General features: G+C 63.0%; 60 protein-coding genes and 3 pseudogenes (1 of these 63 running past the window's edge). 25 read left to right on the top strand and 38 right to left on the bottom strand.

Features of this window, described 5'->3' with window-relative positions:
- The 5 genes from petA to V6M52_RS08100 all read left to right on the top strand — a co-directional run.
- A protein-coding gene (gene petA / locus V6M52_RS08120) for a ubiquinol-cytochrome c reductase iron-sulfur subunit (protein ID WP_332693841.1) crosses the window boundary here: on the top strand, positions 1 to 219 show its final stretch. 306 nt of this gene lie to the left of the window's left edge; the window shows 219 of its 525 coding nt (coding positions 307–525); its start codon lies beyond the left edge, outside the window; the stop codon is at positions 217 to 219.
- Positions 220 to 233: 14 nt separating this feature from the next.
- Entirely contained in the window at positions 234 to 1,484 is a 1,251-nt protein-coding gene (locus V6M52_RS08115; protein ID WP_332700652.1) for a cytochrome b, read from the top strand.
- 17 nt (positions 1,485 to 1,501) lie between these two features.
- Positions 1,502 to 2,344 carry a cytochrome c1 gene (locus tag V6M52_RS08110; RefSeq protein ID WP_332700651.1) on the top strand — a complete coding sequence of 281 codons (843 nt, stop codon included), beginning with the start codon at positions 1,502 to 1,504 and terminating at the stop codon, positions 2,342 to 2,344.
- 221 nt (positions 2,345 to 2,565) lie between these two features.
- Positions 2,566 to 2,760, top strand: a complete 195-nt coding sequence (locus V6M52_RS08105; protein ID WP_332691497.1) for a hypothetical protein — start codon at positions 2,566 to 2,568, stop codon at positions 2,758 to 2,760.
- Between the two features lie 29 nt (positions 2,761 to 2,789).
- A complete protein-coding gene (locus V6M52_RS08100) occupies positions 2,790 to 3,323 on the top strand; it encodes an adenine phosphoribosyltransferase (protein ID WP_332691500.1) in 534 nt (177 codons plus the stop codon).
- Between the two features lie 12 nt (positions 3,324 to 3,335).
- Here V6M52_RS08100 and V6M52_RS08095 read toward each other — a convergent pair whose 3' ends face one another.
- The 6 genes from V6M52_RS08095 to V6M52_RS08070 all read right to left on the bottom strand — a co-directional run bounded on the left by V6M52_RS08095 (position 3,336) and on the right by V6M52_RS08070 (position 6,648).
- On the bottom strand, positions 3,336 to 3,737 hold the full coding sequence (locus V6M52_RS08095) for a GFA family protein (RefSeq protein WP_332691503.1): 402 nt from the start codon (positions 3,735 to 3,737) through the stop codon (positions 3,336 to 3,338).
- Between the two features lie 85 nt (positions 3,738 to 3,822).
- The gene (locus tag V6M52_RS08090) at positions 3,823 to 4,215 is read right to left on the bottom strand and encodes a VOC family protein (protein WP_332700650.1); all 393 of its coding nucleotides are present in this window, start codon (positions 4,213 to 4,215) and stop codon (positions 3,823 to 3,825) included.
- 83 nt (positions 4,216 to 4,298) lie between these two features.
- A complete protein-coding gene (locus V6M52_RS08085) occupies positions 4,299 to 4,643 on the bottom strand; it encodes a hypothetical protein (RefSeq protein ID WP_332700649.1) in 345 nt (114 codons plus the stop codon).
- 32 nt (positions 4,644 to 4,675) lie between these two features.
- Positions 4,676 to 5,233 (bottom strand): MaoC/PaaZ C-terminal domain-containing protein, encoded by a 558-nt coding sequence (locus V6M52_RS08080; RefSeq protein WP_332691513.1) that lies wholly within the window; start codon positions 5,231 to 5,233, stop codon positions 4,676 to 4,678.
- Positions 5,230 to 5,709: a MaoC family dehydratase gene (locus tag V6M52_RS08075; RefSeq protein ID WP_332691516.1), complete on the bottom strand. Its 480-nt coding sequence runs from the start codon at positions 5,707 to 5,709 to the stop codon at positions 5,230 to 5,232. The genes V6M52_RS08080 and V6M52_RS08075 overlap by 4 nt, the downstream gene beginning before the upstream one ends.
- Before the next feature lie 66 nt (positions 5,710 to 5,775).
- Positions 5,776 to 6,648, bottom strand: coding sequence for an AraC family transcriptional regulator (locus V6M52_RS08070; RefSeq protein WP_332691519.1), 873 nt, complete (start codon positions 6,646 to 6,648; stop codon positions 5,776 to 5,778).
- Positions 6,649 to 6,750: 102 nt separating this feature from the next.
- Here V6M52_RS08070 and V6M52_RS08065 point away from each other — a divergent pair, with 102 nt between their 5' ends.
- Positions 6,751 to 8,205, top strand: coding sequence for an alpha-glucosidase/alpha-galactosidase (locus tag V6M52_RS08065; protein WP_332691522.1), 1,455 nt, complete (start codon positions 6,751 to 6,753; stop codon positions 8,203 to 8,205).
- A gap of 71 nt (positions 8,206 to 8,276) precedes the next feature.
- Positions 8,277 to 8,864, top strand: coding sequence for a LysE family translocator (locus V6M52_RS08060; RefSeq protein ID WP_332700648.1), 588 nt, complete (start codon positions 8,277 to 8,279; stop codon positions 8,862 to 8,864).
- Positions 8,865 to 8,897: 33 nt separating this feature from the next.
- On the opposite strand, the pseudogene V6M52_RS08055 reads toward V6M52_RS08060, so the two are convergent.
- The 6 genes and pseudogenes from V6M52_RS08055 to V6M52_RS08030 form a co-directional block, all read right to left on the bottom strand.
- Positions 8,898 to 9,095 (bottom strand): annotated as a pseudogene (locus V6M52_RS08055) (helix-turn-helix domain-containing protein); the annotation flags it as partial.
- A gap of 194 nt (positions 9,096 to 9,289) precedes the next feature.
- On the bottom strand, positions 9,290 to 10,657 hold the full coding sequence (locus V6M52_RS08050; protein WP_332700647.1) for an alpha-glucosidase/alpha-galactosidase: 1,368 nt from the start codon (positions 10,655 to 10,657) through the stop codon (positions 9,290 to 9,292).
- A gap of 15 nt (positions 10,658 to 10,672) precedes the next feature.
- On the bottom strand, positions 10,673 to 12,343 hold the full coding sequence (locus V6M52_RS08045; protein WP_332700646.1) for an ABC transporter ATP-binding protein: 1,671 nt from the start codon (positions 12,341 to 12,343) through the stop codon (positions 10,673 to 10,675).
- 10 nt (positions 12,344 to 12,353) lie between these two features.
- Positions 12,354 to 13,487, bottom strand: a complete 1,134-nt coding sequence (locus V6M52_RS08040; protein WP_332700694.1) for an ABC transporter permease — start codon at positions 13,485 to 13,487, stop codon at positions 12,354 to 12,356.
- A 56-nt stretch (positions 13,488 to 13,543) separates the two neighbouring features.
- Positions 13,544 to 14,554, bottom strand: coding sequence for an ABC transporter permease (locus V6M52_RS08035; RefSeq protein WP_332691534.1), 1,011 nt, complete (start codon positions 14,552 to 14,554; stop codon positions 13,544 to 13,546).
- 70 nt (positions 14,555 to 14,624) lie between these two features.
- Complete coding sequence (locus V6M52_RS08030; protein WP_332691537.1) at positions 14,625 to 16,712, bottom strand: ABC transporter substrate-binding protein; 2,088 nt, start codon at positions 16,710 to 16,712, stop codon at positions 14,625 to 14,627.
- A gap of 162 nt (positions 16,713 to 16,874) precedes the next feature.
- Here V6M52_RS08030 and V6M52_RS08025 point away from each other — a divergent pair, with 162 nt between their 5' ends.
- Both V6M52_RS08025 and V6M52_RS08020 read left to right on the top strand, forming a co-directional pair.
- A complete protein-coding gene (locus V6M52_RS08025) occupies positions 16,875 to 17,795 on the top strand; it encodes a helix-turn-helix domain-containing protein (protein ID WP_332691540.1) in 921 nt (306 codons plus the stop codon).
- 4 nt (positions 17,796 to 17,799) lie between these two features.
- Positions 17,800 to 18,528 (top strand): annotated as a pseudogene (locus tag V6M52_RS08020) (phosphotransferase enzyme family protein); the annotation flags it as partial.
- A gap of 287 nt (positions 18,529 to 18,815) precedes the next feature.
- Here the strand turns inward: V6M52_RS08020 and ychF are convergent.
- The 12 genes from ychF to lgt all read right to left on the bottom strand — a co-directional run bounded on the left by ychF (position 18,816) and on the right by lgt (position 28,355).
- On the bottom strand, positions 18,816 to 19,913 hold the full coding sequence (gene ychF, locus V6M52_RS08015) for a redox-regulated ATPase YchF (RefSeq protein ID WP_332691543.1): 1,098 nt from the start codon (positions 19,911 to 19,913) through the stop codon (positions 18,816 to 18,818).
- A gap of 72 nt (positions 19,914 to 19,985) precedes the next feature.
- Positions 19,986 to 20,690, bottom strand: coding sequence for an aminoacyl-tRNA hydrolase (gene pth / locus V6M52_RS08010; protein WP_332700645.1), 705 nt, complete (start codon positions 20,688 to 20,690; stop codon positions 19,986 to 19,988).
- Between the two features lie 74 nt (positions 20,691 to 20,764).
- The gene (locus V6M52_RS08005; RefSeq protein ID WP_332691549.1) at positions 20,765 to 21,400 is read right to left on the bottom strand and encodes a 50S ribosomal protein L25/general stress protein Ctc; all 636 of its coding nucleotides are present in this window, start codon (positions 21,398 to 21,400) and stop codon (positions 20,765 to 20,767) included.
- A gap of 126 nt (positions 21,401 to 21,526) precedes the next feature.
- Positions 21,527 to 22,765 (bottom strand): RNA polymerase sigma factor, encoded by a 1,239-nt coding sequence (locus V6M52_RS08000; protein ID WP_332700644.1) that lies wholly within the window; start codon positions 22,763 to 22,765, stop codon positions 21,527 to 21,529.
- The gene (locus V6M52_RS07995) at positions 22,766 to 23,107 is read right to left on the bottom strand and encodes a YciI family protein (protein WP_332691555.1); all 342 of its coding nucleotides are present in this window, start codon (positions 23,105 to 23,107) and stop codon (positions 22,766 to 22,768) included.
- 11 nt (positions 23,108 to 23,118) lie between these two features.
- Positions 23,119 to 23,466, bottom strand: a complete 348-nt coding sequence (locus V6M52_RS07990) for a YciI family protein (protein WP_332691558.1) — start codon at positions 23,464 to 23,466, stop codon at positions 23,119 to 23,121.
- A 98-nt stretch (positions 23,467 to 23,564) separates the two neighbouring features.
- Positions 23,565 to 23,933 carry a hypothetical protein gene (locus V6M52_RS07985; protein ID WP_332700643.1) on the bottom strand — a complete coding sequence of 123 codons (369 nt, stop codon included), beginning with the start codon at positions 23,931 to 23,933 and terminating at the stop codon, positions 23,565 to 23,567.
- A 9-nt stretch (positions 23,934 to 23,942) separates the two neighbouring features.
- The gene (locus V6M52_RS07980; RefSeq protein ID WP_332691564.1) at positions 23,943 to 24,284 is read right to left on the bottom strand and encodes a YciI family protein; all 342 of its coding nucleotides are present in this window, start codon (positions 24,282 to 24,284) and stop codon (positions 23,943 to 23,945) included.
- Positions 24,285 to 24,626: 342 nt separating this feature from the next.
- Positions 24,627 to 25,559, bottom strand: a complete 933-nt coding sequence (locus V6M52_RS07975; RefSeq protein ID WP_332691567.1) for a ribose-phosphate pyrophosphokinase — start codon at positions 25,557 to 25,559, stop codon at positions 24,627 to 24,629.
- A gap of 113 nt (positions 25,560 to 25,672) precedes the next feature.
- Positions 25,673 to 26,443, bottom strand: a complete 771-nt coding sequence (gene pgeF, locus V6M52_RS07970; RefSeq protein WP_332700642.1) for a peptidoglycan editing factor PgeF — start codon at positions 26,441 to 26,443, stop codon at positions 25,673 to 25,675.
- Positions 26,440 to 27,519 (bottom strand): class I SAM-dependent methyltransferase, encoded by a 1,080-nt coding sequence (locus V6M52_RS07965; RefSeq protein ID WP_332700641.1) that lies wholly within the window; start codon positions 27,517 to 27,519, stop codon positions 26,440 to 26,442. The genes pgeF and V6M52_RS07965 overlap by 4 nt, the downstream gene beginning before the upstream one ends.
- Positions 27,516 to 28,355 carry a prolipoprotein diacylglyceryl transferase gene (lgt, locus tag V6M52_RS07960; RefSeq protein WP_332700640.1) on the bottom strand — a complete coding sequence of 280 codons (840 nt, stop codon included), beginning with the start codon at positions 28,353 to 28,355 and terminating at the stop codon, positions 27,516 to 27,518. The genes V6M52_RS07965 and lgt overlap by 4 nt, the downstream gene beginning before the upstream one ends.
- A 149-nt stretch (positions 28,356 to 28,504) precedes the next feature.
- Here lgt and V6M52_RS07955 point away from each other — a divergent pair, with 149 nt between their 5' ends.
- The 5 genes from V6M52_RS07955 (at position 28,505) to proC (ending at position 31,866) form a co-directional block, all read left to right on the top strand.
- Positions 28,505 to 29,164, top strand: a complete 660-nt coding sequence (locus tag V6M52_RS07955; RefSeq protein WP_332700639.1) for a hypothetical protein — start codon at positions 28,505 to 28,507, stop codon at positions 29,162 to 29,164.
- A 131-nt stretch (positions 29,165 to 29,295) separates the two neighbouring features.
- On the top strand, positions 29,296 to 29,550 hold the full coding sequence (locus tag V6M52_RS07950) for an accessory factor UbiK family protein (protein WP_332691579.1): 255 nt from the start codon (positions 29,296 to 29,298) through the stop codon (positions 29,548 to 29,550).
- Positions 29,551 to 30,273 (top strand): metallophosphoesterase family protein, encoded by a 723-nt coding sequence (locus V6M52_RS07945; protein WP_332691581.1) that lies wholly within the window; start codon positions 29,551 to 29,553, stop codon positions 30,271 to 30,273. It begins immediately after the preceding gene.
- Between the two features lie 271 nt (positions 30,274 to 30,544).
- Entirely contained in the window at positions 30,545 to 31,045 is a 501-nt protein-coding gene (locus V6M52_RS07940; RefSeq protein ID WP_056254475.1) for a YbjN domain-containing protein, read from the top strand.
- Complete coding sequence (gene proC, locus V6M52_RS07935; protein WP_332691590.1) at positions 31,042 to 31,866, top strand: pyrroline-5-carboxylate reductase; 825 nt, start codon at positions 31,042 to 31,044, stop codon at positions 31,864 to 31,866. Before V6M52_RS07940 ends, proC begins: the two co-directional genes overlap by 4 nt.
- 4 nt (positions 31,867 to 31,870) lie before the next feature.
- Here proC and V6M52_RS07930 read toward each other — a convergent pair whose 3' ends face one another.
- Together V6M52_RS07930 and V6M52_RS07925 are read right to left on the bottom strand one after the other, a co-directional pair.
- Entirely contained in the window at positions 31,871 to 32,383 is a 513-nt protein-coding gene (locus V6M52_RS07930; protein ID WP_332691593.1) for a hypothetical protein, read from the bottom strand.
- Positions 32,384 to 32,560: 177 nt separating this feature from the next.
- A complete protein-coding gene (locus V6M52_RS07925) occupies positions 32,561 to 32,770 on the bottom strand; it encodes a cold-shock protein (protein WP_332691596.1) in 210 nt (69 codons plus the stop codon).
- Between the two features lie 505 nt (positions 32,771 to 33,275).
- Here V6M52_RS07925 and V6M52_RS07920 point away from each other — a divergent pair.
- Positions 33,276 to 34,280, top strand: coding sequence for a methyltransferase (locus tag V6M52_RS07920; protein WP_332700638.1), 1,005 nt, complete (start codon positions 33,276 to 33,278; stop codon positions 34,278 to 34,280).
- A 60-nt stretch (positions 34,281 to 34,340) separates the two neighbouring features.
- Complete coding sequence (gene ltaE, locus V6M52_RS07915; RefSeq protein ID WP_332700637.1) at positions 34,341 to 35,372, top strand: low-specificity L-threonine aldolase; 1,032 nt, start codon at positions 34,341 to 34,343, stop codon at positions 35,370 to 35,372.
- Positions 35,373 to 35,397: 25 nt separating this feature from the next.
- On the opposite strand, the gene V6M52_RS07910 is transcribed toward ltaE, so the two are convergent.
- The 4 genes and pseudogenes from V6M52_RS07910 to V6M52_RS07895 form a co-directional block, all read right to left on the bottom strand.
- The gene (locus V6M52_RS07910) at positions 35,398 to 36,192 is read right to left on the bottom strand and encodes a phytanoyl-CoA dioxygenase family protein (RefSeq protein WP_332700636.1); all 795 of its coding nucleotides are present in this window, start codon (positions 36,190 to 36,192) and stop codon (positions 35,398 to 35,400) included.
- Positions 36,193 to 36,573: 381 nt separating this feature from the next.
- The gene (gene carB, locus V6M52_RS07905) at positions 36,574 to 39,888 is read right to left on the bottom strand and encodes a carbamoyl-phosphate synthase large subunit (protein WP_332700635.1); all 3,315 of its coding nucleotides are present in this window, start codon (positions 39,886 to 39,888) and stop codon (positions 36,574 to 36,576) included.
- 270 nt (positions 39,889 to 40,158) lie between these two features.
- A complete protein-coding gene (locus tag V6M52_RS07900; RefSeq protein WP_332700634.1) occupies positions 40,159 to 41,166 on the bottom strand; it encodes a S1 family peptidase in 1,008 nt (335 codons plus the stop codon).
- An 83-nt stretch (positions 41,167 to 41,249) separates the two neighbouring features.
- Positions 41,250 to 41,647 (bottom strand): annotated as a pseudogene (locus V6M52_RS07895) (hypothetical protein).
- Between the two features lie 178 nt (positions 41,648 to 41,825).
- Here V6M52_RS07895 and V6M52_RS07890 point away from each other — a divergent pair.
- Positions 41,826 to 42,683: a DMT family transporter gene (locus V6M52_RS07890; RefSeq protein WP_332700693.1), complete on the top strand. Its 858-nt coding sequence runs from the start codon at positions 41,826 to 41,828 to the stop codon at positions 42,681 to 42,683.
- A 13-nt stretch (positions 42,684 to 42,696) separates the two neighbouring features.
- On the opposite strand, the gene V6M52_RS07885 is transcribed toward V6M52_RS07890, so the two are convergent.
- Positions 42,697 to 43,692, bottom strand: coding sequence for an AraC family transcriptional regulator (locus V6M52_RS07885; protein ID WP_332688319.1), 996 nt, complete (start codon positions 43,690 to 43,692; stop codon positions 42,697 to 42,699).
- A 206-nt stretch (positions 43,693 to 43,898) separates the two neighbouring features.
- On the opposite strand from V6M52_RS07885, the gene V6M52_RS07880 reads away from it, so the two are divergent.
- Both V6M52_RS07880 and V6M52_RS07875 read left to right on the top strand, forming a co-directional pair.
- Positions 43,899 to 45,275, top strand: coding sequence for an FAD-binding oxidoreductase (locus V6M52_RS07880; RefSeq protein ID WP_332700632.1), 1,377 nt, complete (start codon positions 43,899 to 43,901; stop codon positions 45,273 to 45,275).
- A 162-nt stretch (positions 45,276 to 45,437) separates the two neighbouring features.
- Positions 45,438 to 45,764, top strand: coding sequence for a GYD domain-containing protein (locus tag V6M52_RS07875; RefSeq protein ID WP_332688315.1), 327 nt, complete (start codon positions 45,438 to 45,440; stop codon positions 45,762 to 45,764).
- Between the two features lie 12 nt (positions 45,765 to 45,776).
- Here the strand turns inward: V6M52_RS07875 and V6M52_RS07870 are convergent, their stop codons facing one another.
- Both V6M52_RS07870 and V6M52_RS07865 read right to left on the bottom strand, forming a co-directional pair.
- Positions 45,777 to 46,508: a hypothetical protein gene (locus tag V6M52_RS07870; protein WP_332700631.1), complete on the bottom strand. Its 732-nt coding sequence runs from the start codon at positions 46,506 to 46,508 to the stop codon at positions 45,777 to 45,779.
- Positions 46,505 to 47,434 carry an aminotransferase class IV gene (locus V6M52_RS07865; RefSeq protein ID WP_332700630.1) on the bottom strand — a complete coding sequence of 310 codons (930 nt, stop codon included), beginning with the start codon at positions 47,432 to 47,434 and terminating at the stop codon, positions 46,505 to 46,507. The genes V6M52_RS07870 and V6M52_RS07865 overlap by 4 nt, the downstream gene beginning before the upstream one ends.
- Before the next feature lie 158 nt (positions 47,435 to 47,592).
- On the opposite strand from V6M52_RS07865, the gene V6M52_RS07860 reads away from it, so the two are divergent.
- The 3 genes from V6M52_RS07860 (at position 47,593) to V6M52_RS07850 (ending at position 48,932) form a co-directional block, all read left to right on the top strand.
- The gene (locus V6M52_RS07860) at positions 47,593 to 47,991 is read left to right on the top strand and encodes a YciI family protein (protein ID WP_332700629.1); all 399 of its coding nucleotides are present in this window, start codon (positions 47,593 to 47,595) and stop codon (positions 47,989 to 47,991) included.
- Positions 47,988 to 48,599, top strand: a complete 612-nt coding sequence (locus V6M52_RS07855) for a glutathione S-transferase family protein (protein WP_332688308.1) — start codon at positions 47,988 to 47,990, stop codon at positions 48,597 to 48,599. Before V6M52_RS07860 ends, V6M52_RS07855 begins: the two co-directional genes overlap by 4 nt.
- A gap of 63 nt (positions 48,600 to 48,662) precedes the next feature.
- On the top strand, positions 48,663 to 48,932 hold the full coding sequence (locus V6M52_RS07850; protein WP_332700628.1) for a DUF2277 domain-containing protein: 270 nt from the start codon (positions 48,663 to 48,665) through the stop codon (positions 48,930 to 48,932).
- A 1-nt stretch (position 48,933) separates the two neighbouring features.
- Here V6M52_RS07850 and clpS read toward each other — a convergent pair whose 3' ends face one another.
- Positions 48,934 to 49,239, bottom strand: coding sequence for an ATP-dependent Clp protease adapter ClpS (gene clpS / locus V6M52_RS07845; protein WP_332688304.1), 306 nt, complete (start codon positions 49,237 to 49,239; stop codon positions 48,934 to 48,936).
- Positions 49,240 to 49,332: 93 nt separating this feature from the next.
- On the opposite strand from clpS, the gene V6M52_RS07840 reads away from it, so the two are divergent.
- Both V6M52_RS07840 and V6M52_RS07835 read left to right on the top strand, forming a co-directional pair.
- Entirely contained in the window at positions 49,333 to 49,506 is a 174-nt protein-coding gene (locus V6M52_RS07840) for a DUF1328 family protein (RefSeq protein WP_332688302.1), read from the top strand.
- A gap of 34 nt (positions 49,507 to 49,540) precedes the next feature.
- A complete protein-coding gene (locus tag V6M52_RS07835; protein ID WP_332700627.1) occupies positions 49,541 to 50,377 on the top strand; it encodes an aldo/keto reductase in 837 nt (278 codons plus the stop codon).
- On the opposite strand, the gene V6M52_RS07830 is transcribed toward V6M52_RS07835, so the two are convergent.
- From V6M52_RS07830 to V6M52_RS07815, 4 genes are all read right to left on the bottom strand, one after another.
- On the bottom strand, positions 50,378 to 50,845 hold the full coding sequence (locus V6M52_RS07830) for a GNAT family N-acetyltransferase (protein ID WP_332700626.1): 468 nt from the start codon (positions 50,843 to 50,845) through the stop codon (positions 50,378 to 50,380).
- 56 nt (positions 50,846 to 50,901) lie between these two features.
- Positions 50,902 to 52,431 (bottom strand): permease, encoded by a 1,530-nt coding sequence (locus V6M52_RS07825; RefSeq protein WP_332700625.1) that lies wholly within the window; start codon positions 52,429 to 52,431, stop codon positions 50,902 to 50,904.
- Positions 52,428 to 53,162, bottom strand: coding sequence for an ABC transporter ATP-binding protein (locus tag V6M52_RS07820; RefSeq protein ID WP_332700624.1), 735 nt, complete (start codon positions 53,160 to 53,162; stop codon positions 52,428 to 52,430). The genes V6M52_RS07825 and V6M52_RS07820 overlap by 4 nt, the downstream gene beginning before the upstream one ends.
- Before the next feature lie 123 nt (positions 53,163 to 53,285).
- Positions 53,286 to 53,717: an organic hydroperoxide resistance protein gene (locus V6M52_RS07815; RefSeq protein ID WP_332688293.1), complete on the bottom strand. Its 432-nt coding sequence runs from the start codon at positions 53,715 to 53,717 to the stop codon at positions 53,286 to 53,288.
- Between the two features lie 105 nt (positions 53,718 to 53,822).
- On the opposite strand from V6M52_RS07815, the gene V6M52_RS07810 reads away from it, so the two are divergent.
- On the top strand, positions 53,823 to 54,119 hold a 297-nt coding region (locus V6M52_RS07810; protein ID WP_332700623.1), incomplete at its 3' end, for a MarR family winged helix-turn-helix transcriptional regulator.

Below are 54,119 nucleotides of genomic sequence, written 5' to 3'. Positions count from 1 at the left end.
ACCAAGGAAGGCCACGAACAGTGGCTGATCATGATCGCCAACTGCACTCACCTCGGCTGCGTGCCGGTGGGCGAATCGGGCGACTTCGATGGCTGGTTCTGCCCATGCCATGGCTCGCACTACGATACCGCCGGCCGTATCCGCAAAGGCCCCGCACCCAGCAATCTGGTGCTGCCGCCTTATGAATTCCTCAGCGATACGCTGGTCCAGATCGGTTAGTGGGGGCTTTCCCGATGTCAGAACATTCAACTTACACACCCGGCAACGGCGTCGAGAAATGGCTCGATGACCGCCTGCCGATCATCCGGTTCTCCAAAGAGCACCTGATGGATTTCCCCACGCCGAAGAACCTCAACTACTGGTGGACCTTCGGCGCGATCCTGGTGATGTGCCTGGGTATCCAGATCGTCACCGGCGTGATCCTGGCGATGCACTATACGCCTCACGTTTCGATGGCCTTTGACTCGGTCGAGCACATTCGCCGCGACGTCAATGGCGGCCGCATGATCCAGTCGTTCCACGCCGTGGGCGCCTCGATGTTCTTCGCCGCCGTCTATATCCACATCTTCCGCGGCATGTATTTCGGCTCCTACAAGGCGCCCCGCGAGATCCTGTGGATCCTGGGCGTGCTGATCTTCGTGCTGATGATGGCGACCGCCTTCATGGGCTATGTGCTGCCCTGGGGCCAGATGTCGGGCTGGGCTGCCACTGTTATCACCAATATCTTCGCGGCCATCCCAGTCATCGGCACGCCGCTGCTCGAATTGCTGCGAGGCGGCTTCTCGGTGGGCAATCCCACGCTGAACCGCTTCTTCTCGCTGCACTATCTGCTGCCTTTCGTCATCGCCGCCGTGGTGGTGCTGCATATCTGGGCGCTGCATGTGCCGGGCAACAACAACCCGGCCGGCGTCGACGTCAAGGACAGCCGCGATACCTTGCCCTTCCATCCGTACTACACGATGAAGGACGCGTTCGGCATGGTGCTGTTCCTGATCCCCTTCGTCTGGTTCGCGTTCTTCGCGCCGGATATCCTGGGGCATCCGGACAATTACATCCAGTTCAGCAGCACTGTGACCCCGGCCCATATCGTGCCTGAATGGTACTTCCTGCCATTCTACGCGATCCTGCGCGCCATCGACTTCAACATCATGTTCATCGACTCCAAACTCGGTGGCGTGATCTTCTTCGGCGGCTCGATCGTCATCCTGTTCTTCCTGCCCTGGCTGGATACGTCCAAGGTTCGTTCGGGCAATTTCCGCCCGATGTTCAAGTGGTTCTACTGGCTGTTCGTGGTCAACTTCGTGGCGCTGACCTATCTGGGTGCCGCACCGGCCGAAGGCATCTACGTGGTTCTCGCCAAGATCTGCACCGCCTACTACTTCATCCACTTCCTCGTCGTTCTGCCGCTCCTCAGCCGCATCGAGACGCCCCGGCCGTTGCCGACCAGCATCTCGGAAAGCGTGCTGAGCAAGTCGCACGCGTAAGGGAAGGGGAAGGAACCATGATGAACATCAAGACCATCCTCGCCGCACTGGCGCTGCTTGCCGGTATCGCTGCTCCTGCCCTCGCGCAGGATCATTCGACGCCGCATATCGAAAAGCAGGGCTGGAGCTTTGCCGGCATTTTCGGCACCTATGACCAGAACCAGCTGCAGCGCGGCTTTCAGGTCTATCGCGAAGTTTGCTCGAGCTGCCACGGCGCCCGGCTGATCGCCTTCCGCAACCTGGCGGAAGCAGGCGGTCCGGGTTTCTCCGAGGAGCAGGTCAAGGCGCTTGCGACCGAGTATGAGGTTGCCGACGCGGCGGCAGAAGGTGGTGTCCGTACGGCCGTTCCGGCCGACCGCTGGCCGTCGCCCTTTGCCACCGAGCGGGATGCCCGTGACGCCAATGGCGGCGCGCTGCCCCCCGATTTCTCGGTGCTGGCCAAGGCCCGCGGCGTTACCGACGCCTTCCCGTTCTGGGTCTTCAACTACTTCACCGGCTATTCGGAAGGCGGCCCGGACTATATCCACGCGCTGCTCAACGGCTATCACGATGAAGCCCCGGAAGAGTTCGAACTCGCCGAGGGCAAGTATTACAACGACTTCTTCCCGGGTCATGCCATCGGCATGGCGCCTCCGCTGCAGGATGGGCTGATCACCTATGCGGTCGCCGAGGGCGAAACCGAGGTGCCGCTGACGGTCGAGCAATATGCCACGGACGTTGCTGCCTTCATGATGTGGATGGCCGAGCCTCACCTGGCCGGACGCAAGCAGACCGGTTTCGTCGTGCTGCTGTTCCTCGTGGTGTTTGCTGGCCTGATGTATGCCACCAAGCGCAAGATCTGGGCTGGCATCGAGCACTGATCGCTGACCGCCTGCGGCGGTGAAAACGCGCCAGTGGCGCGTTTTCAAGCGATCAGGCCCGAAGAGCTATGCTCCCAGGGCCCGGCGGTTCCAGATACTCAATCCGAAAGGGCCCTTTGCGGGCTCTTTCTCTTTTGCATCACGTGCGCTTCAGGCCCTTGCCATTCGATCCGCACACCGCAATATTCGACGGACGCAAATCAGCTGCCGAGGGAGCCGACATGTCCGCCATCCGCATTGCAGTGACTGTTGTCGGCGCCGCCATCACCATGAGCCGGCATCCCGCGGTTCGTGCCGGCATCAATGCCGTAGCTTCCAATCCCAAAGCGCGTGAGACGGCGATCGCCGTCACCCGGTCGGCGGCCTACAATGCTGGCGTGATTGCCCGGCATCTCGTCGGCCGCGGGACGCGCTGAACCCTCTCTTCCCCTCACACAGGTTTGCCATGCCGCTCGACCTCAAGGCCCTCGTGCGCACGATTCCGGACTATCCCAAGAAGGGTATCCTGTTTCGTGACATCACTACGCTGATCGAGCACCCCGAGGGGTTCAAGCAGAGCATTGAGCGGATCGCCCAGGATTTCCGCGGGCAGGGCATTACCCATGTCGCCGGCATCGAGGCGCGCGGCTTCATCTTCGGGGCCGGTGTCGCCATCGCGCTGGGCGTCGGCTTCCTGCCGATCCGCAAGAAGGGCAAGCTGCCGGGGGAAACCATTGGGCAGAATTACGCACTAGAATATGGCGTCGACACCATCGAGATTCATGCCGATGTGCTCGACGCCCGCCATACAGTGCTGCTGATCGACGATCTCATCGCCACGGGCGGCACCGCCATCGCGGCGGTTGGTCTGCTGCGCCGCACCGGCGCTACCATCACCAAGGCAGCCTTCGTCATCGACCTGCCGGACCTGGGCGGCGCTGCCAAGCTCAAGGCCGAAGGCGTCGACGTCATGTCGCTGATCTCGTTCGAGGGACACTGAGGGCGGCCGGACCTACCAGCTATTCCGCCCATCCACCTTTTCCACCGCCACCTTTGACCAGTCCAGATCGTCGATCAGCCGCAGATTGACCGCGTAGATGCGGCTGGTGGGCATGGCGTTGGGATCGCCGTTCTTGGGGGTGCCGTCATTGTTGTACATCGAGGCCCAGTCCGGCGAGTCGCCCCAGGTCTGCATGCCGCAATTGCCGCAGAAATGGTGCAGGTTGATGCCGTCGCTGGCCGAGTAAGTCTTCTCCCCGGCATTGGACAAAAGCTCGATCTCATCGACGTTGTAATAGCCCCAGACCGCGCCGGTGCGGGCGCAATAGCTGCAATTGCACTCCTTGGCGTGTGTCGGCAGGTGCGGCAGCTCGATCCGGGTGGCGCCGCAATGGCAAGAGGCGGTGAGGGACATGGTGGAACTCCGTTCTGGTGTTTCAACCATGGCGGACCGTGCTGACAGAGCCTGTCAGCAAGCTTGAACAGGCCTGCACGGAGTTTCAGGCCGCCATCGCCTCACGGGCATCGACCAGGCAGAACTGGTTGCCTTCGGGGTCGCGCATCACCGTATAGGTGGGCAGGACGCGCACGGTCTCGGCGCCAGCCTGCTTGAGCCGCTCGACGGCGCTGCTGCGGTCGCTGACCTCGACGTCGAAATGGACGCGATTGTTGTCGTAGCGGCGGCCGTCGACATTCTGGAAGCATATGGAAGGCCCGGGGCCATCGACCATGACCGTCGGGTCGGTGTCCGGCGTCAGGCCCAGCGCCGCGAGCCGGGCGATCTCGGCCTCGTCATAGTCGCGCACCGCGTAGCCATCGAGCAGGCCGGCCCAGAACTGGGCCAGTCTGGCCGGCTTGTCACAGTCGAATACGATCTCGTTGATCTTGCCCATAGTGGTCTCCTTCTTCTGAAGTCCTGACCGGATAGCTCGCAAATGCGGCAAGACTGGGCACTGCCTGTTGAGGGGGCAATTTGCTAGCGCGGCGTGCAGAGCATGACGATGGCTTCGGCCGTCTCCAACTGAATGGCGGTGCCATAGGTGGGATCAGGAATGACGCGGCCGGACCTCATACTGTGCGCCGTCTTGAGCCCGCCATCGTTGAAACCGACGCCGTCCTCATAGACGGTTATGGTGCCGGTGCCCGAGCTGGCATCGCCCACGACGGTCGAGGCAAAGCCATAGACCTCGCCATAGATGGTCAGGATGCCCGCCTTGGCGGTGGTGGCGTCGCGACAGGCCCAGTTGCCCACGAAATTCTGGGCCATGGCCGGGGTAGCGGACAAGACGGTGAGGGCGGCTGTGAGGGCGATTCGGCGCATGGGGCAGAGAGTGCCGGTGCGCGGAAATGCTTTCAAGAGGCGCGCTTGAGCAAGGGGCCGATCAGCGGCACTCTGGTGAGTGCGAGCAACAGTCTGAGCTTGAGCGGCATGGTGTAGTCGCGGAGCTTCGAGAACCCGACCAGCTCGGCGCGATAGACCAGCTCGCCGTGCTGGTTGGTGGCAGTCAGCCGGTTGAACAGCAGGCCCCAGCCAGGAATGGAGTTGGATGCGCGCTTGTCGGTCACTACCAATTCATAGTTCACCGTGTCGCCGGGGCGGACAGGCGCCTTGAACACCATGGAATTGACGCCGGGGGAGGGGCCGGAAACGCCCGGCTCCTTGCCCAGGCCCAGCAGGCGCTCTTCCTCGGCAAACAGGGCGTCCACCATCTTGCGGTGACCGACGCAGACCGTATGCCAGCCACTGGCGACCACCCCGCCAAACTGGCTGTGCTGGGCGGCCGCGGCGTCGACGTGAAAATATTGCGGGTCATAGAGCGCGGCGAAGCGGACGATCTCGTCGGCCGAAAAGGTATGGCTGCCGAGCGGGAACACCTCGTCGATAACGATATCTTCGAACCAGCGGGTCATGTGGGCGCTCCCGGCTCGCGCGTATCGATCAGGTTGGCCAGCCGCATGCTGAGGACGGGTGCGTTCTTCTGGTTCCGCACGTCGAAGTCGAGGGTCATGATGCCCCATTGCGGATGGCTGCCGGAGCGGCGCAGTTCGGCAATGGTCACCGTGCCGCCGATGGTGTCGCCCACCATGACCGGGTTCTTCCACTTGAGATCGGAAAAGCCGAGCCCGCCGGCCGAGGCGAGCTTGCCGAGGAAGCTGTCGACCAGCATGCGCAGGCTCAGCGCCCCGGTCTGCCAGCCGCTCGAGGCCAGCCCGCCCAGCAGGCTCGCCTTGGCCGCCGCTTCGTCGAGATGGAATGGAAAGGGGTCGAATTCGCGCGCGAAGGTGATGATCATCTCCTTGCTCACGGTGATGTGGCCCAGATCGGTGACTTCGCCGACCGCAAGGTCCTCGAAATGGCGGCGATCTTTGGTGACAGGATTGGTCATGGCGTTGCCCTATACGTCAACCGTCGTTTTGCCCCTTTTGGTCGAAGATGGCAACCCGGTTTTGCCTCACGTCCCCGCCGCCAGGCGCGCGCTTGCGCGAAATTCCAACGGCGCCACGCCCCGCTTGCGCCGGAACGCCTTGGCCAGGTAGTTGGCGTCGGCAAAGCCGGTGGCTCGGGCGATGGCGACGACGCTCATGTCGGTGGCCAGCAGCAAGCGCTCGATGCGCTCAATGCGTCGTTCCAGCACGAAATCGGAGGGAGGCGTGCCAACCGCGGCGCTGAACTGGCGTACGAAGTGACCCCGGCTCATCTCGGCAAGGCGGGCCAGCCGTTCCACCTGCAGGGGCTGGCCCAGATTGGTCTCGACATGGGTCATGACGCGGGCAATGGCGGCCGGCAGGCGCTGTTCGGGCGCGGCGCTGGTGCCGAACACGCCATCATGCAAAGCCGCCATGGCGGCATAGGCCGCGGTCGAGACTTCCCCTGGAGTGATGTCGGCCTGCTCGATCAGCGTCAGGCAGGCATTGGCGATGCGGTCGAGCACGTCCGCAGGCAAGCGCATCACCGGCCCCGTAGCATCGATGAGTTCCCGCGCCAGTCGGAGCGCCTCTCGGCCGTTCAGCACCATCCAGAAATATTCCCAGTGTCCGCCGCGCTCCAGCCAGTAGCGATGGGCATGGGGCATGGAGAGCACCATGGTCTGGCCCGGTACCAGCCGATGCTGCACCCCGGCAAAGTCGAGCCGACCCTCGCCGACAATGGTGTGCTGGATGACCAGAAAGGGCGCCGTGCCGCGTTGCAGTCCATCCCACGAATAGACTTCGTTCATCCGCTGTTCATATCCGGCACTGATCGCCATGCAATGGAGCGGCGTCGCGCTCTTGGGTAGCGTCAGAACGCGAACGTCGTGGCCGTGGTTGAGCAGGTCGGAGAGCACAAGATTACCCTGATTGGCACAACCTTTCTCTAGCACTTTGTGGCAGCAAAAGGCTAGCAAAGTGCAAGCATGCTGGCAGAAGGTGCTGGTTGGAGGATCGATATGTCATTCAAAGTCACAGTCATCGGCGCTGGTTCGATCGGCTTCACCAAGACGCTGATTTCGGACCTGCTCAAGGTTCCGGAATTCGTCGGTTGCGAGTTCGCGCTCACCGACATCAACCCGCATAACCTGGACATGGTGAAGCAGGTCATCGAGACCATCGTCTCGGTCAACAAGCTGCCCGCCAGGGTCACCGCCACTACCGACCGCCGCGCCGCCATCACCGGCGCGCGCTACATCATGAGCTGCGTTCGCGTCGGGGGCCTCGAGGCCTTTTCGACCGATATCTCGATCCCGCTGCGCTATGGCGTTGACCAGTGCGTGGGCGACACCATCTGCGCCGGCGGCATTCTTTATGGTCAGCGCAACATCCCGGTCATCCTCGATTTCTGCAAGGATATCAGGGAAGTAGCCGAGCCCGGCGCGCTGTTCCTCAACTATGCCAACCCCATGGCGATGAACACCTGGGCTGCCGAAATGTATGGCGGCGTCAATGTCGTCGGCCTCTGTCATGGCGTGCAGCACGGCGCGCACCAGATCGCCAATGTGCTGGGCGTGACCGATGACGAACTCGACTATGTCTGCGCCGGGATCAACCACCAGACCTGGTATATCGACATCCGCGCCAAGGGCCGGAAGATCGAAGCCGACGAACTGATCGCGGGCTTCGAGGCGCATCCGACCTATTCCAAGCAGGAGAAGGTGCGCATCGACGTGTTGAAGCGCTTCGGGGTCTATTCCACCGAGTCCAACGGCCACCTTTCGGAATACCTGCCCTGGTATCGCAAGCGCCCCGAAGAGATCGGCCGCTGGATCGACATGAGCGACTGGATTCACGGCGAAACCGGCGGCTATCTGCGGTACTCGACCGAGCGCCGCAACTGGTTCGAGACCGATTTTCCGATGTTCAAGGAGCAGGCCAACAAGCCGCTCAGCGAACACAAGCGGACCAGCGAGCACGCCAGCCACATCATCGAGGCGATGGAAACCGGCCGGGTCTATCGGGGCCATTTCAACCGCCGCAACAATGGCATCATCACCAATTTGCCCGATGATGCGATCATTGAGAGCCCCGGCTATGTCGACCGCTTCGGCATCAACATGATCGAGGGCATCACCCTGCCGACCGCCTGCGCGGCCACCTGTTCGGTGTCGGTCTCGGTGCAACGCCTGTCGGTAGAGGCCGCGATGACGGGCAATATCGACACCCTCAAACTTGCCGTGCTGCACGATCCGTTGGTCGGCGCCATCTGCACCCCCGACGAAGTCTGGGCCATGGTGGACGAGATGGTGGTGGCGCAGGCCCAATGGCTGCCACAATATGCCGACGCCGTGCCGGCAGCGCGGGAACGCGTCGCCAAATCGACGGTCAAGACCAGCGATTGGGATGGCGCGGCGCGCAAGAAGGTTCGTTCGGTGGAAGAGCTGCGCGAAGTGGTTGGCGGCCACCACTAAGTCTCCGCAGCTACGACATGATTTCGGGCGGGCAGTAGTATGCCTGCCCATTTTCTTGCTAGTACGACCCCATGAGTGAGCTGCTGCCCTTCGTCCTCGCCGTGCTGGCTTTGCTGGCCACGCCGGGCCCCACCAATACGCTGATGGCAGCCTCGGGCGCGCAGCGTGGCGTCATTCGCTCGTTGTCGCTCCTTGCGGGGGAACTGGGCGGCTATTTCATCGCCATAACGGTCTGGACCGAGTTGGTGGGCGCCGCGCCGGCCGGACAGCCCCTGGTGCCGGCAATTGCCAAGCTGGTGGCGGCAGCCTTTCTGCTTTGGTCGGCGTGGAAGCTCTGGGCCAATGCCGGCCATGCCGACTTGGTGCGGCGGGGGATTACGCTGGGCCGGGTCTTTACGACGACGCTGGTCAATCCCAAGGCGCTGGTCTTCGCCTTCGCCATCTTTCCCCACCTGGGCTTTCTGGCGCGATTGCCCTATCTGGGCCTGTTCGCTCTGCTGGCAATTGGCACTGCCGTCGGCTGGATGGCGTTGGGCACGGCCGCGGCGCGGTCGTCCGGGGGGCTACTGACATCGTCGCGGGTGGAGCGGATTACTGCCATTGCGCTGGCGGTCTTTGCCACATTGCTGGTGGTGCAGACTGCGCAGAGCTGGAGCTAAGGCGGAGGGGTAGGCCCGCCATGATGGCAGGCCTCAAGCCACGTCGTGTGGCAAGTTGGCGGGTATCGCCACGCCATTCTCGGCATATTCCCGCAGCTTGTTGCGCATGGTCCTGATCGAAATGCCCAGGATATTGGCCGCATGGGTGCGGTTTCCTTCGGTATGCCGCAGGGTTGCCAGGATCAGATCACGCTCAACCTCTGCCACTGGCAATCCGACGAGTGCTTCGGTCGCGTGCGGGTCGGGCTCAAAAAAATATTGGTCAAGATCATACATTATGGTCGCTTTCTGAGCCCCCAAAGGCTTCTTTCAGCGCCAGGTCAGCGTGGCCTCGTATGGTTAACGCATGGTTAAACTCCGGGCGGGCAGCCAATCACATTTGCAAGGGCTGGCCCGCCCGGAGGCAGGGAGAACTGTGCGCGGAACTATGCCACGCGCTGCTTCCGGGAGCCGCGGGCCCATTCAGGCAGCATGCTGCCATGGGCCTCGGTCAGATCGTCGACGAGGTTCCATATCTGCTCCAGATCCAGCTCCGCGGCGGTGTGGGGGTCCAGCATCGCGGCGTGGTAGATGTGCTCGCGGTTTTCTTCCACCAGCGCGCGCACGGTCAGTTCTTGCACGTTGATATTGGTGCGGATCAGCGCGGTGAGCTGAACTGGTAGTTCGCCGATAAAGGTCGGCTGCAACCCGTTATCGTCGACCAGACATGGCACTTCGACCGCCGCGTTGTAGGGCAGGCTGGTGATGACGCCATTGTTGCGCAGATTGCCGTAGATCACCGAAGGCTCGCCGGTCCAGACCGAGTTGACGATGGAGCTGGCATATTCCTTGGATTGCTTGACCTCGATGCGATCGGCCTTGCGGTAATCCTCGGAAGTCTTCTTCCAGTTGGCGATCTGCTCGACGCAGCGCTTGGGATATTCATCGAGCGGAATACCGAACTTCTCGATGATGTCCTCGCGGCCTTCCTTGATGAAGTAGGGCGTGTATTCGGCGAAGTGTTCCGAGCTCTCGGTGACGAAATAGCCGAGCCGCGTCAGCATCTCGTAACGCACCTTGTTGGGGCAGCGCGGGTTCCAGGTCGGCTTGGGCGCACGGCCTTCGAGATAGGCGCGGACGAGGTCCGGATAGAGATCCTTGTAACTGCCGTCGGGCTGGCGATGCTCGAACTTGAGGTAGAAGGCCATGTGGTTGATGCCGGCCGAGCGGTAGCGGATTTCCTCGTAGGGAATGTCGAGGTCATGGGCCAGTTCCATGGCCGTGCCCTGCACCGAATGGCAGAGGCCGACCTGCTTGATGGTCGGGTATTTTTCGGAGATGGCCCAGGTGTTGATGGCCATTGGATTGACGTATTGCAGCATGATCGCGTCGGGCGCGACCTGCAGCATGTCTTCGCAGATGCTCCACAGATGCGGCACCGTACGGAGGCCGCGCATGATGCCGCCAACGCCCAGCGTGTCGGCAATGGTCTGGCGCAGATTGTACTTCTTGGGCACGTCGAAATCGATGACCGTCGAGGGCTCGAAGCCGCCGATCTGGAAGCAGACGACGACGAAATTGGTGCCGTCTAGCGCCTGGCGCTGGTTGGAAAAGGTCTCAACCGTGGCCGGAGCGCCGAGCGTGGCGATCAGCTTTTTGGCGATGATTTCGCTCTCTTCCAGCCGTGTGGGGTTGATGTCCATCAGGCGGATGGTGGCGCCGGCCAGTGCGGGGCGCTGCAGAATGTCGCCGACGATGTTCTTCATGAACACCGCCGAGCCGGCGCCGATAAAGGTGATTTTGGGATTTGCCATAAATGAATGCTCCAGCTAGGCGGCTATTTCGAATGCGGCGCGGACGAGCCGGGCCGTATATTCGGTTTGAGGATTGGTGAGGACTTCGGCCACGGGCCCCTGTTCGACGATCTTGCCATACTGCATCACCATGACGCGATGGCAGAGGGCGCGAACGACTTTGAGGTCGTGGCTGATGAAGAGGTAGGAGAGGCCCTTCTCGTCCTGCAGCTTGCGCAGCAGGTCAATGATCTGGGCCTGCACCGACAGGTCGAGAGCCGAGGTCGGCTCGTCGAGCAGGATGAATTCGGGCTCCAGCGCAATGGCGCGGGCAATGGCGATGCGCTGGCGCTGGCCGCCCGAGAATTCATGCGGGAAGCGGTTGAGGATGGTGTCGGGCATGCCGGCGTCGCGCAGCGCCTGGCGTACGCGGTCGCCGCGCTCGGTTCGGTTGGCGCCGATCTGGTTGACGATCAGCCCTTCCTCGATGATCTGGCGGATCGACATGCGTGGATTGAGGCTGGCAAACGGGTCCTGGAACACGATCTGCATGCGGCTGCGGAGCGGGCGCATGGCGGCGCGGTCCTTGTCGTGGATCGGCTCGCCATCGAAGAAGATCTGCCCGCCCTGATTGCCGATCAGGCGGATCAGCGCCTGACCGAACGTGGTCTTGCCCGAGCCCGATTCCCCCACGATGCCGAGGGTTTCGTGCCGCATCAGCTTGATGTCGAGATTGTCGACCGCCTTGAGCTCGAAGAAGTCCGGCTTGAAGAAGCCGCCCCGCTTGAGGGTGAAGCTGACCTTGACCTCCTTGCCCTCGAGCACCGTCTCATGCGCGCCCTCGGTCAGCGGCAGCGCTGTGCCCTTGGGTTCGGAGGCAAGCAGGTGCTTGGTATAGGCATGCTGCGGATTGGCAAACAGGGCCTCGGTGGCGTTGTGCTCCTGCACCCGCCCATTCTGCATCACATAGACATATTCGCTGAACTGGCGGACCACGGTCAGGTCATGGGTGATCAGGATCACCGCCATGCCGTACTTGTCCTTGAGATCCTTGATCAGGTTGAGGATCTGCGCCTGCACCGTTACGTCGAGGGCAGTGGTCGGCTCGTCGGCGATCAGCACGTCGGGCCGGTTGGCGAGCGCCATGGCGATCATCACGCGCTGGCGCTGCCCGCCCGATAGCTGATGCGGATAGTTGTTCAGTCGCGCCCGGGGTTCGGGAATCTGCACTTCTTCGAGCAGCGCCTCGGCCTTGGTCATGGCCTCCTTGCGGCTCATGCGGTTGTGCAGATGCAGCACCTCGCAGATCTGCTGGCCGATCGTATAGACCGGGTTCAGCGAGCTCATCGGCTCCTGGAAGATCATGGCGATGTCGTTGCCGCGGAGCTTGCGCATATCGCGGTCGCCCATGGTCACGATGTTCTGGCCCGAAAGCGTGATCTGCGTCTCCGGCAGAATAGTAGCCCGCTTGGTCAGCAGCTTCATCAACGTCCGGGCAGTCACGGATTTACCCGATCCGCTTTCTCCGACCAGCGCAATGGTCTCGCCCCTGTGCAACTGGAAGGAGACGTCGCGCACGGCATTGACCGTGCCGCCCTCGACCTTGAAGTCGACGCCGATATTGCGGGCATCAAGGATCAGTTCGCGGCCGTGGCTGCCAAGGTCGTGACGTATATCGGAAACAGGCGTGTAGCTGGGTTCGGTCATGGCCTGTTCCTCAATAGGGGTCGATGGCGTCGCGCAGACCGTCGCCCAGCGCGTTGAAGGCGAAGACGGTGATCAGCACGAAGATGACTGGGCTGAGAATCCAGGGATAGGAGCCGATCACCGAGAAGGTGCCGGTATCCTGCAGCATCAGGCCCCAGGAGATCAGCGGTGGTTTCACGGCAAAGCCGAGGAAGCCGAGAAAGCTCTCAAGCAGCACCACGCTGGGAATAGCCAGGGTGATCGCCACGATAATGTGGCTGAGCACATTGGGCAGGATGTGCCGGGTGATGATGCGGCTGTCGGTTGCCCCGACCGCGATGGCGGCGCGCACATATTCGATGCGGGCCAGTGACAGGGTCTTGGAGCGCACTTCACGGCTCAGCTGCGCCCAGCCCAGCACCGCCATGACGACGATGACGAAGGTGAGGAAGACGTTGGAGGGCGCGGTGACCGGGATTAGCGAGGTGAGGGCCAGATAGAGCGGCAATTGCGGGAAGGCGAGGACGAAGTCGACGAAACGCTGCACCCAACTATCCAGCCGCCCGCCGATATAGCCGGAGGTGATGCCCACCAGCGTGCCGACGATGGTGGTTATGGTGACGACTGCCAGCGCAATCATCAGGGAGATGCGCGAACCGATGATACCGCGCGAGAGGATGTCGCGTCCGAACTTGTCGGTGCCCAGCAACTGGATCGGGCGGCCATCGGTCGAGCCGAAGAAGTGGATATTGGTCGGGATGAACCAGAGCAGCTGATAGGAATGGCCGGTGACGAAGAAGCCGGTCGGGGTGGGGTTGTCCTTGATCAGCCCGGTCAGCGGCTGGAAGGTGACGAGATCGAACTCACCCGTATCGCCGACGGGATAGACATAGGGGATGAGGCTGAAATTGCCGTCCGGGTCCTCGAAGGCGATGACGTCGGGTGGCGCGAAGGGCAGGTTGGCCTGCTTGGGGTCCATCGGCGCAAAGAAATCGGCGAAGACGGAAATCACCAGCATCATCGCGACCAGGATGAGGCCGATCATGCCCATGGGGGAGCGCTTGAAGCGGCGCCAGACCAGGGTGGCATAGCCCTCGTTGCCGCTGCCGAAGCGGGTCAGCACAGGCGACGGCGCAACATCGGCCTCTTGGGCCGGTGTCGGCATTGGGCCGCCGCTGACGTCGGTGGGCAGGGGGATGGAGGCGTGGGTATCGATCTTGCTCATTCGTTGCCTCCCCCGAGCCGCACGCGGGGATCAAGTGCCACCAGCAGCATGTCGGAAATGATGTTGCCGATGATCAGCGTGGCGGCCAGCACCAGCATGAAGGTGGCGGTGACATAGACGTCGCCAACGCCCATCGAGCCAACGATGGCCGGGCCAACCGTGGCCAGGCCGAAGACGATGGCCACTTCGATTTCGCCCGTCAGCATGTAGGGCAGCACGACGCCCTGATAGGCGACCAGGGGATGCAGCGCATTGGGCACCGCATGTTTCATGATCACGGCGCTTTCGGGCAGGCCCTTGGCCCGCGCGGTCTCGACATATTGACTGTTGAGCACGTCGAGCAGGTTCGCTCGCATCACGCGCATGTTGTAGGCGAGGCCGCCGAAGGTGGCGATGAAGATGACCGGCCAGATGTGGGTCATCAGGTTGACGAACTTGTCCCAGCTCCAGGGCGCGCCGCCATAACGGGCGGAGAAGAACATGCCCACCTCGCTGACATTCATGCGGAAGACGAGCACGTAGAGGATGATGATCGCGAGCAGGAACCGCGGGATGGTCATGCCGAGGAAAGAGATGATGCCAAGGCCGGTATCGACCCAGGAATACTGCCGCGTCGCTGCGATGATGCCTAAGCCGATGCCGAGCAGAGATGCAAGGATGTGGCACACCAGCGCCAAGGCGATGGTGGCGGGGAGGCGCTCGGCGACGACCTGGCCGACTTCCTTGTTGTAATAAAACGAGTGACCGAAGTCGAACCGGGTGACGATACCGGTGAGCCAGCGGAAATATTGCACGATCATCGGATCGTTCAGCCCGTGAGCCTCACGGTAGAGGTTGGCCTGGATGTCGGCTTGCTCGAAGGTCGCGCCGCCCTGATTGACCGCCATCGCCCGGATGTAGTCGCCGTAGTCTCCTGGCGGGGCCTGGATGATGGCGAAGGTCACGATGCTGAGCAGGATCAGCAGGGGGATCGCGCCAAGGACGCGCATGGTCAAAAATCGGAGCATGGCCGCAAGCCTTTCAGTTGAGGGCAGGGGGACGGATCCCCCTGCCGGAGTTCGTTACGCTAGATTGCGATCACACCGGGCCGGCCGAGCCGGGTGCGCCCGGCAGGGTCTCGGGATGCAGTTCGTAATCGCCCTGAGCATCGGCAGGCACGAAGACACGCTCGCGGATGATGTTGTCTTCTGCCCAGTTGAACATGAAGATCGGGGCGCCGGCCGGGATATTGGCAAAGCGCTTGTTGATGATCAGCGCGCCGGGATACTGGGTCAAGCCGACCGAATACACGTTCTCGGTGAAGATGCGCTGATACTGCTTCATCAGTTCAGTACGTTCCGCATTGTCGCTGGTAGCGATGAATGCGTTGACGGTGTCGACGAGTTCCTGTTCGAAGGGCAGCAAATCGACTGTGCCATCTGTTCCCGCCTTATGGAAAGGATGAGTCCGCGGACCGGTGGGAGCCAGTGCGGTCGTGCCCTGGACCACGGAGACCATTTCGGCGCCCTGGCGCTCCACATGCCAGTCGAACTGGCCGGACTGGGCCATGTCGTCGCGGGCCGTACCCGTCTGGAAGTTGGCGATCACGCGGATGCCAAGCGGCTCCATCTGGGCAATGACACCTTCGGCAAGGTTGGTATCGGTGCCGTAGTCGGTATTGGCCAAGAGGGTTATTTCGACGTCCGCGCCACCGGCCTGGTCGGCCGGGAAGTTGCGGATGCCGTTGCCATCGGTATCGGTCAGGCCGAGACCATCGAGCAGGGCATTGGCGGCTTCGATATTGTACGGATAGTACACCGTCGAAGCCTTGTCGTAATACGTCGTGCCGGCATAGAGGCCGCCCGGGTAGATGGCAGTAAACGGACCGCGGACCAGTGATTCACCCAGGCGCTGCCGATCGGTGGCGATCGAGATTGCCTTGCGGAAATCGAGATCACGGTTGAGTTCGCGCACAGCCTGGGCGCGTTCATCGGGTTCACCCCAGCCATTGGCCGAAAGGTTCATGCGCAGGGCATAGCCGATGGTACGGGCACCGAACTGCAGACGGGCGGGTGCGCTTTCGTCGGCCGAGCGACGCAGTGCCTCGACATAGCTTTCGGCCTGTTCGAGGTTGGAGAAGTCGCCCGAGCCGGCTACGGCCTGAACGTCACGATCGGCCCAGGTGCTGAGGCGATAGTGCAGTTCATTGAGGTAGGGAAGCTGGTTGCCGTTCTCGTCGACCTTCCAGTAATAGGCGTTGCGGCGCATGACGATAATATCGTCGGCACGGTATTCGACCGGCACCCAGGCACCCATCACCGGGATGTTCATGTATTCCGGCGGGAAGGCGTTCTTGTATTCTTCGTAGGAATTGTCGGCGTTGTATTTGGGGTGCTCCGGCTTAAGGATATGGCTCGGGCCGGGGCAGAAAGAATCGTATGCCATCGCATAGAGGTACTGGGTCGGGCGGACTTCCTCGAAGGTCCACTTGATGGTGTAGGGATCAAGCGCTTCGAGCGTGGTGCCGACACCAAACCGTTCCGGCGTACCAGTGCCCGATGGGACCGCGCTGACATTGGAATCCTGGACGTTGTCTTCCCAATAGAACATGACGTCTTCGGCGTCGAAGGGGTCGCCGTCAGACCACTTGGCGCCTTCGATCAGGTGCATGGTTAGCTCGTGACCGTCTTCCGACCATTCCCAGCTTTTGGCCAGGTTGGGGAGTGGTTCGAGTTCGTCGGCCTTGACCTGAAACAGCGGGCCAGTGCGCGTCAGGCACTCGGAAAGGCCGATATCGATGCCGCCCCAGCCCTGGGACTGGCCGCCGATATAGTTCCAGCCTTCCGGACGTCCGCCAATCACATGACGCAGGGTGTCGCCGTAGACGCCGATTCCGTCGGGCATGTCCCCGCTCTTGTAGACCATGGGCTCCGCGGGGAGACGCTCGGCGACGGGCGGCAGGGTGCCGGCCTCGACATATTTGGAGGTGACCCAATCGGGTTCGTGGTATTCCGGCAGCGCCTTGAATTCGAGGATGTCGGTAACGCTGACGAAATTGGGTTCGCTCTGGGCGGCGAATTCCGGCGGATCCGGAAGCTCGCCCGTCAGTTCCTGGGCCTGCACCGCAAGCAGCGACACACCCAGCATCAGTCCTGCCCCGCCAAGGGCAATCGCTTGTCTTCTCATAAAACCTCCCATAGCAACGGAACGGCATTGCTTGCCGCCGACCGGACACTCCCTTCCGGTTTCATTCCGTGCTCAGGCCAAAATCCTACGCCTTGCCATTGTTGAAACAATCCGGGATGATAGAGACTTATTCCGGTTTTCTAAGAAATCGGCGGGATAGGTATGATTGTTGATAGCGCAGTCCAACCGCGCCGCGCGCGCGACAAGGCTCCCCGGCCGACACCCCGGCCGGATCGGAGCTTTTATTCCTCGGGCAAGGCCTTTGGTCGGTTCGGCATCCGCTCCTTCGCGCCCCAGATCATGCCGCAGCCACATGTTCACGGCCATATCGAGTTCAACTGGCTGACGCGCGGCAGCATGGACTATGTCTTCGACGGCGGGCCGGTGCTGGTGGGGTCAGACCGGCTGGTGGCCTTCTGGGCCGGCATACCGCACCAGACGGTCGGCCTCAGCGAGATCGGGGATGGGCGCCAGCTCAACATCTACCTGCCGATGGACGCCTTCCTTGAGATGCCGCAACTCGGCCGCCTCACCGAGACATTGATGGGCGGTGGCGTCATCCAGCTCAATCCCGACTGCATCGGGCTCGAGACGCTGGACCGCTGGCACCAGGACTATCGCAGCGGCAATGCCCTGCGCACCGATATCGTGCGCTCGGAGATCGGCACCATGTTCCGCCGCGCCGCCATCACCGGCTGGGACACGCTGCTGCCGGCCTGGGTGGAAACGACAGGCACGCGCACCCGCACCGGCTCGCCGGTGCGCTACGTGGTGCGCATGGTGCGCCATATCGTGGAGAACATCACCGATCCGCTCAGCGCCGAGGACATTGCCAAAGTGGTGGGCCTGCACCCCAATTATGCCACCAACCTTTTCACCAAGGTGATGCATATCTCGGTGCAGAAATTCGTCACGCGCATGCGCCTGATCCGCGCTCGCTCGCTGCTGTTCGACGGCAGCCTGTCGGTCGCCAATGTGGCGTTCCAGGCGGGGTTCGTCAGCCAGACCCAGTTCTACGAGCACTTTCGCAAGGCATACGGTATGACGCCGAGCCAGATGCGGAAGGATACGATCGAGGGGTAGGGTGATGGGCTGGGAGGCATTGCGGCAGTGGGGCGAGGACGCGGTGCGGCTGGAAAAGCTAACCGGCGGCGTGGCCAACGATGTGTGGAGCGTGTGGGTCAACGGCGAGATCGCCGTCGGGCGGCTGGGGACGCGGAGCGATGCGGACCTCGCATGGGAAGCAGAACTGCTGCAGCATCTCGACCGGCATGGCCTCTATGTGCCGGTGCCGATCCCGACCACGGATGGCCGGCTGTTCGTTGATGGTCTGGTGGTGATGAAATTCTTACCGGGCGGCCCGCCCGAAACCGCAGCCGACTGGGTGCTCGTGGCCGAGACGCTGCGCGAGGTGCACCGATTGACGGCGGATTGGCCGCAAAGGCCCGGCTGGCGCTGTTCCATCGATCTGCTCGAAGCCGATGCCGGGACGCGGGTCAACCTCCTGGCCATGCCGCAAGACGGCGTGGCGCGCTGCCGGGCGGCCTGGGCGCGGCTCGCCGGACGGCCAATGGCCGTGATCCATGGCGATGCCAATCCGCGCAATATTCGGATGACCGCCGATCGCGTGGCCCTGATCGACTGGGACGAAGCACATGTCGATGTGGCTGATCTCGATCTCGACCTGCCACACAACGCCGCCGGGCTGGAGGGCGAGGCGCTGGACATCGCCGCGCAGGCGTCGGCGGCTTGGGAGGCCGCGGTGTGCTGGGACGATGATTATTCGAAGCGGCGGTTGGCCGAGGTCCGGGCGGTGGAAGGGCTGGACGAGGTACTGGCGGGTATTGCCGCTTCAGAGCGGGGCGTTTTTGCCAGCGAGGAAGAGATTGGAGAGGTACTGAACAGGTACCGCCCGGACTAATCTCTGTTGGTCATGCCCAACTCGATGTCATCCCGGCCTTGAGCCGGATCCATCCTGAGGTCGTGGACCGTGGCGCAGAAATCGCGTGCGTTAAACCGCCGGGCCATTCGACCATAGGTCTCATGGCCTTAGCGTCTAAAAACGCTCCACTGGAGCGTTTTTCCGGCCGAAGGCCGGCGACGCTAGGTATTGAATTTAAACAGCATCACGTCGCCGTCCTTGACGACATATTCCTTGCCTTCGTCGCGCGCCTTGCCGGCTTCCTTGGCAGCCACTTCGCCGCCGAGTGTCACGAAGTCCTCGAAGCCGATGGTCTGGGCGCGGATGAAGCCGCGCTCGAAGTCGGAGTGGATGACGCCGGCAGCCGCGGGGGCCTTGTCGCCCTTGTGGATGGTCCAGGCGCGGGTTTCCTTGGGGCCGACCGTGAAATAGGTCTGCAGGCCAAGCAGTCCGTAGGCCTCGCGGATCAGCCGGTTGAGGCCGGCTTCGTGCAGGCCCAAGCTCTCGAGGTATTCGGCCTGTTCGGCATCGGGGAGCTGGGCCAGCTGGCTTTCGATCTCGGCTGAGATGATGACCACACCAGCGCCATTGGCGTGGGCATAGGCCTCCACGGCCTTGCTCATGGCATTGCCGTGCTCGGCCGAACCCTCGTCCACATTGCAGACATAGAGCACCGGCTTACTGGTCAGCAACTGCAGTTCCTGGAAGGCCTTCTCCTCTTCGGCGGAGCGCTCGACGAAGCGGGCCGACTTGCCCTCACGCAGCAGCACCAGCGAGCGGTCGATCAGGTCGAGGGTGACCTTGGCGTCCTTGTCGTTGCCCTTGGCTTTCTTCTCGACGCCGGTGCGGCGCTTTTCGAGGCTTTCGAGGTCCGCCAGCATCAGCTCGGTCTCGACCACCTCGGCATCGGCGAGCGGATCGACCTTGTTGGCGACATGGATGATGTTGCCGTCCTCAAAGCAGCGCAGCACATAGGCGATGGCGTCGCATTCGCGGATGTTGGCGAGGAACTGGTTGCCCAGGCCTTCGCCTTTGGAGGCGCCCTTCACCAGGCCCGCAATGTCCACAAAGCTCATGCGCGCCGGCAGCACGTTGATCGACTTGCCGATCGTGGCGAGCTTTTGCAGGCGCGCATCGGGCACCGGCACGTCGCCCACATTGGGCTCGATGGTGCAAAAAGGAAAATTCGCCGCGGCGGCGGCCGCGGTGCGTGTCAGCGCATTGAAAAGGGTCGACTTGCCGACATTCGGCAGGCCGACAATGCCCATCTTGAAACCCATGGGGAAGCTCCGGAAACTGTTGGCCTCCACTTGGTTCGGATCGCGCCAGATGTCAATGCGCGTGCAGGCGGGCTAATGGTCGCTTCCGAACAGCTTCTTGAGCATGTTGGCCATCGGACCGGCCTCGGGCAGCTTGACCTGGGGCTTGGCAGGACGGGCCTGCCTGATGTGGCTCTGTGCCTTGGGGGCCGATTTTTCGGCAGGCTCGTCAGTGGCCCTGGTCGTCAGCGCCAGCTTGTTCATAAAGCCGCTATCGTCGCCCTTGATCAGCATGTCGGCATGTTTGCCGATACTGTCGAGCAGCGGCGCCAGCCAGTCCTGGTCGGCCTTGGCGAAGTCGCCTAGCACATGATGGGTGACATATTCCTTGCCGGGGTGGCCGATGCCGAGGCGGACGCGCTTGTAGTCGAGCCCGATCTGCGGATCGATGGAGCGCAGGCCATTATGGCCGCCATTGCCGCCGCCGATTTTCACCCGCACCTTGCCCGGCGCCAGATCGAGTTCGTCATAGAAGACGATGATGTCGGCCGGTTCGATCTTGTAGAATTTGGCGACCTGCTGGACGCTGTCGCCCGAGCGGTTCATGAAGGTCTGCGGCTTGAGCAGGATCACCTTCTCGCCAGCGATGGTCCCCTCGGCAAGACTTCCGGCATGCTTGGAGCGGAACTGGGTAATGTTATGCGCGCGCGCAATGGCGTCGAGCGCCATGAAGCCGATATTGTGGCGGTTGCCTTCATATTGGTTGCCGGGATTGCCCAGGCCGACAAGCAGCTTCATCTCGTACTCCAGAAACGAAAGAGGCGACCCGAAGGCCGCCTCGAACTCTTAGCAGAAAGACGGCGAAAGGACGATTACTCGGCCTTGGGCTCGGCTTCGGCTGCTTCGGAAGCCTCATCTTCTTCGCCGGCCGACTTGAGAGCCGACGGCGCGATGATGGTGGCAATGGTCACGTCGTCTTCGTGGCTGTGATCGACGGCGCCGGAGGGCAGCTTGATCGAAGAGATGTGGATGGTGTCGCCGATGTCGAGGCCGGTCAGATCGACGGTCACTTCCTCGGGGATGTTGTCCGCATCGACAGTCAGGTCGAGCGTGTGGTGCACGATGTTCAGGGTGCCGCCGCGCTTGAGGCCCGGGCTGGCTTCTTCATTGATGAAGTTCACATGCACCTGGACATTGAGCTTGGAGCCTTTACCGATGCGGAGGAAATCCACATGGAGCGGGAAGTCCTTGACCGGATCAAGCTGGTAGTCGCGCGGAATCACGCGATGCTTGGTGCCGTCCACATCGAGTTCGATAATGTGGCTCAGGAAACCGCCAGCGTAGATGTACTTGTGTGCATCCTTGTAGGCGAGGGAGATGGTGACGGGGGCTTTCTTGTCACCGTAGATAACAGCAGGAACGAGTCCCTGACGACGCAGTTCACGAGCGGCCCCCTTGCCCACTCCCTCACGCGCCTGTGCCTTGAGCACCTTAGTCGTCGCAGCCATGGAAATATCCATTCTGGTTGGTGTATGCGTCACTACAACAGCATACGCGCCCGTCCTCCAGGGGTGACGAGCGCTTCATGGGCGGGGCTATAGCCGAAAGGGGCGGAAGGGGCAAGCGGGAAGGGCCTAGCCGTCCTGCAGCTTGCTGCGCTGGCCGCTCAGATACTGGCGTACGGCCTCGTCGGTGGCCAGACCGATGGCAAGGGTTAGCGCCTCATGCGCCTCCGCCTTGCGGCCGGCGCGCGCCGCCAGATGGCCGCGGGCAGCCCAATACGGCTGGTAATCGGCCATGCGCCTGTCGTCGGCGATGGTGTCGAGGCTGGCCAGGGCGGCCTCAGGGCCTTGGACTTCCATCAGGGCGGCGGCGCGGTTGAGCACGACCACCGGCGACTGTGTCAACCGCAGCAGCACGTCGTAGAGCGCCACCACCGCGTCCCAATTGGCACGCCCGCTGACCCGGCGGGCGATGTGGGCCGACTGAATGGCGGCCTCGATCTGGTAGCGGCCGGTCGGGCCGGCTGCGTTGGCATCATGCAGCAGCGCTTCTGCGGTGACGATTTGCGGCTCATCCCACAGCGTGATGTCCTGCTCCTCCAGGGACACATAGGCGCCGCCTGCGTCGCGCCGGGCTTGCCTCCGTGCCTCGGCGTAGAGCATCAGCGCCAGCATTCCCTTGGCTTCCGGCTCGTCGGGCAGCAGCGACACCACGAGGTGACCGAGCCAGATGGCTTCGTCGGTCAGCCGTTCGGCGGCTGTATCGCCGATTTCGGTCCAGCCCTTGGCATAGGCGGCATAGATGGCCTCCAGAACGGCATCGAGCCGCTCGGCCAGGTCTTCTCGCTCGGGAATGGCAAAGGGGACGCCCGCCTCCTTGATGCGCGCTTTGGCGCGCACCAGGCGCTGGCCCATGGTGGCCGGCGGGATGAGGAAGGCTGCAGCGATGTCGATGGCGGTGAGGCCGAGAATGGTCTGCAGGATCAGCGGCGCCCGCATGCCGGCTTCGATATCGGGATGGGCGCATGCGAACATCAGCAAGAGGCGTCGGTCGGGGATGATTTCGGGATTGGCCGCAGCTTCTTCGAGTTCTTCGGTCATGAGCTGGATATGTACCTCCCCGGCGGTGCGGGTCTGCCGCCGTCGCGCCGCGTCGGTCTGGCGGCGGCGAGCGACCGTCAGCAACCACGCATCGGGATTGGCCGGAACACCGTCGTCCGGCCAGGATTTGAGGGCGCTTGCGAAAGCCTCCGCCAGCGCATCTTCGGCCCCCGCAACGTCGCGGGTGCGGGCGGCGAGAAAGGCGACGAGGCGGCCATAGCTGTCGCGGGCGACCCGCTCGGCTGCCTGGCGCGCCTCGTCGGCGATCATCTACTGCTCCCGTGTCGGCCAGATCGGCCGCACCTCGATGGTGCCATATTGCGCGCTGGGGCAGCGCGCCGCCCATTCGACGGCGGCATCGATATCGGGCAGATCGAGCATGAAATAGCCGGCAAACTGTTCCTTGGTGTCGGCATAGGGGCCGTCGAGCAGTTCGGGCTTGCCGTTGCGCAGCGTCACCGAGCGACCCTTGCTGGAGTGGTCGAGCCGCAGGCCCGGCGTACCGCCGGCCTTGACCAGCGCTTCGTTGAAGGCCGCATACTCCCCCCAGAGCGAGGGCGGCGCCTTTGCGAGGGCTTCGTCGTCGTGATGGATCAGCATCATGTATTGCATGGTCGTTCTCCTCAGCCCTGAATCACGGGACGCACTTCGATGGTGCCGAAATTGGCGGCGGGGCATTTCTGCGCCCAGCCCATCGCGGTGTCGAAATCGGCAGCTTCGATGATGTAATAGCCGCCGAACTGCTCCTTGGTTTCGGCATAGGGGCCATCCAGTACCTCGGTCTTGCCGTTGCGAACGCGGACGCTGGCGGCCGTGGTGGTCGGCCGCAGGCGTTCGCCCGCGAGCATGGCGCCGGCCTTGATCAGTGCCTCGTTGTAGGCGGCGTATTCCGGACTCATCCCGGTCGCATTCACCTTGGTGGCGTTGTTCATGGCTTCTTCGTTGCCATGGATCAGCAGCATGAATTTCATTGGCTTTCTCCACTGTTGCACCGGAACTGATCGGTCCCGATGATTCAATGTCGGGGAGGCGGTCCGGCTTTCGACTCACGGCAACAAAAAACCTCGATCTATTGTCTGGATGGTGTCCCCGGCATTGGCAGGCACTCCATGACCTCGACGGAATCGCCAGGCATCAAGGTAAAATGCGGATGGTCCCTGAACATCTCGGCCGCCGCCTGATGGGTCTCGGCTTGCATGATCACATAGGCAGTGCAGGCATTGTGGATCGGCGTTATGCCCTCAGGCGATACCCGCAGGGTGGCGCCGAGCGGCGCGCCATGGTCGACAATGGCATCACCAAGCCTGCCCGCCCATTCGCCCCAGGCCTGCCTTGCAGCCCCCATGCGTTTTTCGCGCGCCGCACCGTCGTCGGCATCCCAGTTGGCTTTTTCGGCGGTGGTAGCGGAACCGATGTAGATACCCATGAACGTCTTCATGCCGCTCTCCTAGGCCAAGGCGCGGATTTCGATGGAACCCCAGGTGGCGGCGGGACACAGGGCCGCCAGTTCGATCGCCTTGTCCATGTCGGGCGCCTCGATCATGAAATAGCCGCCGAACTGCTCGCGCGTCTCGGCATATGGACCGTCATGGACCTTGAGCTCGCCCTGGTCGAGCTTGATGGTCTTGGCATCCCAAGTGGGTGTCAGTCCGGCGGTCGATATGAAGGCGCCGGCTTTTTCCAAGGTTTCCTGATAGGCCCGCATCTGGCCCATGAAACCGGTCATCTGTTCGGGCGGGATCGTCGATCCAACCTTCTCGTCGGCAAAAAGCATCAGCAGAAACTTCATCGCGCATCTCCTCGTTGCGGGCACCATAGCCCTTCAGGGCAATGCTTCGAACCGGCCGCAGGCAAACCGCTCCAGTGGAGCGATTTTAGGTGAGGAGGCCATGAGGGCTTCGCCCGAATGGCCGCGGCCGAGAACTGCATTGCAGCCGACGCCACTTCATCTCTCGACCAGCGGGGAAGCATAGCCCGTCATGGCAATGTCGCGCGAGATGAGCGGATTTCGACAGCTTGCGAATTTTGTCTGGTGCGGGGTGTGCGGCACCGTCGTGCCATTCGAGCGTAGCTCTCATGGCCTAGCCAGCTAAAATCGCTCCACTGGAGCGATTTTGCCTTCGGCAGCAGTCTAGTCGAACAGGCTCGACACGCTCTGTTCGCTCGCCGTGCGGGCGATGGCCTCGCCGATCAGCGGGGCGATGGCGAGGCGGCGGATATTGCCGGCCTTGCGCTGGGCTTCGGTCTCCTCGATGGAGTCCGTCACCACCAGTTCCTTGAGCTTGGAAGCCGCGATCCGCTCCGATGCGCCGTCGGAGAGCACGCCATGGGTGATATAGGCGGAGACCTGCTTGGCACCGGCCTTCAGCAGGGCTTCGGCGGCGTTGACCAGCGTCCCGCCGCTGTCGACGATATCGTCGATGAGAATGCAGGACTGTCCGGATACATCGCCGATGATGTTCATCACTTCCGAGACACCAGCCTTGGGGCGACGCTTATCGACGATCGCCAAATCGGTCCCGAGCCGTTGGGCGACGGCGCGGGCGCGGGCCACGCCGCCGACGTCGGGCGAGATGATCATGGTGTGGTCGAGCTTGTAGTTGTCCAGGATATCGCGCGTGATGATCGGAGCGGCGTAGAGATTATCGGTCGGGATATCGAAAAAGCCCTGGATCTGGGCGGCGTGCAGATCAAGCGTGATGACGCGATTGACGCCAGCCTCGGTTATCAGGTTGGCGACGAGCTTGGCCGAGATCGGCGTGCGTCCGGTGGCGCGACGGTCCTGCCGGGCATAGCCGAAATAGGGCAGGACAGCGGTGATGCGGCGTGCCGAGGATCGGCGCAGCGCGTCGGTCAGGATCAGCAGTTCCATCAGGTTGTCGTTGGCCGGGAAGCTGGTCGATTGCAGGATGAACACGTCCTCGCCGCGGACGTTTTCATGAACCTCGACGAAGACTTCCTTGTCCGCGAAGCGCTTGACCGTACAATCTGTAAGTGGAAGCTCGAGATAGCTGGCGATAGACTGGGCAAGGGCTCGGTTGGAATTGCCGGTCACCAGCTTCATGGGCGCGATCCTGTCTCAACTACGCCCCGGCGGCGGGGGTATCCAGTTTCGCGGGCAGCTTTAGCGAGTCCCCATCGGCCGCGCAACGCAACAAATGGATGATGGGTAAAGAATTACGTCATGCCGATGATGGCGACCTGGCGTCCAGTCGTTGTTCCCTGATGGGTGGCGTAGCGGTGGGAGAAATAGCGGTCGGGATGGGCATAGGTGCAACCGCCGACACGGTCCACGTCCTCGATGCCGGCAGTGCGCAGTTGGGCCTCTGCAAAACCAGGCAAATCGAAATGTGCGCGCTTGCCGGGCGGCACATGGAAATGCCGCCAGCCATCGGGTTGCAGCGCCACAAATTCGGTCATGAATTGCGGCCCGACTTCGTAGTTTTCGCCGCTGATGGTCGGGCCGATAGCGGCGACGATCCGGGCCGTGGCGGCGCCCAGTTCGATCATCGCGGCGATGGTATTGCCGATGATGCCATCGACCGCGCCGCGCCAGCCGGCATGAATGGCGCCGATGACTCCGGCCTGTTCGTCCGCAAGCAGGATTGGTGTGCAATCGGCGGTCAATATGCCCAGCGCCAGGGTCGGCAGCCGGGTCACCATGGCGTCAGCCTCAACCGGCACGTCATTGTCCGGATAGTCTGTCAGGACCCGCACGGTTGGCGAATGCACCTGCTTGAGCAGATAGAGGTTTTGGCGCAGATAGCCCAGTGCCTGCGCCGCGCCGGCGCGATTGGCCTCGGCCAGATGCGGCTTGTCGCCCAGGGCGATGGACATGTTGTTGGAGGCGAACTCGCCTTCGGAGTGCCCGCCCTGGCGGCCGAAAAAGCCGTGACGCAGCGAAGGCATCGCCACCATCGTCTGGCTCTGTTCGAAGGGCACGTTCATGGCGCAAATCCCGGTGGCAGCAGGCCCGGGCTGGCAGCGCAGAAGGCCTTGAACAAGTCGCCCATCTGCTCGGGCGAAGCCAGCCGCTCCCTGGCGGCCGCGATATCGCGTGCCGAACCGGGATTGTTCGCGCTCAGCGCCTTGGTGCGTTCGTCGAGGCCCAGTCGGGTCAGGAACTGCCCCTGCGTCGCCAGCGGCTGCACTGCCAGGCCCGCCTTTGCGGCCACATTCCCCAGCGCTTCGAAATCGACATGGGCGGACAGATCGGTCTCGCCCGGCGCGTCGAGCACGTCGGCATATTGATGCCGGCGCACGCCTTGCAGGGTTTCCCCGGTCTGGGTGCGGGCATAGCCATAGTCCACGGCCAGGATCGCTCCCCCCTGGGTCGAGATGATGTCCGCCAGGCGCTTCATCACCTCGCCATTGGCCAGGCCCACTTCGAACACACTGTTGGGCGCGGCGTCCGCAACGGCCTCTGGCATGGCTCCGGGCGGAATCGGGGTCGGGTTGAGTCCGAAGCTGCGCCGGCCTTCGCTCAGGCCCACCATGCGCTCATGCCAGCCATCGTCCATGCGAACGAACTGGCGGATGGGAAGGGCGTCAAAGAACTCGTTGGCCACCACCAGCAACGGGCCGTCGCCGACCTTTTCGAAGGCGTCGATCCATTTGGGATCGTATGGCTCCAGCCTCGCATTCTGCTCGGCGATCAGCGCCGGATTGGTCTCGAACAGGCGAAGATCCAGCGCGTCGCGAAACCCCTCGGCACGGCAGGCGACGCGCAGCATGTCGGCCATCAGCGTGCCGCGTCCCGGTCCGAGTTCGAGCAGGGTGAAAGCCTTGGGACTGCCCATCTGTTGCCAGAGATTGACGAAGAAGAAGCCCAGCAGTTCGCCGAACATCTGGCTGACTTCCGGCGCGGTGATGAAATCGCCCTTGGCGCCCAGAGGGTCGGCATTCTTGTAATAGCCCTTGGACGGATGGGTGAGGCAGAGCCCCATATAGTTGGCTACCGACATGGGTCCGCTGGTGCGGATCTGCATGTCGATCAGTTCGGGCAGGGTAGGGGCGTCGGTCATGCCGGGGTCCGCAGCGTGCTCTGTTTGCGGGTGGCCGCATAGGCCATCAGGCCCAGGCCGGCCAGCACCAGCGGAATGCTCAGCACCATGCCCATGGTTAGCCAGCCCCCATAGAGATAGCCGATCTGGCTGTCGGGCAGGCGCACGAACTCCACCGCGATGCGCGACAGGCCATAGCCCACCCCGAATATTCCGGCGACCATGCCGGGCCGGCGCAGGGCATAGAAGACATGGGTTGCCAGGCGAATGAGCAGGAACAGCAGCAGGCCCTCGAGCGCCGCTTCATAGAGCTGGCTGGGGTGGCGCGGCAATTGTTCGGGATCGGTCGGGAAAATCACGCCCCAGGGCAGGGTGGTCGGCGCGCCATAGAGCTCTGCATTGATGAAGTTGGCGATGCGGACGAGGAAGATGCCGATGGTGGAGACCGAGGCGATGAGATCGAGCCCGCTCAGCCAGTTGCCGTTGCCCTTGAAGCGGGTGAACAGCGCGACCGCCAGCATCAGCCCGAGCATGCCGCCGTGATAGGACATGCCGCCATCGAGCGTGTTGATGATCTGGCTCGGGTTGGCGAGATAATAGGGCAGGTTGTAGAACAGCACATAGCCGACGCGGCCGCCGAGCACGATCGCCAGCATGGTCCAGAAGGCAAAGTCCCAGATCTCCTTGGCCGCAAAAGGCGGTTCGCCCTTGTGCCAGAGACGGCTGTTGGCCAGCAGCAAATAGCCATAGGCGGCGCCGAGGCCGACGCCGAACAGATAGCCCAGCGCATACCAGCGCACCGCAAAGGGGCCGATGGCAAAGGCGATGGGATCAATATTGGGAAAGGGCAAGTTCATTCCTTTTTGCCGGCATGGCCAGTTTGGCGATGCTACCGACGTAGCGTCAGGGGATGTGACGAGCAAGGGGGGGCACGGAAAGCTGGTCCGAGGTGTGGCTTGCCCACTGCCACTTGCAAATTGACGGATCATGCTGCTGATATCGCTGCATGACCAAAGACGGCCGGCCATCACTGATCACAAATATCAGGCTTTTTGCCGGGGCGCGCCGGGACCACAAGTATATAAAGGGGCAGGAAGGGGCAGTCGCATACGGGCGCCGATTGGCGTGGTATTTGCGCAGCCTGCAGTTCAGCCTTGGCGCCTATCCCGAACTTTATGTTCTTTTTAACCCGTCTGTTGCGGCGGGCGACATTGAGTTGCTTGATGAGCCTCGGGGCGAGTCGTGGTGGCATCGGTATGTTCAAGTTGGGGTGCCTCCTGACTTTCTCGACGGGCGGGAGACGCTCGAGTTGATCACGCAGGGGATTGTCGAAGTCCTCGTTGCAGTACGGCCCGATCAGGCCGAAATGATCCGAAACGCCGGTGCTGTGGTCAGCGAGCATGGTTCTCGCCTGCGGTTCATGATCAAACGGCGCGAAACCAAAAAGCTGGTCGTTGAAATCTCGTCCAACATCGAGGTGTGGCCAAAGCCTTCACAGCTTTTCATATCGCATACAGACAAAGCCACAGGGATTTACCGAGAGGCCGACCCGATTGATCTGGGCTTCTACCTGGAGAGCCTGGCTCTCGCCAGCGGCATCCGGCTTCAGGATGCGGTCAATCTCAAAGGGTTTCAGACAGGGCAACTACTACCGAACGGCCGGTAGGGCTGCGTAGCGTTGTCTGACGACGTCGCGCTCGAGCACGATGCTCTGACCCGCCGCCATTCGCCGCACTGGCCAAGTCGGCGGGTGTGTCCTAAGTAAGGTCGCAAGGGGCCAAACCAAGTGGGTGTGCGATGAGCCAGAACAACAGAATCTTCGATGATCTGGGCCGATTAATGAACGAGGCAGCCGGCGTTGCCGACGGCGTCCGTCGTGAAGTCGAGACCGCGGTGAAATCGCAGGCCCAGCGACTGGTCGCCGACATGGACCTGGTCAAGCGCGAAGACTTCGACGCGCTGCGCGAACTGGTGCAAGTGCAGGGCGAGGAGATCGATGCGCTGCGCAAGGAACTGGCGGCGCTCAAGGGCGGCAAGGGCAAAGCCAGCTAATTGCGTGTCGCCGTCATCTCCGACGTCCATGGCAATGCACTGGCGCTCGACGCCGTGCTGGCCGACATCACGCGCCATGGCGTGGATGCCGTTCTGAGCCTGGGTGACAATGTCAGCGGACCGGTCGATCCGGCGGGTACAGCCGAACGGCTGATGGCGCTTGGCGGCCTGTCCGTCCGGGGCAATCATGACCGTTGGACGGTCGATCCGTCTCTGCGCGGCTCGGGCGATATTGATGCCTTTGCGCGGGCTCAGCTGAACAGCACCCAACTTGACTGGCTGGCAAGCCTGCCGGCGACCGCAGTCCACGCCGATGTGGTCTTTTTGTGCCATGGTACGCCGCATGACGATGAGGTGCCCTGGCTGGACAATTTCTACGCCGGTCGGACGACCACCGTTCCCGGCGAGGCGCAGGTGGCGGCGCAGGCGCGCGGCATCGACTACCCGGTACTGCTGTGTGGCCATACCCATATCCCCCGCTCGCTGCGGCTGCTGGATGGGCGGCTGATCGTCAATCCGGGCGCGGTGGGGATGCAACTGGTGCACGGCTCGCCCGATGCGCGTTACGCCATCGTCGAGCGCCGGGCTTCGGGGTGGCACACCAGCCTGCTGGCTGTGCCCTACGATCATGACGAGGCAGCGCGGCAGGCGGCGGCAAATGGTTTCCCGCAGTGGGCGCAGTCCCTCAACAATGGCTGGGTCGGCCCCGAAAGCCTGTTCTGACCGGGCAAAGGTGCCCTGTTTTGGGCCAGTTTTGCTGGTGGCAAAGCCATTTCCGTTAACGCTCCGTTAACCCTGCCGGTCCGATCATCCACAAGAGAATGCCGTCCTTGGTCAGCGTCGCGTCCCCTGAATCAATGGGGCGGTGTAGGGTCAAATCATCAGGACGATTCGTAAGCCCTTGTGCGTGCGGCCAGTTCCTTGAGTACCCAACATTGTCGGCCCTTTGGGTCGCATGACTCGAATTCACGCGTTGCCAGGACGGAACCCGTCGATGTCACTTCTGCAAGTCGAGCCCGATCGCAATGTCCATCCGGTGGACATTATCGAGCACATCGCTTCGATCAACGACTGGACGTTCGAGCGACAGGATGCCGACGAGATTTCCATCTCGGTGCGCGGTGGCTGGAGCGATTACCACGTCTCCTTCAACTGGATGGAAGACCTCGAAAGCCTCCATATCGCCTGCGCCTTCGACCTGAAGGTGCCGGAAGGCCGGCGCAGTGAAATCAAGCAGCTGATCTCGCTCATCAATGAGCAGCTCTGGATCGGCCATTTCGACATCTGGAACAAGGAAGGCGTCGTGCTGTTCCGCAATTCGCACTTGCTGACCGGTGGCGCCGATGTATCCCCCCAGCAATGCGAGGCGCTGCTGCGTTCGGCTACCGATAGCTGCGACCTCTATTACCAGGCGTTCCAGTTCGTTGTCTGGGCCGGCAAGACGGCGGCCGACGCGCTCAGCCACGTCATGTTCGAAACGGTTGGCGAGGCATGAGCGCAGGGCTGCGCAATATCGGTCCGGTCATGCTGGTCGGCGCGGGCAAGATGGGGCTGGCGCTAGCGCGTGGCTGGCTCGATGCAGGCTTGCCGCCATCCAATCTGCTGCTGGTCGACCCCAATCCCGGCGATGCGGCCCGTGAGCTGGCCGAGGATTACGGGCTGACGCTGAATGGCGAGGCGGTCGGCCTTCAACCAAATGTCCTGGTACTGGCCGTGAAGCCGCAGGTCGCCGATGCGGTCATGGCCGCGCTGGCCCCGGTCGTGGGGCCACAGACGCTAGCCATCTCCATCGCTGCCGGTATCGACATCGCGCGGCTGTCGCGCGGCTTTGGCATGGGGCGGGTGGTGCGCACCATGCCCAATACCCCCGCGCAGATCGGCAAGGGCATTACCGGCGCCGTGGCCGGACCAGAAGTGAGTGCGCAGGATCGTGAGAATGCCGAGGCGCTGCTGCGTGCGGCGGGTCCCGTGGTCTGGTTTGACGACGAAAGCCAGCTTGACGCCGTGACGGCCGTTTCCGGCTCCGGTCCGGCCTATGTCTTCCATCTGGTCGAAGCGCTGGCCGCCGCGGCCAAGGCTCAGGGCCTGCCTGATGCTATCGCGGAGCAGTTGGCGCGGCAGACCGTCATCGGCTCGGCCGCGCTGCTGGAGGCAGACCCCGCGTCGCCCGCGGTGCTGCGGCAGAATGTGACGTCGCCCAATGGCACGACGGCCGCCGGGCTTGCCGTGCTGATGGGCGAAAATGGGCTGACCGAGCTTATTGATCGCACCGTCGCGGCCGCCCGGCGGCGCAGCGAAGAACTGGGACGCGGCTGAGCGCCTAGCGGCGGCGCGCCCGGCGGTCGCGCAGATCCAGCAGATGGTCTCGGATCGCCGCGACCCAGTCCAGCAGTTCGCCTTCCCCGGCGCGGTCCAGGGCGTCCTCGGTACCATCCAGCGCCAGATGGGCCGACAGGACATCATTTTCGTTCCGCGTCACCTCATAGCGGGCCATATGGACCAGGGCGAGATTGGCGCGGCTTGCCGCCCATTCGCGTGGCGCTGTTGTCCGTCGGCGATGCCTTAGCGCCGCGTTCAACAGCTCCCGTGCCCGGTCAAGTTGACCAAGCGCGGTGTTTTTCGGCGCATGGGGGCCTTGTGCGAGCGTGCAAAGCGCTGCTGCCAGATTCGTCTCGACCTCGCTGCGCAGGTCGGATGGCAGATGGGCTTCCAGCAGAGCGGTGTAGAGCTGTATTGCGGAATCGAAATTCTGCTTTTCGATCAAGACCCTGGCGCGAGCCAGCGTTGCCGCGATGCTCTCGTCCGCAGACCGGGATTCGCTCACCGCATTCACAGATATGACGCCATTGCTTAGTCGGCCCGCCGCAAAATTGACACGAGTCTTAATAGACATTGAACCAGTGTGCGGCAACAATTTGGCTACTCAGTCAACGCATAGGCAGCCTGAAAAACAAAAGGGGCGCGTCCCCTCCAAGTTGGACGCGCCCCTTTGGGTATATTCGGCCGGAGCCTAGGCCGCGGTCAGATTATCGGCTGCGGACTTGCCAGTCCGCTTGTCCTTGACGATCTCGTAGTTGACCTTCTGGCCCTCATCGAGACCATTCAACCCCGAACGCTGAACGGCGGAGATGTGGACAAATACGTCCGCCCCGCCTTCGTCGGGCTGAATGAAGCCATAACCCTTTTGACCGTTGAACCACTTTACGGTGCCAGTTGCCATGATGCGCGTTCCCTCGTGCAGTCGCTGCTGTAGGCAGTCCGGGCCACTATTGGCCCTGGACTAGAGTGATATCGAAATATCGGAAAGTGACGTCAGCAGGCGCGAATGGAATTCGCAGGATCAGATCGGTCGGCCGCAATATTCGATCAGCCGAAGGTAGCCCGAAAAAATGGCGTGTTCAATATCTGTTTAGACATGACAAACCGCTCGGCGAGAACACAGGTTCTGCCAAGGGAAAACATAGCTTCGTCAAGTATTTGCACCGAGCCGTGATAGCTCGGCGCCGACGCGCGACCGGCAGACGGAACAGTAGTCGTCCGTCTTGCGCCGCGGGCGCCTTGTCGAAGCCAGGCACCGAGGTGCCAAACCTGACATCAGTACAATACCGCAAATCGGTGTGGTGGAAAGCGGCACTATCGTCGCATCCGCGCTTTTCTCGCCCCACGAGCCTGCTTGCTTTCCGCCCGGATTTGCTGCAAACCCCGCCCGCCAGGCGAGCCGCCTGGTGACCTCCAGAGATCACTTCGTCTTGACCAAGGCGTTTCATTCTTCCGGCGACGTGATCGCCGACCGTCGCGCGGGTTATGCCAGAATGCTGGCGGAGGGCGGCGACCATGCGGCCGCGGCCGACCTGATGACGCAGGCCCTTGAAATCACGCCTGACTGGGCGGCGGGCTGGGACCTGCTTGGTCTTTATTGCGAGAAGGCCGGTGACGTTTCCGGCGCGATTTCGGCCTGGCGGCACCTCGAGGCGCTGGACGACAACGGGGTATTCGGCGCCGGGTTGAAACTGGCCGCGCATGGCGCCGGCATTGCCTCCGATGGCACAGCCGTCAGCTATGTCGAGGCCCTGTTCGACCAGTATGCGCCGCAGTTCGAGCGCGCTCTTGTCGACCGACTTGGCTACCGCGTCCCCGAAATGCTGGATGATCTGGTGCAGGCCGAAATGACGCGGCTCGGGATCGAGAGTTTTGCGCGCGCGCTGGATCTGGGATGCGGCACCGGGCTGATGGGCGAAAAGCTGCGGGCCAAGGCCGCCTATCTCGAGGGCATCGACATATCGGCGGCCATGATCGCCGAAACGGCCCGCAAGGGCATCTACGACAGTCTGCAAAAGGCCGAGCTGGTGGCGACCCTCAACGGGCGTCGTGCCGATGCCGATCTGGTGACGGCCGCCGACGTGTTCATCTATTGCGGCGCCTTGCAGCCAGTGCTGGCCGCGCTGGTGCCGGCCCTGCAGCCGGGTGGGCTGGTAGCCTTCTCGCTGGAGGCGCATGACGGTCCCGAGCCGCTATTCCTGCGCCCGTCGCTGCGCTACGCACACGGCATTGACGCAACGCGCGATGCCCTGGTGCTGGCGGGGCTGGAGATCCTGCGGTTTGAGACGGCCGTCCTGCGTTTCGATCGCGGCGCCCCGATCACCGGCATGCTCATTGTCGTCCGCAAGCCGCCGCTGGAGCTGAACGCCGCCAATGACGGCCAGAGCGATGGCGGGGACGTGGCAGCCTAAAAGCCTAGGCAAAGCCGTGCGGGCTTGGCACAAGTGGCCTTCAGTCCAAGAGTGCTGCCCGTGAATAGCATCCGCTACGATTTCCGCTCCGATACCGTCACGCGCCCCTCCGCCGGCATGCGCGCCGCGATGGCCGAGGCCGAGGTGGGTGACGACGTTTTCGGCGATGATCCCACCGTCAACCGGCTGGAGCAGCGCATGGCCGCGATGCTCGGCAAGGATGCAGCGATCTTCGTCTCCTCGGGAACGCAGTCCAACCTGCTGGCCCTGATGAGCCATTGCGGGCGTGGCGACGAATTCATCGCCGGCCAGAAGGCCCATCTCTATGTCAACGAGGCCGGCGGGGCGGCGGTGCTGGGCTCGATCCAGCCGCAGCCCATCGCGCATCAGAGCGATGGTACGATGGACCCGGGCGATATCGAAGCCGCCATCAAGCCGGTCGGCGACAGTCATTTTGCGACCACGCGCCTCATAGCGGTCGAGAACACATTCGGCGGCAAGGTGCTGCCGATGGACTATATGGCGCAGGTTGCCGATATCGCGCAGCGGCATGGGCTGGGCCTGCATCTCGACGGCGCCCGTGCCTTCAATGCCTGTGTCGCGCTCGGCGTGGACATGGACATCAGGGCCTTCACGGCGCCCTTTGATAGCGTCTCGATCTGCCTTTCCAAGGGGCTCGGCGCTCCGGTCGGGTCAGTGCTGATCGGCCGGCAGGATCTCATTGATACCGCCCGGCGGCACCGCAAGATGCTTGGCGGCGGCATGCGCCAGTCCGGCATCCTGGCTGCAGCCGGCCTTTATGCGCTTGATCACAACATCGAGCGCCTGGCCGACGACCATCGCCGCGCGAAGCGCCTGGCCGAGGGTCTTGCCGCCCATCCGGCGCTCAGCGTCACCATGCCCGATACCAACATTATCTTCGTCGACACGGAAAAGCAGGTCGGTGACCGCCTGACCGAATTCCTGCAGTCGCGCGGCGTCGGCCTAACCGGCCGCTATGGCCAGCAGCGCTGGGTCACCCATCTCGACGTGGACGACGAAATGGTCGACGGCGCGCTGGCCGAAGTAGCGGCGTTCTTCCGAGCCGGCTGAGGTCGCCTCCTGCTCGTTCCTTGGTCTATTGGCTGTCCAGCGCCACGCGGATGGCCAGCTCTACCGGCAAATATTCTCCATCGGCACGGTCGATCTCCAGCGGTCCATTGGGCAGCAATGGCGGCTGGGCCATGAACTTGACCTGCTTGCCGCGGTGCTTCTGGGCTGCGTGAACCAGAAACGGGTGGCAGAGATAGACTGTGCCGGCCGGTCCGGTGGCCAGCGCTTCGAGTCCGGTGTCGAACCAGTCGGGCCGGTCGGTGATCATGTCGCGGAGCGACCGCCCTGCTTCGCCCGCCGGAGCCAGGTAGCGCGCGACTTCGAGATGCGAGCCCACCCGGATGCGCGTCGGCGCGTCGTCCTCCCCGACATCGGAGAACAGAAACAGCATCAGCAGCGCGCGGCCTCGCGAGTAGACATTCGCCCGCCAGTCGAGGAAGTCCGGTGCCTCGTGGCCAAAGCTGACATCGATATGCCAGCCGGTGTCCCCGGCATCAGTGGGTGAGGGGAACCGCACCGGGAAGGTCCCCAGGCTGCCGCGCGGCAGCCAGCGACCGATGCCAACCAGCTGGTCATAGGCGGCGTGGAGAGCTGGCGTATTGACCGCCTCGCGGAACGGCGGCTGGGGAAAATCCCCGAGCCGCACCACGGGCTGGGTCCAGGTGGCGGGATCATGCGGATTGCAGCCGGTGGCCGCCCACAGGATGGCGCACCCCTGGTCGGCCAGTTCGCGGGGAAAGGCATTGTCGATGCGGACAAAGCCGTCGGTGATGAAGGCGTCGATCTGCGCTGCAGAGAGCGCGGGCAGGGTGCCAGGCATTGGAAAATCCATAAGTTCGCATGGCCGCGATCGCGCGGCCGGATCGAGCGGTGAACCGCTCAACGAGTGCCCATCAGGGGCGCCATCAGGCGCCGAGGAACACTGCGAACTTGGTGGACTGGATCTTCATCATGGCCGAAATCATAGTCGGAGAGGGCGGGCTGTCAACCGGGCCATCGCATATGGAAACTCAATGATCGCGATGTTCCAGTCGACACCCTCCCCCTTGTGGGGAGGGATCAAGGGTGGGGTATGGTTGGCCCCGGTATCGGGGCTCTCGCACCCCCTCCCAGCCTCCCCCATCAAGGGGGAGGTGCCGTTCGGCGTAAGGGCGAGATCGTGCCAAAGTCCATTTGCGGTAGTCTCCCAGAGGGAGAAGTATTACGCCGCGAAGTAGCTCTGTAGCGGGCGCACCGTCAGGTTGCCATGCTGCAGGGCGACGATGCCCTCCACCGCGGCCAGGGCGCCGTCGATAGTGGTGTAATATGGGATGCGGCTGAGCAAAGCGGTGCGGCGGATGTCGCGGCTGTCGCTGATCGATTTCATGCCGTCGGTGGTGTTGATCACCAGCTGCACGCCGCCATTCTTCATTGAATCCACGATATGCGGGCGGCCTTCGAGCACCTTGTTGATCTTGGTGGCGGGGATGCCATTCTCGACCAGGTATTTCTGCGTGCCGCCGGTGGCGAGGATGGTGAAGCCGCCCTCGACGAGGTGGCGGGCCATATCGACGATATATTGCTTGTCCTCGTCGCGTACCGAGATGAAGGCCACGCCCGACTGCGGCACCTTGGAGCCGGCGCCCATCTGCGACTTGGCGAAGGCCATGGCAAAATCGGTGTCGAGACCGATGACTTCGCCGGTCGACTTCATTTCAGGCCCCAGCACGGTGTCGACGCCGGGGAAGCGGTTGAACGGGAACACGGCTTCCTTGACGGCGATATGCTTGAACTTGCGTTCGACCAGGTTGAAGCTGGCCAGGCTCTCACCTGCCATGATGCGGCTGGCGATCTTGGCGATGGGCTGGCCGATCACCTTGGCGACGAAGGGCACCGTGCGGGACGCGCGCGGATTGACTTCGAGCAGGTAGATCACGCCGTCCTTGAGCGCATATTGCACATTCATCAGCCCGCCGACCTTGAGGGCGAAGGCCAGCTCGGTGGTCTGGCGCTTGAGCTCGGCCATGATCTCGGGGCTGAGATTCTGCGGCGGCAGCGAGCAGGCGCTATCGCCGGAGTGAATGCCGGCCTCCTCGATATGCTCCATGATGCCGGCGACGAACACGTCCTTGCCATCGCATAGCGCATCGACGTCGATTTCGATAGCGCCCGACAGGTAGCCGTCGAACAGCAGCGGGTTGTCGCTGAGCACCGAGTTGATCTGGCCGGTCTTGTCGTTGGGATAACGCTGCAGGATTTCGGGTGGCACGAGGCCGGTCAGCGTGTCCTGCACATAGCGCTCGAACTCGTTGGCCGAATGCACGATGGCCATGGCGCGGCCGCCCAGCACGTAGGATGGGCGGATGACCAGCGGATAGCCCAGGCGCTCGGCGACGAGGCGGGCCTGTTCCAGGCTATAGGCAATGCCGTTCTTGGGCTGGGTCAGTTCGAGCTTGTTGAGGAGCTTGGAAAACAGGTCGCGGTCTTCGGCCAGGTCGATGGCGTCGGGCTGCGTCCCCAGGATCGGCACGCCGGCCTTGAGCACAGCCTCGGCCAGGTTCAGCGGCGTCTGCCCGCCGAACTGCACGATCACGCCATGCAGCGTGCCGTTCTGCTTTTCGGTCTCGAGGATTTCGATGACGTCTTCCTCGGTCAGCGGCTCGAAATAGAGGCGATCGGAGGTGTCGTAGTCGGTCGAAACCGTCTCGGGGTTGCAGTTGATCATGATGGTTTCGTAGCCCGCTTCCGACAGCGCGAAGGCGGCATGGCAGCAGCAATAGTCGAATTCGATGCCCTGGCCGATGCGGTTGGGACCGCCGCCCAGGATCACCACCTTCTTGCGGTCGCTCGGGCGGGCCTCGTCGGCCACGGCGCCACCGGCAAAGGGCGCCTCATAGGTCGAATACATATAGGCGGTGGGCGAGGCGAATTCGGCGGCGCTGGTGTCGATGCGCTTGAACACGGGCCGGACGTTGAGGCTGTGGCGGAGCTTGCGCACATCGCTCGGCTTGAGGTTGGCCAGCTGGGCCAGCCGCTTGTCGGAAAAGCCCATGGCTTTGAGCGAGCGCAGCGTTTCGGCTTCCTGCGGCAGGCCGAACTGCTTGACCTTGGCTTCGGTCTCCACGATCCCCAGCATCTGCTCGAGGAACCAGGGGTCGATCTTGCAGGCGTCGTGGATGTCTTCGACGCTCATGCCCAGCCGCATGGCCTCGGCGACGTGCAGCAGACGGTCGGGGGTCGGGGTGCCAAGCGCGGCCCGGATGGCGTTCTTGTCCTCGCCTTCGCCCAGGCCCGGAATGCCGATCTCGTTGAGGCCGGTCAGACCCGTTTCCAGCGAACGCAGGGCTTTCTGCAGGCTCTCCTGGAAGGTGCGGCCGATGGCCATGGCCTCGCCCACCGATTTCATCGAGGTGGTGAGGCGATTGTCGGCGCCGGGGAACTTCTCGAAGGCAAAGCGCGGGATCTTGACCACGACATAGTCGATGGTCGGCTCGAAGCTGGCCGGGGTCATGCCGCCGGTAATGTCATTGTCCAGCTCGTCGAGCGTATAGCCCACGGCCAGCCTCGCGGCGACCTTGGCGATGGGGAAGCCGGTAGCCTTGGACGCCAGCGCCGAGGAGCGCGACACGCGCGGGTTCATCTCGATGACGACCATGCGCCCGTCGGCCGGGTTGATGCCGAACTGTACGTTGGAGCCACCGGTCTCGACGCCGATCTCGCGCAGTACCGCGAGGCTGGCGTCACGCATGATCTGGTATTCCTTGTCGGTCAGCGTCAGCGCCGGCGCGACGGTGATGGAATCGCCGGTATGGACGCCCATCGGGTCGATATTCTCGATCGAGCAGACGATGATGCAGTTGTCCTTCTTGTCGCGGACAACTTCCATTTCGTACTCTTTCCAGCCGAGCACGCTTTCCTCGACCAGCACTTCATTGGTCGGCGAAGCATCGACGCCGCTCTCGACGATGGCGAGATATTCCTCGCGATTATAGGCAATGCCGCCGCCGGTACCGCCCAGGGTGAACGACGGGCGGATGATGGCCGGCAGGCCGATCACCTCGAGCGCCTGCAGCGCCTCGATGGTGTTGTGCGCCAGCATGGAGCGGGGCGTTTCCAGCCCGATCTTCTTCATGGCGTCGCGGAACAGTTCGCGATCTTCCGCCTTGTCGATGGCTTCGGCCGTGGCGCCGATCATTTCGACGCCGAACTTTTCGAGAATGCCCATCTTGCGCAGGCTGAGCGCGCAGTTCAGCGCCGTCTGCCCGCCCATGGTGGGCAGCAGCGCATCGGGGCGTTCCTTCTCGATGATCTTGGCCACCACTTCGGGGGTGATCGGCTCCATGTATGTCGCATCGGCCAGGTCCGGATCGGTCATGATCGTCGCCGGGTTCGAATTCACCAGGATGATGCGGTAGCCCTCTTCCTTGAGCGCCTTGCAGGCCTGGGTGCCCGAATAATCAAACTCGCACGCCTGCCCGATGATGATCGGACCCGCACCGATGATGAGGATCGATTTGATGTCGGTACGTTTTGGCATGGTGCTCGCTCAACTGTGTCTATCACTGTCACGCCCCCGAACCGGAAAAGTGGTTGCCACTTTTCCTGGGAACGCTCCGAGTCGCAGGCGAGGGAGAGAATCGCCCGGACAGCACCTGTCTCGCAGCGAACCGCACAGCAACTGAGCGCTGCGGCGCGGTGGAAGATCCAGACATGGTGGTTAGGTGGGCTGTCTAGCGGAAGAGTCGGCGGAAGGGAAGGGTGGATGCGCGTCCAAATATCTTGACGCTGCTCGCCATGGGGTCTGTGGCTAGGTCAGCATCGGCAGCACAAAGTCCATAATGGACGCGGCGGGTATTGCTGCGTTCGCGACACTCTTGCCGCCTTGGTGCTCCGTTTCAAAGGAGTTGACCACCATACCAACGCATAATCCCGCCTCATCGAGTACTGGGCCGCCGCTGTTCCCCGGCGCGACTAGGTTCGAGATGATTAGTTTGCGCTCACCGTGATAGCTGTTCACCACGGCGTTGATTTCCCCGCTATGGGCCAGAAGGTATGGTCCGTCGGTTGTCGCGATACGAGGATATCCCAGAGTGACGGTTCTTGCGAGTACGGTGGGCTGACCGAGGGGCCAAATTGGCACGCAGGACTCCGGGGCCTCAACTGGTATCGCCGCTATATCCAGGGAAGGATGGATGGACCAGTTCTCTGATTTGGGGTGAAAAGCGGTGTCGCCAGCAACACCGATACTGATGACTTCGATTCCGTCTCGCGGGTCTACATTGTGTGCGGCCGTCACAATCGCCAGCCTTTGCCTGCTGCCGGGATTCCCAACCAAAAAACCTGTGCCAGTCAGAATGTCCCCGCGCTTCTGGACGATGATGGGAGGCGTACTACGCCTATACTTTTCGGCGATGTACCCTTGTCCGAGCAGAACGTTGTCGACCAACCCAAGAGACAGATAGAGCCTAATGCGGTTTTCTTCCCATCGGAATGGGGTCGCCATATTGCTTCCTAGGAGTCCATTGTCGGACACCATAAGCCAGTCGCAAAGCCTGCGCAGCAAGTGAGACAAGAGTTGGACATTTGTTCCCCCGATTTTGCCAGCCTCCATGACCAACATTGTAAAATCCAATCCTGAAAACATACCAATGCTTAGGATGGATTTTCTTCTTTCGTACTCGGAGATATTTGAGGAATTTTCGCCCAGAAATTTTTCGTATGTAGTTTTGTTGGATACTATGTTCAATAAATCCAAGAGGGCAGCGATTTCCTTTGGTTGTTCGGCGATAATAATACTTTGTATGTTGCCCAGCATTTTTTCCCCGATCTTCTCTTTTGTATTTCGCTAATGCCTAAAATTTTTATGCATCAGGCGCCGTCGTGCCGAGCCTGCACAGACTAGCGGTGAAGACGGCTCCCGTGCCGCATCCTCTCATAAAACGGCTGCGCCTGTTCGGCTATCGTTTGCAGGTGCCCCGGCAGTGTCGGCGCTGTTTCCTCCGGCGGAGCAAATCCCGTCGTGGCGAAGATGGCGCCATACCAGTGTGGCGCCCAGACTCCATCGTCAGGGTGCTGGCCTGCAGCCAGCTCAGCATGGCCTCGGCAAAGGGCAGGTCGATGGCGGCGCAGAGGGAAGTGAGCGCCTCGCGCGGATCGCGGCGCACATCCTCGGCCTCAATCACCGGCGGGGGGTGGCCCAGCCGGTCGGCGACGCGGTCGAGCAGGTCGGCCTGCTCGGCAAAGCCGATATCGCGCAGCGTCACGTCTTCGCTCTTCTGGGCATAGGAGGCGAGCACGCGTTCGGGGCGGCGCAGCAGGAGGACATTAGTGACGCCATCCGCACAGCCAGGCGAAGCGTACCGGCAGGCGCCCGCAGGCTGCGTTCTTGCTTGGCTCGCAGCCGGCGCATGGAGGAGCTATGCTCAAGGTATGAACCAGCAGGGGATTTGAACGTTGAGGGTCGCAGTGCCTGCAATGGTTGCCATGGTCGCGTTTGCGGCCAATTCGGTGCTCGCGCGGCTGGCGCTTGGCGCGGACGATATGAGCGCCATGGGCTATACGGGCGTGCGTCTTCTGTCGGGAGCCCTGGTGCTCGCCGCGATTCTCTACGTGCGTGAGCGCAAGGCCGATCGCTCCTGGATGAAGCTCAACGGCAGCTGGCGGGGCGCCGCAGCCCTGCTTGGCTATGCCCTGGCCTTTTCGATCGCCTATGTCATGCTCGGCACCGCAACCGGCGCCCTCATCCTCTTCGCGAGTGTACAAATCGGCATGCTGGCCTGGGCCATCCTGCGGGGCGACAGGCCAGGCCTGGCGGAATGGCTTGGATTTGGCATTGCCTTTGCAGCGCTGGTGTTCCTCGTAGCGCCCGGACTGGTGGCGCCGCCGCTGCTCGGTACGGCGCTGATGGCTGGCGCGGGACTGTGCTGGGCGGCCTATTCGCTGATGGGCCAGGGCTCGCGAGCTCCCCTGGCCGATACGGCCGGGAACTTCATGCGGTGCTTGCCGATTGCCGTAGTGCTGGTGGTCGCGGGCGAGGTGACACACGCGAGTACTGCGACCGGACTGGTCTATGCCATCGTTTCGGGGGCTGTAGCGTCCGGCGTGGGTTATGCCATCTGGTACGCCGTGTTGCCGGGCCTGAGCCGGACCGGCGCCGCCTTTATCCAGCTGACCGTGCCGGCAATCGCCGCTGCCGGTGGCGTATTGTTCATCGGCGAACAACTCACTGGCCGGCTGCTGTTTTCCTCGGCGGGCATACTCGGCGGTGTCGCGCTGGCCCTGCTCGCTGGCAGCCGGCGCAAGGCCACGGCCAGGAGAGCCGGCTCAAACTGATATTTCGCCCGGATCAGGTATGCAGCACTGGGGCACCGGCCCCAGGCGAAGCCAGGCGTCCCTTTCGCCACGCCCCCGGCGGCAATCCGACGACCTTCTTGAAGGCGCGGTTGAACGCAGCTTCGGATTCATAACCAACTTCGGCGCCTGCCTGCGCAATGCTGACCGATGGATTCTCCAGCCGCCGGGCCGCCAGTTGCATGCGCCAGCGCGCCACATACTGCATGGGCGAGTCGCAGGTGTAGTGGGTGAAACGGTCGGTAAATACCGACCGCGACAGGCCGACGGCACGTGCCAGGCTTTCGAGCGTCCAGGTCTCCGCCGGCTGTCCGTGGATCAGGCGGAGGGCATGGCCAACCTGGGGGTCACGCAGGCCTGCCAGCCAGCCACGCGACTCAGCCGGCAGGGCATCGACATATTCGCGCAGGACCTCGACGAAGAGCAGTTCGGCGAGCTTGGCCAGCACGATTTCTCCGCCCGGGCGAAGGCTCTGCGTCTCGGAGACGGCATGGCGTACCAATTGGGCCAGCCAACCCTGACCGGCCGTGCCGCGCCCATGCAGCACCCGCGGCAACGACTTGATGAACGGATTGTAGGGGTGGATGTCGCAGCCGAGATAGCCACAGATGAAGCGGCAAGTGCCGGCGCCAGAGCCGTCATTGACGATATAGGGAAGCTGCCTGTCGACCGGGTTGTGATAGACCGCAAGGTCCGGCTTGGCGCGCATCCCCACCGTCGAGCAGAACACGTGCGCGTCGTCCATGGGGAACGCGACCATATCGCCAGCATGAAGGCGGAGCGGTTCGTCCGAACTCTCCGTCAGCTCGGCCCAGCACGATCCTTCGATGAGGGTATGGAAAAAGAAGACATATTGCGATGTTGGCATGACCGCCGCGGCAATCGCCGACGCCTTGGGTGCCTCGGCCACCCAGGGTTCGCGAAAGGTATTGTCGAAAAAGATCGCGCCAGTCAGCCGCACCGCCGCGAGCACGTCGGAGAGAACATCCATCTCTCGTCTCCGGTGGGAAAGGCGCCTCCTCCAGAGCGGCCCTTTCCAGCCGTTCAGATTACGCTCCAATGCGCCATGGGACAAGCTGCACGCCACTTCGAGGTGCAGGACGCCTGAGCAACAAAACCGGACGATCGATCATTTTCCGCTGCCTGGCACCGGCCTAGCATCCGCGCCAAGCAAACTGGCGGAGGAGGAAAAAGGCCATGAACACGGAAACGATAAACAGCTTTGCGGCGGGCCATCGCGGCGCGGTGCTCGCCGGAGGCGATCCCGAATATGAGGAAGCCCGCGGGCTCTACAATGGCATGATCGACAAGCACCCGCTGATGATTGCTCGGTGCTCCGATGTCGGCGATGTCATCGACGCGGTCAATTTTGGCCGCGAGAACAAACTCGCCATTGCGATCCGCGGCGGCGGTCACAACGGCCCCGGCTTCGGCAGCGTCGATGATGGTTTGGTGATCGACATGTCGACGATGACCGGCGTGCGCGTGAACCCGGCCAACAACACGGTCCGCGTCGGCCCGGGCTGCACCACCGGCGATGTCGACCACGCCACCCATGCCTTCGGCCGTGCCGTGCCCTTCGGCATCATTTCCACCACGGGTGTGGCCGGCCTGACGCTGAGCGGTGGCCATGGCTATCTCAGCCGGCAATACGGGCTGGCCATAGACAGCCTCATCGAGGCCGATGTCGTGCTGGCGGATGGCAGCTTCGTGACGGCCAGCGAAACGGAAAACGCCGACCTGCTCTGGGCGCTTCGGGGTGGTGGCGGCAATTTCGGGGTGGTGACCAGTTTCCTGTTCCGCACCCATCCAGCCAAGGACGTCTATGGCGGGCCGATCGTCTTCGACGTCTCCGACGCCGAAACTGTGATGCGCTGGTATCGCCAGTTCCAGGCCACTGCGCCCAACGATTTCTGCATCTGGCTGGGCCTGCAGACGGTCCCCAGCGGTGAGCCCTTCCCGCGGGAACACTGGGGCAAGCGGATGTGCATCCTGCTGGTCGCGCACAATGGCGAGGGCGCCAAGGCCGCTGTCGACGCCATTCGCAAGGACTTGCCGACCCCGCTCTTCGATTGGGCCGGACCGATGCCCTATCCTTCGCTGCAGAGCATGTTTGACGCGCTCTACCCCAAGGGGCTGCAATGGTACTGGAAGGGGGACTTCGTCAAATCCCTCCCGGACGCCGCCATCAAGGCCCACCTTGAACATGCGGCAAAGTTGCCGAGCGAGATTTCGGCGATGCACCTCTACCCGATTGACGGGGCGGTGCACGACAAGGCCAAGAGCGACACCGCGTGGAACTGCCGCGACGCCACATGGTCGATGGTGATCGTCGGCGTCGATACCGATCCGGCCAAGGCGCCGAGGCTGAAGCAGTGGGCGCGGGACTACTGGGCGGCGGTGCACCCGCATAATCTCGACGGTGCCTATCCGAACTTCATGATGGATGACGAGGGTGAAGGGCGGCTCCGTGCGACCTATGGCGACAATTATACAAAACTCGCTGCCCTCAAGGAAAAGTTCGACCCCCACAATCTATTCCGGGTGAATCAGAACGTTCGACCGGCCCACTAGTCCCACCGTCGCTGCTGGCCTGCGCCAACAGCGACCTATCGCCCAGCTGCCCTGGGGGCAACGGGGTCCAATGCACCACCGACGCCTGTCCGTACCGGGGCGCGAGATCGGTCAGGTTCAGACAGGCAGGTCTTCCAGGGTGGCAAGTGGAGGAACTTGACCATGACACTCTATCTGACGCGCTTCAGCTACACGCCTGAAACCTGGGCTCGACTGACACAGAACCCAGAAGATCGCCGCGACGCGGCGCGCAAGTACATCGAATCCGTTGGCGGGAAACTGCACGGCTTCTGGTACGCGTTCGGCGCGCATGACGGGTATACCCTGTGGGAAGCACCCGACAATGTCTCCATGGCCGCGGTCGCTATTGCGATTGGGGCCGGTGGTGCGTTGTCGAAATTGGAGACAACGCTGCTGCTCACAGTGGAGGAAACTCTGGACGCTTTGAGCCGGGCAAAAACAGTCGGCTACCGACCGCCGGGGGCGTAACCACCAAACGCCTCAGCTTTTATGCGCCGCCATCCGCTCGTAGAACGGGCGCGCCTGGTCGGCTATGGCCTGCAGATGGTCCGGCAGGGTCGTGGTCGTTTTCTCGGGTGGCGCGAAGCCGGTGCTGGCGAAGATCGCGCCATACCAGTGCGGCGCCCAGACGCCATCGTCAGGGTGCTGGCCCTGCCGCCAGCTCAGCATGGCATCGGTGAAGGGCAGGTCGATGGCGGCGCAGAGGGCCGTCAGCGCCCTGCGCGGATCGCGGCGCACATCCTCGGCCTCGATTACCGGCGGGGCGTGGCCGAGCCGGTCGGCAACGCGGTCGAACAGGTCTGCCTGCTCGGCAAAGCCGATATCGCGCAGCGTCACGTCCTCGCGCTTCTGGGCATAGGAGGCGAGCACGCGTTCGGGGCGGCGCAGCAGGAAGACATTGGTGACGCCATCCATCCAGTCGAGCGGAAAGCCCTCGATCATGTGGTGGGCCATGTGCTTCTGGTACCAGACCGCCTTGCCGCCCGGCACCGGGCCAAGCATGTCGGCGGCCACGCGCTGCGGGTCCTGCGGCTGGCTCGCCAATACCGCGTCATTCATCGGGTGGATGATGCCGGTCGCAGCCAGGTAGGCGGCGTAGAAGGGCTCGTCGCTGACGGCGCAATCGGGGCGCGAGGAGAATGCGCGCATCATGGCGGTCGAGAGATTGCGTGGCCCGGACCACATGGCGATGCGGTGGATGGGATCGGTCATGGGCGATAGGTCTCTCGTTCGATCAGCGCGCGATAGAGGTCCTGCAGAAGCAGCGTCATCTCGCCGGGGATCGGCCCCGGCCCGGTCAGCGGGTGGCCCATGCGGCGGCCGTCGACCTCGCGCACGGATGTCAGCCCAGCAAAGGTGCCGGTGACGAAGGCCTCGTCGGCGCCATAGACGTCGGTCAGCGAGAAGTTCTTCTGCCGCACGGTGATCCCCGCCGCCTCGGCGACCCGGATGATATTGCCGCGGGTGATGCCGCCCAGGCAGTAGTCGCCGGTCGAGGTCCAGAGTTCATCGCGCCGCACGATGAAGAAATGGGTGGAGTTGCAGGTGGCAACGAACCCTTGCGGATCGAGCATCAGCGCCTCGTCGGCGCCCGCCTTGGCTGCCTGGATGCAGGCCTGGATGCAGTTGAGCTTGGAATGGGAGTTGAGCTTCTGGTCCTGCATGTCCGGCGCGGTACGGCGGATGGTCGAGGTGAAGAGGCTGATGCCGTCGGGTTTGGGCGAGGGGGCCTTGTATTCGGGGATGATGACGATGGTGGCGTCCCCAATGGTGACGCGTGGGTCCTGATACGGGGTGGCCTTGATTCCCCGGGTCACCATCAGCCTGATGTGAACACCATCGGTCATGCCATTGGCGGCGAGGCAATCGAAGATGCGCTTGACCAGCGCCTCTGGGGTCAGCCCCACCGAGAAATCCAGCGCCTTGGCGCCTTCATACAACCGCTCCAGATGCGCCCAGAGGAAGGGTATTCCGCCTTGGTGCAGCCGCAACCCCTCCCACACCCCGTCGCCCAGCACGAAGCCGGAGTCGAACACCGAAACCACCGCCTGGGCGCGCGGCGCCAGCGTGTCGTTGACCGCGATCAGGATCTCCGCATTGCGCGGGTCATCCACATAGGCATGCACGCCGTAAGCCATTCCAGCACCATCACAAGTTCGCAGCCCAGTGTCGGCGTTCGCGGCGGCGCGGGCAAGTCGTCCGGCGCATTTGCGCGATGATGTCCAAAAAATTCTGCGCATCATGTCGATCTGACGGTCGCGCTGCCGACTAGCTGCATCATCTGGAGGATCATCGCATGAAATATCTCTGCATCGTTTATGCCGGCAGCGGCCCCAACACGCTCAGCGCGACCGAGCAGACCGCCATCAAGGATGGCTGCATCGAGCAGGATCACGCCCTGTTCCAGGCCGGCAAACTGGTGCTGGCGAGCCCGCTGCAGGGGCCAGAGGCGGCGGTCAGCCTGCACTATCGCAATGGCGTGGCCTCGCGCACCGACGGCCCTTATGCCGAAACCAAGGAATGGATTGCCGGCTTCATGGTGATCGAGGCAGCCGATATCGAGGAGGCCCTGGCCTTTGCCAGCGAGGGGCCGCTCGAAGGCCTGGTCGATCTTGAAATCCGACCGCTGCTCGAAGAGCAGCACAGCCGCACCGGCATGGACCGGTCCATCTTCTTCGAGCGGGGCCGCAAATGACCGGGCTGCAGCTCTACTATACGCACAACATCAATCCGCGCGTCGCCGTGGCGGTGGCGAGGCATCTCAGTTCGCCGGTCGAGTTCGCCCGCTACCAGCCCATGGGGGCCGACCGGGACGCGTTCCTGCCGCTCAATCCCAATTCACTGGCGCCGCTGTTGGTCGAGGACGGAACGCCACTCTGGGAGGCCGACGCCATTGCGCTCCGCCTCTCCCGCCTGGCCGGCGGCGATTTCTGGCCGGACGAACACGCTGTCGAGATGATGAAATGGGTAAGCTGGAGCGCCCACCACTTCACCGTCGCGGGCGCAGGCCTGGTCTGGCACAACTTCACTGCGGTGTCGTGGATGGGTCCTCCGGACCCGGCTGTGGTCGCCGGCGTTGCCGAAGACTTCCATCGCTTTGCCGCCATTCTCGACGCCACGCTGGGCGGGCGCGAATGGCTGGTGGGCAACTGCCTGACCTATGCAGACTTCCGCGTGGCCTCGGCGCTGCCCTTTGCCGAGCGGGGGCGGATACCGGTGGACGACTATCGCAATATCCTGGCCTGGCACGACCGGCTCAATGAGATCGACGCCTGGCGCGAGCCCTTTGCGGGGCTCGATTGATCGGGAGGTGGCGGGAAACCGGCATGCTGGTGTAGCGTTTCCTTACGAAAGAGGAGTCGAGCCATGTGCCGCAACATCAAGCCATTGTTCAATTTCGAGCCGCCCGCCACGCGCAACGAGATGCATGACGCGGCCCTGCAGTTTGTGCGCAAGATTTCCGGCTACAGCGCGCCGTCCAAGGCCAACGAGGCCGCGTTCCACGAAGCGGTGGAAGACATCGAAAAGGTCGTACGCAAGCTGCTCAAGTCAATGGAGACCAACGCGCCGCCCAAGGATCGCGAAGTCGAGGCGGCCAAGGCCAAGGAACGCTCCAGGCTCCGCTTCGGCACCTGAGCTATTCTTCCGGCTCGGTGCTGAACAGCAGCGGGTAGCCATGGTCGCGGGCGAAGTCGGTCGCCCGCTTCGCCTTCTCCTCGGCAATTTCCTTGGTGAAGACGGCCACCACGCAGGCACCCTTGGTGTGCGCGGTCAGCATGATGGCATTGGCCTGCGCCTCGGGCACGCGAAACTCGGCCTTGAGCAGGCGCACCACGAATTCGCGCGGGGTGAAATCGTCGTTGAGCAGGATGACCTTGTGCAGCGGCGGGCGTGCCGGCTTTAATACGGTCTCGGTGCGGCGCTTGGTATTGGTATCGGCCATGCTTGCCCCCAATTCCACTGTGGCATTGCGCTGGCGGAACGGGCCTCCCCGCCATGCGTTAGGCAAGCAAACCCTCCCAATCCAGGTCAAGTCATGCTGCAATTACTCATCATACTCGTGATCGTCGCCGTTGTCGCCGGGGCGCTCGGCTTTACCGGTCTTGCGGCGGGAGCCGCCACGCTGGCCAAGATCATCTTTGCGATCATGCTCATCGGCATCGCACTGCTGCTGATCCTCGCCTTCATGGGCATTGCCATACTGATCTAGCGCCGCCGCCGTTAGCCACCTATCGGAGATCGAAATGGCCAATATTCCAGGCATTCCCCTCAATGATGGCAAGACCATTCCCCAGCTCGGCTTCGGTGTCTGGGACGTGCCGAATGACACCGTGGCCAGGACGGTCGTTACAGCCGTTGAAGCCGGCTATCGCTTGATCGACACGGCACAGGGGTATGGCAATGAGGATGGTGTCGGGCGGGGTATGGTCGATTGTGGTCTGCCGCGCGAGGAGCTGTTCATCACGTCCAAGTTGCGCACCAGGGACCAGGGCTATGACGCAACGCTCCAGTCCTTCATGGGCTCACTGGACCGGATGGGGCTCGATTATCTCGATCTCTTCCTCATTCACTGGCCGGTGCCCAGGCATGACCGGTATTCCGATACCTGGAAGGCTTTCGTCCAGTTGCAACGCGATGGCCGTATCCGCTCCATCGGCGTATCCAATTTCCTGGAGGCGCATCTGGAGCGGATCATCGGCGACAGCGGGGTGGTCCCGGCGGTCAACCAGATCGAGCTCCATCCCGAATTCCAGCAACGCGACGTGCGCAACTTCCACAAGCAGCACAATATCGCCATCGAGTGCTACAGCCCCTTGGGGCGCGGCCAGGTGCTGGGCAATGACATCATCGAAAAGATCGCGGCCAGGCATGACACGACACCCGCCCAGGTCATTATCCGCTGGCATGTGCAGCAGGGGCTGATCGCCATCCCCAAGTCGGTGCGTGCCGAACGGATCAAGGCCAATATCGACGTGTTCGGTTTTGCCTTGGATGAGGACGACATGTCCGGCATCGCCACGCTCGACAAGCCTGATGGCAAGATGGTTGGCGATCCCGCGACCAATAACAGCCTCTGGTAGCTAGAGCCGAAGCTTGAAGCCTTCGTGGGTCTTGGCGAAACCGAGCTTTTCATAGAAGCGGTGTGCATCTACGCGGAGCTTGTTGGAGGTCAGCTGCACCAGCCCGCAGCCGGCCTCCCGGCACTGCTCGACCGCCCACAACACCATCTGGCTGCCTAAGCCGCTACCGCGCTGGTCGGCGCGAATGTGCACATTTTCCAGCAGGCCACGCTTCATGCCGAAATTGGGCATGCCGGGAATGAAGCTGATCTGCAGCGTCCCGACCACCTCGTCGCCCTTTTCGGCAACGACCAGACGGTGCTTGGCGTCGGCGGTGATCTCGTCGAAGGCGGCGCGATAGCGCGGGTCGTCCAGCGATGCCGGATCGAGCGGCGGCGTATCCTTGCCACGGGCATCGCCGGCATGGCTCAACCGGAGCATGGTGGGAATGTCAGCCGGCGTGGCGTCGCGGAAGGTCAATTCGGCCATTTCAATCTCGCAAAGGATTGGTGATATGGATTTCGTGCAATTGCCCAGGCCTGGTGTCAACGTTTAGGGCTGATCAGCTTTGCCAGCCCGACGACAAACAGCGCCATGACCGCCGGCGCCAGGGCAAGCCAGGATTCGGCCGCCAGCAGGGCGCCGGTGCCGGCCCACATGATCGAGGCAAAGGCCTCGCACAGCGTGGCGGCACGGGAGGCGACCTGGCGACGGCGGAACATCGATCGCTTGGCGACCACGCGGAACCACAACTGTATTGCCGTGGCCGACCCGGCCGAAAGCGCGGCGCAGCCGGCTGTAATCAATGCCATGCGGGGCGAGGAGAGCGCCATCAGCGCCAGCAGTGGCGCCAGCACGATGGTGATGACGATCAGCACGGCCTCGATCTTGGCGACGAGCACCGTGCGGGGCGAAACCGGGGCGGTGACCACCAGGTCATGAGCGTCCTCGCCCGATATGGCGAGCCAGGCGAGGCCTCCCGCCAGTTGCCCCGCGGCCATCACCAATACCGGCACGACCACGACGAAGGCGCCGCCACTGTCGCCGAAATTCATCCACAGCAGCAAAGCCGGGGGCACGAGATAGAGGATCTGCATCAGCGTCTGCGACAGCAGCCAAGGATCGCGCTGCAGCAGCCGCCATTCCTTGACCCGCAACACGTGCCGCTGCGAACCCGGACGGAATGCGCGCGTCGAGGGCCGGCGCTGGCTGCGGATGTGGTTCAGACCTGCGGCGGAAATGGCATGGTGGCCATAGCTGGAGGCGGTCACCGCAATGGTGATGGCGAGCGCACCGAGGCCAATGCTCAGCACGATGGCCGAGGCGCCGAGGTCACCCATGGCGGCGCGAGCGGGCAGCCATAGCAGGCTCCGCAGGTCCGGCGCTGCCGCGACGAGGTCGGCGGACTGGAACAGCGCAAAGCGGGACATGTTGCCGTAGTAGAGGATAGCCGCCGCCTGGATGCCGATGACGAAGCCGGCGCCGACGATGCCGGCGACAATCTGCGCGACCAGCCTGGTCTGCCTGGGCCCGACGACGCGGAACAGCGCCATGGTGATGGCCACGGCAATGGCCGTCGACAGCGCGCCCAGGGCGATCACCACGCCATAGGCCGCCAGCCAGTGCGGCCCATCGAGCATGGCCAGCATGTTGATCAGCGGGCTGGCAAGCAGGCCCGTCAACACGATGGTGGACAGTGCCACCGACGCGGTGCGTACGGCAAACAGCCGTTGCGACGAGGCTGGTGAAGACAGGATCAGGTCGAGGTCGGCGCGGGCATAGTAGACGCGGGTCACCGATTCCAGCGCCTGTGACAGCATCACGGTCCAGAACAGCAGGCCGCTGCCGCTCAGCAGCACCAGCGTCGGCTTGTCGGGCACGATGCCACGCGCCACCCAGGGCACGACCAGGCCATAGGCCATCAGGTGCAGCAGCAGCACCACCACGCCGAGAAAGATCGAAACGCCAATGCCGCGCGCCCGCCGACCACCGGTCATCATGGCGACCCATTCGCGCCAGGCGAGGTTGAGCTCGTGGCGGGCGAACCAGGTCAGCGAGCCGGGCGCTGCGCTCATGCGGCTTCCGCCACCAGGTCGAGAAAGATGTCTTCGAGGCTCGATTCCCGCCCGATGCGGGTACGCAGCTCCGCCAGTGTGCCCTCGGCGATCAGCCGGCCCTGGCTGATGACGCCGATGCGTTCGGCCATGCGTTCGGCGACTTCGAGGATATGGGTGGTCATGATGACGGTAACGCCGTCGCGCACCTTGCCGAGCAGCACGTCTTTGACCTGGCGGGCCGAGCCGGCGTCAAGCCCGGTCAGCGGTTCGTCGAGGATGATGAGCCTGGGCTCATGCACCAGCGCGCCTGCGAGAGCCACCTTCTGCAACATGCCCTTGGAGAAGCTGCCGCAGAGCTCGTTGGCATGCGGCCGCAGGCCCAGCCAGTCGATGAGTTCATTGGCCTTGGCCTCGGCGGCATGGGCATCGATCTGCCAGAGCCCGGCGACAAATTCGAGATATTCAAGTGGCGTCAGCCGGTCATAGACCATGGGCTCGTCCGACACCCAGGCGACAATGCGCTTGGCGGCGACCGGGTCGCGCCTGGCGTCGATGCCGAAGATTGAAATGTCGCCGCCGTCGGGCTGCAGCAGCCCGGCCACCATGCGCAATATGGTCGTCTTGCCGGCCCCATTTGGGCCAAGCAAGGCATAGAACTCGCCCGCGCGGATGGTGAGGTCGAGATCGGCGATCACCGGGCGATCAAAGCTCTTGCTCAGGTGGGAGATGGAGAGGGCAGGGACGGTCATGGCGGCGCTCCGGCAGGATAGCGGCGCGAGCCTAAGCCGGATGCCTTTCCCGGGCATGAATCTGCAGCGTTAAGATTTTGGCGAGTGTGGCAACGGGCGCCGCTGGGGCGCCCGTTTGCCGGATCAGGCGACGATCAGCTTGACGTCGACATTGCCGCGCGTGGCGTTGGAATAGGGGCAGATCTGATGGGCCTTTTCGACCAGCGCTTCGGCGGCGGCACGGGCCATGCCCGGAATGGTCACCTTCAGTTCGGCGGCGATGTTGTAGCCGGTACCTCTGGCGTTCTCGCCGAAGGAGACGGCGGCGTCGATGGTGGTCTCGTCGGGAACCTTGATCTTGTCGCCGCGGGCGACGGCCTTGATGGCGCCGAGGAAGCAGGCCGAGTAGCCAGCCGCAAAGAGCTGTTCCGGATTGGTGCCGGCGCCGCCATTGCCGCCCATTTCCTTGGGCGTGTCGAGCGTTACCGACAGGCGCCCGTCATCGGTCGCGCTGGTGCCGGTGCGGCCGCCGGTGGTGCGGGCATTGGTGGTGTAGACGGCGGACTTGATCGACATTGCAGGCTCCTCGGATTTCGTTGATGGCGATTGAATAGTGGACAATTAAATTGTGCGCAATGGAAAAATGCATGCTAGATTGCGAGAAATGTTTCCGGAGGTGTCATGGCGACCAAGGCTGATCCGCTCAGGCTCGATTCGATGCTGTGCTTTGCCGTTTATGCGGCCGGGCATGCCTTCACGCGGTTCTACAAACCCCGGCTCGACGCGCTTGGCATCACCTATCCCCAATATCTGGTCTTCATGGTGCTCTGGGAGGCCGACGGCATTACCGTCAAGACGCTGGGAGACCGGCTATTTCTCGATTCCGGCACGATCACCCCGCTGATCAAGCGGCTCGAGGCGCGGGGCCTGCTGCGCCGGCAGCGCGATGATGAGGACGAGCGGCAGGTCCGCATCTTT

The organism is Devosia sp., from assembly GCF_036676215.1.
Taxonomy (GTDB): Bacteria; Pseudomonadota; Alphaproteobacteria; order Rhizobiales; family Devosiaceae; genus Devosia.
Note: the sequence above shows the minus strand (reverse complement) of the source record. Positions and strands in the feature narration are given on the sequence as shown.

Excerpts from the sequence above, each read along its gene's own strand:
- V6M52_RS08115 (WP_332700652.1), top strand. The coding sequence starts at position 234 with ATGTCAGAACATTCAACTTACACACCCGGCAACGGCGTCGAGAAATGG.
- V6M52_RS08110 (WP_332700651.1), top strand. The coding sequence starts at position 1,502 with ATGATGAACATCAAGACCATCCTCGCCGCACTGGCGCTGCTTGCCGGT.
- V6M52_RS08105 (WP_332691497.1), top strand. The coding sequence starts at position 2,566 with ATGTCCGCCATCCGCATTGCAGTGACTGTTGTCGGCGCCGCCATCACC.
- V6M52_RS08100 (WP_332691500.1), top strand. The coding sequence starts at position 2,790 with ATGCCGCTCGACCTCAAGGCCCTCGTGCGCACGATTCCGGACTATCCC.
- V6M52_RS08095 (WP_332691503.1), bottom strand. The coding sequence starts at position 3,737 with ATGTCCCTCACCGCCTCTTGCCATTGCGGCGCCACCCGGATCGAGCTG.
- V6M52_RS08090 (WP_332700650.1), bottom strand. The coding sequence starts at position 4,215 with ATGGGCAAGATCAACGAGATCGTATTCGACTGTGACAAGCCGGCCAGA.
- V6M52_RS08085 (WP_332700649.1), bottom strand. The coding sequence starts at position 4,643 with ATGCGCCGAATCGCCCTCACAGCCGCCCTCACCGTCTTGTCCGCTACC.
- V6M52_RS08080 (WP_332691513.1), bottom strand. The coding sequence starts at position 5,233 with ATGACCCGCTGGTTCGAAGATATCGTTATCGACGAGGTGTTCCCGCTC.
- V6M52_RS08075 (WP_332691516.1), bottom strand. The coding sequence starts at position 5,709 with ATGACCAATCCTGTCACCAAAGATCGCCGCCATTTCGAGGACCTTGCG.
- V6M52_RS08065 (WP_332691522.1), top strand. The coding sequence starts at position 6,751 with ATGTCATTCAAAGTCACAGTCATCGGCGCTGGTTCGATCGGCTTCACC.
- V6M52_RS08060 (WP_332700648.1), top strand. The coding sequence starts at position 8,277 with ATGAGTGAGCTGCTGCCCTTCGTCCTCGCCGTGCTGGCTTTGCTGGCC.
- V6M52_RS08050 (WP_332700647.1), bottom strand. The coding sequence starts at position 10,657 with ATGGCAAATCCCAAAATCACCTTTATCGGCGCCGGCTCGGCGGTGTTC.
- V6M52_RS08045 (WP_332700646.1), bottom strand. The coding sequence starts at position 12,343 with ATGACCGAACCCAGCTACACGCCTGTTTCCGATATACGTCACGACCTT.
- V6M52_RS08040 (WP_332700694.1), bottom strand. The coding sequence starts at position 13,487 with ATGCCGACACCGGCCCAAGAGGCCGATGTTGCGCCGTCGCCTGTGCTG.
- V6M52_RS08035 (WP_332691534.1), bottom strand. The coding sequence starts at position 14,554 with ATGCTCCGATTTTTGACCATGCGCGTCCTTGGCGCGATCCCCCTGCTG.
- V6M52_RS08030 (WP_332691537.1), bottom strand. The coding sequence starts at position 16,712 with ATGAGAAGACAAGCGATTGCCCTTGGCGGGGCAGGACTGATGCTGGGT.
- V6M52_RS08025 (WP_332691540.1), top strand. The coding sequence starts at position 16,875 with ATGATTGTTGATAGCGCAGTCCAACCGCGCCGCGCGCGCGACAAGGCT.
- ychF (WP_332691543.1), bottom strand. The coding sequence starts at position 19,913 with ATGGGTTTCAAGATGGGCATTGTCGGCCTGCCGAATGTCGGCAAGTCG.
- pth (WP_332700645.1), bottom strand. The coding sequence starts at position 20,690 with ATGAAGCTGCTTGTCGGCCTGGGCAATCCCGGCAACCAATATGAAGGC.
- V6M52_RS08005 (WP_332691549.1), bottom strand. The coding sequence starts at position 21,400 with ATGGCTGCGACGACTAAGGTGCTCAAGGCACAGGCGCGTGAGGGAGTG.
- V6M52_RS08000 (WP_332700644.1), bottom strand. The coding sequence starts at position 22,765 with ATGATCGCCGACGAGGCGCGCCAGGCAGCCGAGCGGGTCGCCCGCGAC.
- V6M52_RS07995 (WP_332691555.1), bottom strand. The coding sequence starts at position 23,107 with ATGCAATACATGATGCTGATCCATCACGACGACGAAGCCCTCGCAAAG.
- V6M52_RS07990 (WP_332691558.1), bottom strand. The coding sequence starts at position 23,466 with ATGAAATTCATGCTGCTGATCCATGGCAACGAAGAAGCCATGAACAAC.
- V6M52_RS07985 (WP_332700643.1), bottom strand. The coding sequence starts at position 23,933 with ATGAAGACGTTCATGGGTATCTACATCGGTTCCGCTACCACCGCCGAA.
- V6M52_RS07980 (WP_332691564.1), bottom strand. The coding sequence starts at position 24,284 with ATGAAGTTTCTGCTGATGCTTTTTGCCGACGAGAAGGTTGGATCGACG.
- V6M52_RS07975 (WP_332691567.1), bottom strand. The coding sequence starts at position 25,559 with ATGAAGCTGGTGACCGGCAATTCCAACCGAGCCCTTGCCCAGTCTATC.
- pgeF (WP_332700642.1), bottom strand. The coding sequence starts at position 26,443 with ATGAACGTGCCCTTCGAACAGAGCCAGACGATGGTGGCGATGCCTTCG.
- V6M52_RS07965 (WP_332700641.1), bottom strand. The coding sequence starts at position 27,519 with ATGACCGACGCCCCTACCCTGCCCGAACTGATCGACATGCAGATCCGC.
- lgt (WP_332700640.1), bottom strand. The coding sequence starts at position 28,355 with ATGAACTTGCCCTTTCCCAATATTGATCCCATCGCCTTTGCCATCGGC.
- V6M52_RS07955 (WP_332700639.1), top strand. The coding sequence starts at position 28,505 with ATGACCAAAGACGGCCGGCCATCACTGATCACAAATATCAGGCTTTTT.
- V6M52_RS07950 (WP_332691579.1), top strand. The coding sequence starts at position 29,296 with ATGAGCCAGAACAACAGAATCTTCGATGATCTGGGCCGATTAATGAAC.
- V6M52_RS07940 (WP_056254475.1), top strand. The coding sequence starts at position 30,545 with ATGTCACTTCTGCAAGTCGAGCCCGATCGCAATGTCCATCCGGTGGAC.
- proC (WP_332691590.1), top strand. The coding sequence starts at position 31,042 with ATGAGCGCAGGGCTGCGCAATATCGGTCCGGTCATGCTGGTCGGCGCG.
- V6M52_RS07925 (WP_332691596.1), bottom strand. The coding sequence starts at position 32,770 with ATGGCAACTGGCACCGTAAAGTGGTTCAACGGTCAAAAGGGTTATGGC.
- V6M52_RS07910 (WP_332700636.1), bottom strand. The coding sequence starts at position 36,192 with ATGCCTGGCACCCTGCCCGCGCTCTCTGCAGCGCAGATCGACGCCTTC.
- carB (WP_332700635.1), bottom strand. The coding sequence starts at position 39,888 with ATGCCAAAACGTACCGACATCAAATCGATCCTCATCATCGGTGCGGGT.
- V6M52_RS07900 (WP_332700634.1), bottom strand. The coding sequence starts at position 41,166 with ATGCTGGGCAACATACAAAGTATTATTATCGCCGAACAACCAAAGGAA.
- V6M52_RS07890 (WP_332700693.1), top strand. The coding sequence starts at position 41,826 with ATGGTTGCCATGGTCGCGTTTGCGGCCAATTCGGTGCTCGCGCGGCTG.
- V6M52_RS07885 (WP_332688319.1), bottom strand. The coding sequence starts at position 43,692 with ATGGATGTTCTCTCCGACGTGCTCGCGGCGGTGCGGCTGACTGGCGCG.
- V6M52_RS07880 (WP_332700632.1), top strand. The coding sequence starts at position 43,899 with ATGAACACGGAAACGATAAACAGCTTTGCGGCGGGCCATCGCGGCGCG.
- V6M52_RS07875 (WP_332688315.1), top strand. The coding sequence starts at position 45,438 with ATGACACTCTATCTGACGCGCTTCAGCTACACGCCTGAAACCTGGGCT.
- V6M52_RS07870 (WP_332700631.1), bottom strand. The coding sequence starts at position 46,508 with ATGACCGATCCCATCCACCGCATCGCCATGTGGTCCGGGCCACGCAAT.
- V6M52_RS07865 (WP_332700630.1), bottom strand. The coding sequence starts at position 47,434 with ATGGCTTACGGCGTGCATGCCTATGTGGATGACCCGCGCAATGCGGAG.
- V6M52_RS07860 (WP_332700629.1), top strand. The coding sequence starts at position 47,593 with ATGAAATATCTCTGCATCGTTTATGCCGGCAGCGGCCCCAACACGCTC.
- V6M52_RS07855 (WP_332688308.1), top strand. The coding sequence starts at position 47,988 with ATGACCGGGCTGCAGCTCTACTATACGCACAACATCAATCCGCGCGTC.
- V6M52_RS07850 (WP_332700628.1), top strand. The coding sequence starts at position 48,663 with ATGTGCCGCAACATCAAGCCATTGTTCAATTTCGAGCCGCCCGCCACG.
- clpS (WP_332688304.1), bottom strand. The coding sequence starts at position 49,239 with ATGGCCGATACCAATACCAAGCGCCGCACCGAGACCGTATTAAAGCCG.
- V6M52_RS07840 (WP_332688302.1), top strand. The coding sequence starts at position 49,333 with ATGCTGCAATTACTCATCATACTCGTGATCGTCGCCGTTGTCGCCGGG.
- V6M52_RS07835 (WP_332700627.1), top strand. The coding sequence starts at position 49,541 with ATGGCCAATATTCCAGGCATTCCCCTCAATGATGGCAAGACCATTCCC.
- V6M52_RS07830 (WP_332700626.1), bottom strand. The coding sequence starts at position 50,845 with ATGGCCGAATTGACCTTCCGCGACGCCACGCCGGCTGACATTCCCACC.
- V6M52_RS07825 (WP_332700625.1), bottom strand. The coding sequence starts at position 52,431 with ATGAGCGCAGCGCCCGGCTCGCTGACCTGGTTCGCCCGCCACGAGCTC.
- V6M52_RS07820 (WP_332700624.1), bottom strand. The coding sequence starts at position 53,162 with ATGACCGTCCCTGCCCTCTCCATCTCCCACCTGAGCAAGAGCTTTGAT.
- V6M52_RS07815 (WP_332688293.1), bottom strand. The coding sequence starts at position 53,717 with ATGTCGATCAAGTCCGCCGTCTACACCACCAATGCCCGCACCACCGGC.